This window comes from Rhodopseudomonas sp. NSM, assembly GCF_052445935.1.
In the GTDB taxonomy this organism is placed as follows: domain Bacteria; phylum Pseudomonadota; class Alphaproteobacteria; order Rhizobiales; family Xanthobacteraceae; genus Rhodopseudomonas.
In genome coordinates this window covers 55,340-113,010 of the sequence record NZ_JBQTCH010000004.1, presented here as the reverse complement: position 1 = coordinate 113,010, position 57,671 = coordinate 55,340, and the positions used below count along the sequence as shown (strand labels likewise).

Below are 57,671 nucleotides of genomic sequence, written 5' to 3'. Positions count from 1 at the left end.
GGGCTGCCGCTGCAGCGGGTGCCGGAACTGGTGCTGGAGCTGCTGGCTGAGCGGCCGCTGGCGCCGGAGCGGCAGCAGGGGGCGCCGCCTGAGCAGCAGGGGCCGGCGCTGGTGCCGGCGCTGGTGCCGAGGCTTCGGCTGCCGGCGCGGCGCTGTCTGCGACGGCGGCTTCCGGCGCGCCCGGGGCCCGCTCGAGGTTGCCGGCGGCCATGTACACCACGACGGCACCGGCGAGAACTGCCGCGGCGACGATGGCCGGTCCGGGTGGCAGCGCTTTCAGTCTGTCGGTGACCGAGGCCAGGGTTGCGGAGAACGAACCGGCCTTCCAGGAGACACCGCGGGTGAGCATGTCATCGATCGCGAGATAGGCCACTATGACGAGGCCGCCGCCGAACACAATAAGTATCAGAAGCGGCCCGATCGCGGAGAGATACTCCATGTCGATGTCTTTCCATCCCTGTCATGCGCGGCGCGCGTGTATAGATAGCGTGCGCCGCGGAACGCATTGTCGAAAATCAAAAGAACATGCACCAGCCGGCCAGCGTTGAGGTAAATCAAACCTCTTCCGACCCGACCGGCGATGTGTAGCATGGCTGAGCAGGCCGCGTCATCGCCCGCCGGGGCTGCACGATCGGGTATGGTTTATGTTCGCTCCCGGTGGCTCGCCCGTTGGATTTTGCGCGACCCGCCTGGTCTTCAATGCCGCCGGTCGGAATGGGTTCCGGTAGCGTGATCCAGATCAAAGGCCGCTTTGTCGCCGACGATTACGTTCCCGCTCCCGCCACAACGGCATGATTCCGCCCCGATGACATCGATGGACTTGATCCGATCTCGCTGCGGGCGGCGGTTATCCTGGCCGTCGCCGAACCGGCCGACAAAGATCGGGCCGCTGGCCATGGTACCGCCATGGTGCTGACCGGGCGGGCGCCCGGCATCAACGCCATGCCGCTTGTGTCGTCCCGAATTCGTCAATCCGATCGAAACTGAAGGTAGGTTGCGGCGCAATCGCCGCGACATTCCGGCAGGGGACATGAGCATGAAAGCACTGGACGTGATGACCACCAATATCGTGACGGTGCCGCCCGATGCGTCGGTGCGCGCGGTCGCGGAGACGCTGCTGAAATGCGGCATCAGCGCGGTGCCGGTGGTCGACGACCACGGCGTGCCGCTCGGCATCATCAGCGAGGGCGACCTGATGCCACGCGACGAGACGGCGCGGGAAGCGCGCCGGGACTGGTGGCTGCAGATCCTGTCCGAGGGTGGCGAGGTGCATCCGGATTATCTGCAACTGCTGAAGTCCGACCACCGCACCGCTGCGCAGATCATGGTGTCGCCCGTCGTCACCGTCGATGAGAACGTGTCGCTGGCCGAGATCGCCGACATTCTGTTCGAGAACAAGATCAAGCGGGTGCCCGTGCTTCGCGGGGGGCGGATGGTCGGCATCGTCAGCCGCGCCGATCTGCTCAAGACTCTCGCCCGGCCCGGCCACGTTCCGGTCCGCGATCCGGTCCATGACGACGGCGGCGCGATCCCGATCGCCTCCGACAAGCTCGAGGCGCTGGCCCATCGGCACAATGGCGCGCCGCCGCCGCACGATTCGGCCGAGGATGAGTTCTCAGCGTCGGCGTTTCAGGCGCTGCGCGTCGAGCACGAGCGGCACGAAGAAGAGCTGCGCCGGGAGGCGAGACGGATCGCCGACGAAAAGCACCATCGGCAGGCCGGGCAGATGCTGGCGCAGCATCTCACCGAGGAAGCCTGGGAGCACATGTTGCACAACGCCCGCACCACCGCGAAGAAGGGCGATGAAGAACATCTGCTGCTGCGCTTCCCGGCCGAGCTGTGCAGCGACCATGGCCGCGCCGTCAACGCGCCCGATCCGGAATGGCCGTCGACGCTGCGCGGCATGGCGGCGGACATCTATCTGCGCTGGAAGGCCGAGCTGCGGCCGCACGGCTTCACGCTGAACGCCCGCGTGGTGGAGTTTCCCGACGGCCTACCCGGCGATATCGGCCTGTATCTGAGCTGGGGCAAGCACGACGACGTCGCGCATTGACGTCCGCGCATCGCGCGGCGAGCGCTCAGATCTTCAGGTTGCGATACACCGAGACTTCGCGCTCGCGCGCCAGCCGCGCGTCGTCGCCGGCGCGGATGCCGCGCCAGCCGTCGAAGAACACCACCAGCGTGGTGATCAATCCGGTGATCTTGCCGACCAGGAAGCCGAACGGAAAGATCAGCCGCTCCGGCGGCAGGAGGAATTGGGAGCCGAGGAAGATCGTCGCGGCGTTGAAGAAGTACGCGCTGCGGTACAGCGTCTGCTCCTTCCAGGCGCTGCGCGCATAGGGCTTCGAGCTCTTCTTCACCGCCTTGTTGTAGCGCGGGTTCGACAGCAGCCCCCATAGCCGCCGCTTCTTTGGCAGCGCGCGCGGGCCGGCGAGCAGGCTGCGAAAATTCTCGCGCATCTGCAGATGCGCCACCAGCGCCAGCAGCAGATTGAGCGCGACCAGCGCCAGCTTCAGTTCGGGCAGTGACAGCAGCAGCTGCGCGGCGAGATCGACGAACAGCAGATGGGTGACCGCGTTCAGCACGAAGGCGGAGCGGTGAAACGCGGCGCGGTTGATGTTGCCGACCTTCTCGTCGATGAACGCCGCGCCCGGCTTGGTGGCGCCGAGCTGCAGCAGCGTCGCGCGGTGTTCGGCGCTCAGCTCCCAGCTCTTGCCGAGCTCATCGATCGTCAGCGCCGGCGGTCCGCGCTTGATCCGGAACGTCGCCTTGGCCGACCAGCCGGAAATCCGCGCAAGCCACCGTCGCGTGACGGCGAAACGCGAATGCGTGGCGGCGTCGACGAGAGGGTGCGGGTCTGGCTGTATCGGATCCATCGGCGTGGTCACCGGCTGCTCAATCAGCGAAAAGCGGTGAGTCCGCGAGCTTGGTTGCGGCCTTGACCGCGGCTTTCATCTGCTTGCGCGCGGCCTCGTCGTCGGCAGCCGCCAGATCCTGCGCCGCCGTGGCATCGGCTTTGGTGGTGCGCCGCGGCTGGTTTGCGGGGCGGCTCGCCAGCTCACGCTGCACCGCAGCGTCGTTGAGGGCGCCGAGCGCGTCGAGCAGTTTTTTCAGTTGCTTGCGGAAGCGGGCGAGCCGCTTGCCGCTGTGGGGGCCTGTGAACAGGCTCTGGAAGAAGCCGGCTGCGTAGTAAAGCTTCTTGGCCGCGATGCGGACCCGGTGGCGCTGCTCGTCGTCCAGTTGGTCGAGCCGGTCGAGTTTCCTGATCAGTCGGTCGGCACGATGCGACAGCACGTGCCTGGCGAATTTCTTGGCGGACTCCGGTACGTCATGCGAAGCCTGAGCGAATTCGCCCGCATCGATCCAGGATTGCAGATCGTCGAGCAACTTGCCGAAGCGTTTGCTGACGACCGTCCGGCTCGCCGCGTCGAACGCGCTGATGCGGTCGGCAGCCACCCGGTTTCTGAACGCCGCGGACCCGACATCGCTGATGTCTCGCAGTTTCAGGTCCATCAGATGCAGGTCGCGCGCCGGTCCGAGCCTGCCGGTCAGCCACTTCATCTCGCTTTTGAGCCGTTCGGTCTCGGGGCCGTGGACGAGATCGGCGAAGATCGAGATCGCCGCGCGCATCCGGCGCAGCGCGATCCGCATCTGATGCACGCCGACGGGATCGCGGTCCGATACCGGGGGCTGTTGTGCCGCCATCAACCCGACCAACGTACCGGCAATCGTCTTGAACGCTTCGGGTGTGCTGCTGTGTGACGCCAGAATGATGTCGTCCGACGACGCGCCCTTGCGCGCCGGCGTGAACGCGCGCTTCACGACCGCCTTGCGTCCCGCAACTCGCGGGGCGGCCACAACTTTTTTGGAAACTCGAGGCATTGCGTCCCGCAGCGGCGTCCATCCGCCAACGACACTGTAGCAGCTTTCAGGCCGAAATGGGCCCCGCTGCCGATGCGGCGCTGCCGTGAAAAAACGTCGCGCAGGCGCGGCGCACGACGGTTCACGCGCGCTTCAGAACCTCCAGCGGATAGCCGATCAGCTTCGCCACGGCGAAGGCGATCGCCATGCCGATCAGCGCGCCGACCGCCTGTCCGCCGTAGAACCACGCGGGCGAATCCGGGTCCGGATTGATCCGCACGGCAAAATCGAGACACCACAGGATGGCGACGATGCCGACCACCATCACGATGAAGAGCTGCATGCGTTGCACCGCGGCCTCGATCCGGGCCATCCGCGCTTCGACATGCTTGTCCGGGACCGTCGTCATTCCGTCCTCACTGTCAGTCAAGACTGCAACCGATTAGCAGCCGCATTGCGATCTGTTCTTGCGTAGCTGTAGTTCTCGTTGCGCCGCACCGAATTGACGCAACACAAATTCCGCAGTGCGATGATTAGTGTGCGGACTTAGTGATGATCGCGATCGCGGCCTCCGTTGACTTAGCGCAAATACGAAGGAAGGTAAATTTGGGAAACAGGCCCCCTTAAAGCTGATCGCCGGAACGGCGTGCGCTTGGGGGGAGCTGGTTATGCATACACCTTGGCAAGCCGCGACGGCGCTGAAAAGCGACGCGAAAGAGTTGCGGCCGCTGACCGGCAACGAAGCGATCGCGCGCGCCGCCTGGGAGGCGGGCGTCCGGGTCGCCGCCGCATATCCGGGCACGCCGAGCACCGAAATTCTCGAAAATCTCGCGACCTATCCGGCCGAGGACCTGCACGCGCAATGGTCGACCAACGAAAAGGTCGCGCTCGACGTCGCGATCGGCGCCTCGTTCGCGGGTAGCCGCGCGCTGTGCGCGATGAAGCATGTCGGGCTCAACGTCGCCGCCGATGCGTTCATGACGGCGACCTATATCGGCGTGAATGGCGGGCTGGTGCTGATCGTTTGCGACGATCCCGGTATTCATTCATCGCAGAACGAGCAGGACAGCCGGGTCTATGGCCAGCTCGCCAGCGTTCCGGTGCTGGAGCCGAGCGACGCGCAGGAGGCCTACGAATTCACCAGGCTGGCGTTCGACATCTCCGAGGAATTCGATACGCCGGTGATCGTGCGCAGCACCACGCGGCTGTCGCATACCCGCAGCACGGTCACGGTCGGTACCCGCGCCGAAATCGCCTCGCGCGGCTTCGTCGAGAAGCCGTCGAAGAACGTGATGATCCCGGCCCACGCCCGCGCCCGGCATCTGGTGGTGCTGGAGCGCGAGGTCAAGCTGAAGGACTACTTCGCGGCTTCGGCGATCACCCGATGGGAGGCCGGCGACCGCAGTTTCGGCATCATCACCGCCGGCACCTGCTATCCGTATGTGCGCGAGGTGCTGCCCAACGCCACCGTGCTGAAGCTCGGCGCGTCGTGGCCGCTGCCGGAACAATTGCTGCGCGACTTCTGCGCCTCGGTCGACCGCGTCTTCGTGGTCGAGGAGCTGGAGCCGGTGATTGAAAAGGAGATCGCCGCGCTCGGCATCAAGGTCGAAGGCAAGCGCTTCTTCCCGCGCGCCGGCGAGTTTTCGCCCGAAGTGGTGCGCGGCGGGCTGGTGCAGGCCGGCATCCTGCCGGCGCCGCCGTCGCTCAATGCCTGGGTGCCGGAGCCGGTGGTGCGCCCGCCGGTGCTGTGCGCCGGCTGCCCGCACACGTCGAGCTTCATGGCGGTGCGCGCGTCGGGCGCCCGCGTCGCCGGCGACATCGGCTGCTACACGTTGGCGGTGCTCGATCCCTTGCGCGGCATCGACACCTGCGTGTCGATGGGCTCGTCGATCGGCAACGCCACCGGCATGGCCAAGGCCGGCGAGCCCAAGCCGATCGTCGCCACCATCGGCGACTCGACCTTCCTGCATGCCGGCATCCCGGCGCTGATCGACGCGGTCTACAATCAGGCCAATATCGCCGTGATGCTGCTCGACAACCACATCACCGCGATGACCGGCGGCCAGGAGCATCCCGGCACGGGTCGGACGCTGCGCGGCGACCCGGCGCCGCAGATCGACTACGAAGCGCTGATCCGCGCCTGCGGCGTGCAATGGGTCAAGACGGTCGACAGCTACGATCTCGCCGCGACGCATCAGGCGCTGCGAGAGGCGATCAATTATCGCGGCGTCGCGGTGCTGATCTCGAACCGGCCCTGCGTGCTCGATCCGATCAAGATCAAGGGCCCGCCGCTGGAGGTCGTCACCAGCCAATGCACCGCCTGCCAGTCCTGCATGAACCTCGGCTGCCCGGCGCTGACCTGGAGCGACGAATGGTTCGAGGGCCGGCACCGGGTCAAGATCGACCCGGCGCTGTGCATCGGCTGCACGCTGTGCGCCCAGGTCTGCACCATCGACTGCATCAAGATCGCGAGCCCGGCGGTGACGTCATGAACGAGCAGAGCAATATCGCTGTGAATGCGGACAGCGAGCCGGTCGCGTTCAACGCGGCGCTGGCCGAGCCGTTCAACGTGCTGATCGTCGGCGTCGGCGGGCAGGGCGTGATCATGGTGTCCAAGGTGCTGGCCGCGTTGGCGCAGGCGCACGGCTTCGAGGTCAAGCAGAGCGAAGTGCACGGCATGGCCAAGCGCGGCGGCGCCGTGTTCAGCCATGTCCGCTTCGGCCAGCGGGTGTGGTCGCCGACGATTGCCAAGGGCGAGGTCGACGTGCTGATCGCGCTGGAATGGGCCGAGGGCCTGCGCTGGCTGCCGCATCTCAAGCGCGACACCGGCGTATTCATCTGCGACACCAAGCGGATCGTGCCGCCCTTCGCCTGCCTCAACCGCCGGCTCGGCGCGCCGCTGCGCTACTCCACCGAGACCGCCGAGCAGGTCTCGGCCTATGTCTCCGAGGCCTATGCGATCGACGCGACACGGATGGCCGAAGAACTCGGCAACGACCGCGCCGCCAACGTGGTGCTGCTCGGCGCATTGTCGACCGTGCTCGAATTCTCGCTGCCGGAATGGGAGCGGACGGTCACCAGCTTCGTGCCGAAGAAGACCATCGCGGTGAACTCGGCCGCGTTCGAACTCGGCCGCAACTGGATCGCCGAGGCCAGGACCGCCCCGCCGGCCGGCGATGCCGCGACGAGGCCTGCGCCGGTGCACGCGCCCTATACGGCGCGGCTCGAGATCACCGACGCCTGGTGCAAGAGCTGCGAGATCTGCGTCAAGCTTTGCCCCGAGCGCTGTCTCACGCTGAACGCCGACCGCATCGTTGAAATGACCGCGCCGGAGAAATGCACCGGCTGTCGGCTGTGCGAATGGCTGTGCCCGGATTTTGCTATCCGCGTCCATCTCGACACCGAAGTCGCCGTGATGGAGGCCGCGCGATGAACGCGATCGACCGTTCGCACGCCAGGCCCGCCGCCAAGCTGCTGTCCGGCAATGCCGCCTGCGCCCAGGGCGCGATCGACGCCGGCTGCAGCTTCTTCGCCGGCTATCCGATCACGCCGTCGTCGGAGATCGCCGAGCGGCTGTCGACGCTGCTGCCGAAGGCCGGCGGCGTGTTCGTGCAGATGGAAGACGAGATCGCCGCGATGGCCGCGGTGATCGGCGCCTCGATGGGCGGCGTCAAGGCGCTGACCGCGACCTCGGGCCCCGGCTTCTCGCTGAAGCAGGAGAACATCGGCTACGCCGCCGGCGCGGAGATTCCCTGCGTCATCGTCAACGTGATGCGCGGCGGCCCGTCGACCGGGATGCCGACGCGGCCGTCGCAGGCCGACATCTTTCAGACCCGCTACGGCAGCCACGGCGACTATCCGATCATCGTGCTGGCGCCGGCCTCGGCGCGCGAGATCTACGACGAGACCATCCGCGCCTTCGACCTCGCCGAGATCTGCCGGACGCCGGTCGTGCTGCTGTACGACCAGGTGATCGCGCAATCGTCGGAGACGGTGGCGCTCGGCGGCCGCCCGCTGGTGCACGCCACCCGCAAATGGGCGAGCGGCCCGCGCGAGAGCTACAAGCCCTACGCGGCCGGCGACAATCTGGTGCCGCCGATGCCGCGCCCCGGCGACGGCTATCGCACCCACACCACCGGCCTGACCCACAGCGAGACCGGCTTCCCGAGTCAGGATCCGGAAACGGTGACGCGCAATCTCGGCCGTCTCTACGCCAAGCTCGACCGGCATCACGACCTGATCGACTCCTATGAAGCGGTGCGCTGCGAGGATGCGGACGTGGTGATCGTCGCGATCGGCATCAGCGCCCGCGCCGCGCGCCGCGCCGTCGATGCCTGCCGTGCCGAGGGCCACAAGGTCGGGCTGTTTCGCCCGATCACGCTGTGGCCGTTCCCGGAAATCGCGCTGCGCGAAGCGACGAAGAATGCCAAGGCGATCCTGGTGCCCGAACTCAACATCGGCCAGCTCCGGCTCGAGATCGAGCGCCAGCTTCGCGATCGCCGCGTCGAGGGCCTGCATCTGATCAGCGGCGAGCCGATCACGCCGGGAGAGATCGCCGTCGCCGCCACCAAGCTCGCCACGGGGGTCTGATGTTCAGCAGCGCGCCGCATTTCGACGTCCGCGATTATCTCCGCAAGGAGATGATGCCGCATTTTCTCTGCCCCGGCTGCGGCCACGGCATGGCGCTGCGCGCGCTGCTCTGGGCGCTGCACGACCTGAAGGTCGACCGCGACAGGCTCGCGGTGGTGTCGGGGATCGGCTGCGCCGGGCGGCTGTCGGCCTATATCGACGCCAACACGTTTCACACCACGCACGGCCGGCCGTTGGCCTACGCCACCGGCCTCGCGCTGGCGCGGCCCGACCTGCATGTCGTGGTGATCACCGGCGACGGCGATTGCCTGGCGATCGGCGGCAATCATCTGATCCACGCCTGCCGGCGCAATCTCAAGCTGACCTGCCTGATGCTCAACAACGAGATCTACGGCATGACCGGCGGCCAGGTGTCGCCGACCACGTCGGAGACAAGGCTGACCACCACCACGCCGCACGGCAACACCGAGCCGAATTTCGACGCCTGCGCGCTGGCGACCGCCGCCGGCGCCGGCTTCGTCGGCCGCGAAGTGACGCGGCACGTGCCGAAGCTGAAGGAACTGATCAAGGACGGGCTGCAGCATCCCGGCTTCGCCTTCATCGAGGTGCTGTCGGATTGCACCGAGGTCTACGGCCGCAAGAACGACATGGGCTCGTCGTCCGAAATGGTGCTGCGGCAGAAGAGCGAGATGCGCCCAAGCGCGTATCGCGACAGCGTCGACGAGCCGTTCCGCTCGACCGACCTGCCGACCGGCATTTTGGCCCGCAACACCCGGCCGGAATACGGCGCAGCGCTGCGCGCCGCCGCCGCCGCGCGCGCCGCCAAGTAACAGGATCGAGACCATGCCGAAATCCCGGATCGAACTGCGCTTCGGCGGCACCGGCGGGCAGGGCCTGGTGCTCAGCGCCAAGCTGCTCGCCGACGCGCTGGCGCTGGAAGGCCGCCACGTCGCGCAGTCGCAGACCTACGAGCCGACCTCGCGCGGCGGCTTCTGCAACGCCGACCTGGTCGTCGCCCACGGCGAGGTCGACTATCCGTTGCCGATCGCCTTCGATTATCTGGTGTTGCTCGACAGGATCGCCATCAGGCCGTCCTGGCCGCGGCTGAAGGCCGGCGCGCTGGTGATCGCCGATACGCGGCTGTGCCCCGAGCTGCCGGACGGCGACGTCGTGCCGCATCGCTTGCCGCTCAGCCGCACCGCGATCGAGCTCGGCAGCGAGCGCGTCACCAACATCGTCGCGCTCGGCGTGCTGATCGAACTGACCGGAATCTGCAAGCACAAATCGGTCGAGCAGGTGGTGCGCGCGAGTTCGCCACGCGGCTTCCTCGACCTCAACATGGACGCGCTCGCCGCTGGTTACGAGCTGGCTAAAGCGCCGGTGGCCGCGGCAGCGTCGTGAAATCGGACTATCAACAAGCGCAGACTGAACCTCTCCCCGCGCGCGGGGAGAGGTCGGCTTGCATCGCCAGATGCAAGCCGGGTAAGGGGGCGTCTCGACGAGGCCGAGCCTCCGTGCCCGCGTCGCCCCTCACCCCAACCCTCTCCCCGCGAAGAGCGGGGCGAGGGAGCTCGCCGTGCGGGGGGGGGGGGGCGGACGTCTCGTTCTGAATTCAGGCATGAAACGCGGCTCTCCCTCTCCGGGCATGCGGAGAGTGCGAGAGTCCGATACTGACAAAGGATCGTTTCGATGAGCGCCCAGCCCGCATTGCGTGAACAGCCCGTCTATATGCACGATCTCGCCATCGAGACGATGCCGCGGCCGCAGCTCGCGGCGCTGCAGTTCGAGCGGCTGCGCCGAATCGTCGAACGCGCCTATCGCGACGTGCCGCATTATCGTCGGACGTTCGATGAAGCGGGCGTCAAGCCGGCGGACCTGCAGACGCTCGCCGACATCGCCAAGTTTCCGTTCACCAAGAAGACCGACCTGCGCGACAACTATCCGTTCGGGATGTTTGCGGTGCCGCGCAATCAGCTGCCGCGGATCCACGCCTCGTCCGGCACCACCGGCAAGCCGACCGTGGTCGGCTACACCAAGACCGATCTTGACAACTGGGCCGACCTGATGGCGCGGTCGATGGTCGGGGCGGGCGTGTCGCCCGACGACATCGTCCACAACGCCTATGGCTACGGCCTGTTCACCGGCGGCTTAGGCGCGCATTACGGCGCCGAGCGGCTCGGCTGCACCGTGGTGCCGATCTCCGGCGGCGGCACCGAGCGGCAGGTCACGCTGATGACCGATTTCGGCGCCAACGTGCTGTGCTGCACGCCGTCCTACGCGCTCAACATCGCCGAAGTCGCCGAGCAGATGGGCGTCGACCTGCGCGCCGCGCCGCTGCGGATCGGCGTGTTCGGCGCCGAGCCGTGGTCCGACGCGATGCGGCGCGACCTCGAAGCCCGGCTCGGCATCAGGGCGGTCGACGTCTACGGCCTGTCGGAAATCATGGGCCCCGGCGTCGCCTGCGAATGCGCGGTGGCGCAGAACGGCCTGCACGGCTGGGAGGATCACTTCCTGTTCGAGACCATCGATCCGGAAACGCTGCAGGTGCAGCCGATGGGCGCGGTCGGCGAACTGGTGATCACCACGCTGACCAAGGAAGCGCTGCCGATGATCCGGTATCGCACCCGCGACATCACCAGCCTGAACACCGAGCCCTGCGCCTGCGGCCGCACCCATTTGCGCATCATGCGCGTCACCGGCCGCGACGACGACATGCTGATCATCCGCGGCGTCAACGTCTATCCGTCGCAGGTGGAGTCGGTGCTGGTCGGCTTCCCCGGCATCGCGCCGCACTACCAGATCGTGCTGACGCGCGAGAAGGCGCTCGACGCCATGACGGTCGAGGTCGAGATCGCCCCGGACGCCCCGCGCGACGAGGCGGCACTCGCCAAGAAGGCGGCCGAGGTAACGCACCACATCAAGTCGCTGATCGGCGTGACCTGCAGGGTGGTGGTGAAGTCCCCGGGCGACGTGCCGCGCTCGCAGGGCAAGGCGGTGCGGGTCAAGGATCAGCGGAATATTTGACGGACGGCGACCTCGCTTGCTCCGTTCTCCCGAACGATCCGCACGCGATCCGTCATCCTGAGGTGCTCGCCCGAAGGGCGAGCCTCGAAGGATGGAGACGGGTGCGCGCGGCCATCCTTCGAGGCGCACCGACCGCGCGTCGCGCGGCCGGCGCGCACCTCAGGATGACGCTCCTATTCGCTGCTGCGTTGCGGCTTCCTCAGTAATGACGGCGCTGCCTACAACCCCAGCACCAGCTTGCTGATGATGTCGCGCTGGATCTCGGAGGTGCCGCCGAAGATCGTGTAGGCGCGGCCGTTGAGATGCGTGGGCATCACGGCGAGTTCGTCCTCCGGGATCGCCGGCGGGGCGTTGAGGCGGTGCAGCGGGCGGGTCGGTTCGACATAGAGACCGTCGGTGCCGATGACGTCGACGCCGAGCCGGCTCACCGCCTGGTAGATCTCGCTGGTGCGCAGCTTGAGGATCGACGACACCGCGCCGGGGTTCTGGCCGTTCTGCAGCGCGGACAGCACGCGCAGCTCGGTCATTTCCAGCGCGTCGATATCGACCTCGGCCTCCGACATCCGGATCGCGATGTCCGGATCCTCGATCGCCCGGCCGGTCGCCTCCGACTCGGCGAGCGCCGCCGTCCTGTGCAGCGCCTTGCGGAGCTTCGCCGAGGCGATGCCGGAGCCGCGCTCGAATTCCAGCAGATACTTGCCGTAGGTCCAGCCCTTGCCTTCCTCGCCGACGAGGTTCGACGCCGGAATCCGGACGTCGTCGAAGAACACCTGATTGACCTCGTGGTCGCCGCCGATGGTCAGGATCGGCCGGATGGTGATGCCGGGGCTCTTCATGTCGATCAGCACGAAGCTGATGCCGTCCTGCTGGCGCGGCTCGTCGCTGGTGCGCACCAGCGCGAACATCATGTTGGCGTTGTGCGCGTGGGTGGTCCAGATCTTGGTGCCGTTGATGACGTATTCGTCGCCGTCGCGCACCGCACGGGTCTTCAGCGACGACAGGTCGGAGCCCGAGCCCGGCTCCGAATAGCCCTGGCACCAATAATCCTCGCAGGAGAGGATCCGCGGCAGGAAGTAGTTCTTCTGCTCCGGCGAGCCGAAGCCGATGATGACTGGGCCGACCATCTTGACGCCCATCGGCGTCGGGGAGGGCACGCCGGCGTGGGCGCATTCGGTCTCGAAAATCCAGCGCTGCGCCGGTGTCCAGCCGGTGCCGCCATATTCGACCGGCCAGCCCGGCGCGCCCCAGCCCTTGGCGTTGAGCGCGCGCTGCCACGGCACGCCGGTTTCCGGCTCGGAGAATACGGAGGCGTTGAGCGTCTCCGCCCGCTTCATGTCGGGCGTGAGATTGGCCGCGATGAAGTCGCGGACCTCCTGTTGGAAGGCGAGCTCGGAATCGCCGAAGGTCATGTCCATGTCGATGCCTCGCTTTGCTTAAACCGGCCGGCCGCTGAGCGCGGCGTGGCGGCGATAATGATGGGTGCTGCCGCCGAACAGCGTCTCGAACGCCAGCAGTCGCTTGAAATACCCGCCGACATCGAGCTCCTCGGTGACGCCCATGCCGCCGTGGAGCTGCACCGACTGCTCGGCGACGAAGCGCGCGCCCTTGCCGATCTTGGCCTTGGCGCCGGAGGCGGCGCGGCCGCGCTCGGCGGCGTCGGCATCCGCCTTCAGCGCCGCACGCAGCGCCATCGAGCGCGCCTCGTCGACCTGCACCGACATGTCGGTGAGGCGATGCCGGATCACCTGATTGGCGGCGAGCGGCCGGCCGAACTGTTTTCGAACTTTGGTGTAGTCGAGCGTCTTGTCGGTCAGGGTCTGCATCATGCCGACGGCTTCGGCGGACATCGCGGCGAGGGCGCGATCGACCACCGCCTCGACCGCCGGATAGGCATCGCCGTCGCCGCCGAGCATCGCATCCGCCGGCACCCGCACGCCTTGCAGCGTGAGATTGCAGGCGCGCCCGCCGCCGAGCCGCGGATAGTCGGCGAGCGTCAGGCCGGCCGTCTCGCGCGGCACCAGGAACAGCCGCAGCGAGCCGCTGCCGTTATTCGCCAGCCGTGCCGAAACGATCAGCTGATCGGCCGCCGCGCCGTCGAGCACCGCGACCTTGGCGCCATCGAGGACGTAGTTGTCGCCGTCCTTGCGGGCGGTGGTGTCGACGCGAGACAGATCGGCGCGCGCGGCGCGTTCGGCATGCGCGAAGGCGAGCCGCAGCGTGCCCTCGGCGACCGGCGGCAGCAGCGCCGCCTTCTGCTCGTCGCTTCCGTGCGCGGCGACGAGGCCTGCGCCAAGCACCACGGTCGCGAGATACGGCTCGCTGACGAGGCCGCGGCCGAAGGCTTCCATCAGGATGCCGACCTCGATCGCGCCGCCGCCGATGCCGCCGTGCTCCTCGGGCAGCGGCAGCGCCAGCCAGCCGAGTTCGGCGAACTGCTTCCAGATCGCCTCGCTGAAACCGAGCGGTTCTTTGGCGTTCTGCTCGCGCAGCTTGCTGGTGTAGGTCTCGTTGATGAAGCGGTCGGCGCTTTCGCGCAGCAGCCGCTGTTCGTCGGAAGGCGTCAGATCCATCGCTACACCTTCACTTGCTGGCGCACCGAGGGATGCAGCCCCATTGGGTCGACGATCATTCCGAACTCCTGCAAATTGTGAGCGTGACAGAGCTGATGCAGCGCGAAGGCCTGATCGATCGCGGCCGGCTGGCCCTGAATGTCGACCGAACGGTTGACCGCCTCCTTGGTCATCTTGAGTGCGAAGCTCGGCTTGGCGGCGATGCGCTGCGCCAGTTTCAAGGTGAAGTCGGTGAGTTCGGCGGCCGGCACGACGTGGTTGACCATGCCGAGCCGGTGCGCCTCGTCGGCGCTCCAGCTGTCGGCGGTGAACAGCAGCTCCTTGGCCTTGCGCGGGCCGAGCTCCCAGGGATGCACGAACCATTCGACGCCGCAGACGCCCATCGTCACCACCGGATCGCAGAACTCGGCATTGTCCGATGCGACGATCAGATCGCAGGCCCAGGCCAGCATCAGCCCGCCGGCGATGCACTTGCCGTGCACTTCGGCGATCGTCGGCTTGGCGAGATTGCGCCAGCGCCTTGTGATCTGCAGATAGATCTCCTGCTCGCGCGCCATCCTTCCGTGCGCGCCTGGCTCGCGAAAGCCGCCCCAATGGCCCACCGGCGGAAAGTCGACGCCGGCTTCGTTCCTGGTATGCGCGCGCAGGTCGTGGCCGGCGGAGAAATGCGGGCCGGCGCCGGCGAGGATGATGACCTTCACGGCATCGTCCTGCACCGCGTCGTCGAACGCGGCGTTGAGGTCGTAGGTCATCTGCAGGTTCTGCGCGTTGCGCGCCTCCGGCCGGTTCATCACGATCCGTGCAATCGCCGGATCGGGACGTTCGACCACGAGCGTCTCGAAGCCGCCCATGCGTCCTCCCTTTTCTTGTTGTGCCGGCGCTGATGCCGGTGCTGTTGACGCGTAGTCTGGCAGCTCGCTGCGGCGACCGCAAACATCATCTGGTGCGGTGGAGCGCGCATATTCCGCGACGCGGCGTCGGCGGACGGCCGCTGGGCGGTTTTCGACGGCTTCCGGCCGGCTGCGCGGCTTTGAGGCAGAACAAACCGCGCGCCGCGTGATTGTGCGAAGGGCGTTGGGCGCGCCGGCAAGCGCCGGCCAGATTTGATTTTTTCGTCGTGACGATCCGTGCGATAGGTCGCGCGTCCAGAGCGTTTCCCAGCCGAAAGTGGATATGCCGCAGTTCCACGTTCCCCCGATGATCCGCCGCTCCGCGTCGCCCGGCGTTGTGGCCGGGGCGGTGCTGCTGATCGTGCCCGCAGGGGCGGAGGCGGCGGATGCGCTGGCGAACCTGCCGCGCGACCTGTCGCCGTGGGGCATGTTCACGAACGCCGACATCGTCGTGCAGGTGGTGATGGCCGGCCTCGTGGTCGCTTCACTCGCGACCTGGACGGTGTGGCTGTCCAAGACCATCGAGCTGCGCCGCGAGACCGCGCGCGCCCGGGAGGGATTGGCCAGGCTCGAAGCCGACGTCACGCTGGCCGAACTGCGCAGCCCGGAGGAGGCACGCGACGCGGTGGCGCAACTGGTGCAGAGCGCGGCGCGCGAGGCGAGCCTGTCCGGCTGGACCTTCGACGACGACTTCAAGGAACGTGTGGCGCTGCGGCTGGAGCGGGTCGAGGCGGCGATGTCGCGCAAGATCACGCGCGGAACCGGCATTCTCGCGACCATCGGGGCGGTGGCGCCGTTCGTCGGCCTGTTCGGCACGGTGTGGGGCATCATGAACGCCTTCATCGGCATCTCGGAAGCGCACACCACCAATCTCGCGGTGGTGGCGCCGGGCATCGCCGAGGCGCTGCTGGCCACCGCGCTCGGCCTCGTCGCCGCCGTGCCGGCGGTGGTGATCTACAACTATCTTGTTCGCGGAATCGCGAATTATCGCGCGCTGCTCGGCGACGCCTCGGCGCAGGTGCTGCTGCTGGTCAGCCGCGACCGCGGCCGCTCGGCGCGGCTGATGGCGCGCGGAGGCTGAGCGATGGGCGTGCGGCTCGGCGCGAGACGGCGGCAGGGCGCCGAGGACGATCTCGCCGTCGCGCACGAGATCAACGTCACGCCGTTCATCGACGTGATGCTGGTGCTGCTGATCATCTTCATGGTCGCAGCCCCGCTCGCCACCGTCGATCTCGGCGTCGATCTGCCGGCCTCGACCGCAGCGCCGCAGCCGCGGCCGGACAAGCCGGTGTATCTCACGGTGCAATCCGACCTGACGCTGGCGATCGGCGAGTCTCCGGTCGCGCGGGACGCGCTGGACGCCGCGCTGCAGGGCGCGACCAATGGCAACAAGGACGAGCGCATCTTCCTGCGCGCCGACAAGGCGGTCAGCTACGGCGAGCTGATGGCGGTGATGAATCTGCTGCGCAACGCCGGCTATCTCAAGATCGCGCTGGTCGGCCTCGACGGCCGGGACGCGCCATGAACGCGTTCGCGCTGCACCAGCCGACCGACAAGGGCCGCGCCTCGCAATGGGCGCTGTCTGCCGCCGCCATCGTCGCCGCACATCTGGGGCTGATCGTCGCCGCGGTCGCCTGGTATCAGCAGGCGTCGCCGCCCGGCGTCGAAATGCCGGCGATCATGGTCGACATGGCGCCGGCGCCGTCTGCGCCCGCGGTGCAGCCGCAGGATCTTGCGCCGGGTCCGCAGATGCAGCAGGCGGAGGCCGCGCCGGAGCCGGTCGCGCAGGATCAGCCGAAGCCCGAGCCGTCGCCGCCGGAGCCGGTGAAGCCGGTCGCCGCGCAGCAGGCCGAGCCGTTGCCTGTCGCGCCGACGCCCGACGTCGTGCTGCCGCCGCCGGCCGAGAAGCCGCCGGTCACCGCCAGGGCGGAGCCGCAGACAAGCGAGCCGGCGAAGCGCGCTCAGCCGAAGCGCAAGCCGGAGCGCACCGAGCCGAAGCGGGCCACGCGCGAGCCGCCGGCGCCGCGCACCACGGCCGCGCCGAAAGCCGAGCGTCAGGCCGCGCTGCAATCGTCGCCGAACGCCGGCCGCGCCGCGGCGGCGGCCGCGCTGCCGTCCTATCGCGACCGGCTCGCCGCGCATCTGGCGCGCTTCAAGCAATATCCGTCGTCGTCGAAGGCCGCCGGCGAGACCGGCACCGCGATGCTGAAATTCACCGTCGGCCGCCACGGCGAGGTGCTCGGCAGCCGGCTGGCGCGCTCCTCGGGGCACGCCGCGCTCGACGCCGAAACGCTGGCGATGATCCGCCGCGCCCAGCCGCTGCCGTCGTTCCCGCCGGAGATGACGCAGCCCTCGGCCAGTTTCACCGTGCCGGTGAATTTCTCGCTGCAGTGACCCTCGCGCGACGACACGTCACCTCATCCTGAGAGCCTGACTGGAAATGCAGGCCGCCAAATCAACGCCCTATCCCCGTCATTGCGAGCGAAGCGAAGCAATCCAGAGGCGCCGAGTATGGGGCTTCTGGATTGCTTCGTCGCTTCGCTCCTCGCAATGACGAACTCAAGTGCCTTGATCTGGTGCTCTCATTTTGAGTCAGACCCTGAGGAGGCCGCGCAGCGGCCGTCTCGAAGGATGAGATGTTCGTCGCACATCCTTCGAGACGTCGCGCCAGACAGCGCGCTCCTCAAAGTCTGACTGGAAATGCAGGCGGCCAAATCAACGCCCGATCCCCGTCATTGCGAGCGAAGCGAAGCAATCCAGCGCCGAGTATGGGGCTTCTGGATTGCTTCGTCGCTTCGCTCCTCGCAATGACGAACTCAAGTGCCTGATCTTGTTGCTCTCATTTTGAGTCAGACTCTCAGGATGAGGTCGGAAGGCGCGGAGAGCGCATGCGGCCACCTCGAACAGACACTACGCCTCGCCGTGCGCGGCCTTCACCGCGGCGCGGTCGATCGCGCCCTTGGCGACTTTCGGCAGGGCGTCGACGAACACCACGTGTTTGGGCTTCTTGTAGCGCGCGATCAGCGAGCCGACGAAATCGGCGAGCGTGGCGGCGTCGACGCTCTGGCCCGGCCTGCACACGCAGACCGCCTTGATCGCCTCGCTCCATTGCGGGTCGGGCACGCCGATCACCACGGCGTCGGCGATCGCCGGATGCTGCTTCAGCGCGCCTTCGACCTCGGCCGGATAGACGTTCTCGCCGCCGGTCTTGATCAGTTCCTTCTCGGGCGCGCGGCCGGCGTAGAACAGGTAGCCGTCGGCGTCGAACTTCCCCATGTCGCCGGTGTGGTGCCAGCCGTTGCGGAAGGCGTGCTGGGTCGCCGCCTCGTTGTTCCAGTAGCCTTTGAACACGGTCGGGCCGCGCAGCACGATCTCGCCGACCTCGCCTGCCGGCAGCGGCCTGTCCTCGGCATCCACCACCGCGACGCTGCGCCAGAACAACGGCCGCCCGGCGGATTTCGGCCGGTCGCGATACGGCGAAAACGTCGCCAGCCCCGAGGTCTCGGACTGGCCGAAGGTCGCCCAGAACGTCGCCTGCGGGCACAGTTTTTCGAAGCGCTCGATGGTCTCCGGCGTGTCGAGGCCGGTAACCGCGCGCAGGCTCCGCAATTGCTCCGGCTGGGCCTGATCGAGAATGTTGCCGAGCATCGGCGCGAATTCGGCCAGTACGGTCACCTGCTCGGCCGCGATGTCGCGCGCCGCCTGCGCCGGATCGAACTTCGCCGCAATCACGCTGGCGCCGCCGGCCTGCTGCAGCGTCAGCATCAGCCCAAGGCCGGTGACGTGAAACAGCGGCAGCATGCCGAGATTGACGTCGGCCTCGGTGAGCCGCCACGCCTCGATCAGCGAGCTCTGCGCGATCAAGAGATTTCCCTGGGAGATCAGCGCGCCGCGCGGTTTGCCGCCGACCGCGGCGGTGTGGATGATGACGAAGCCGTCGGCCGCAGCGACCTCCGGCGGCACGAAGGCGTCGTCGGACGCAAGCTCCGCGAACGGCGCGAACGGGCCGGGATCGGCGCCGATCGCGAAGCTGCGCCGGACGCTTGCCAGCGACGGCTGCAGCCCCGCGACGATGTCGCGATAGTCGGCGCCCGCGATCAGCACCGTCGGCGCGCCGTCGCCGAGCACGAAGCCGATCTCCTCGGCGTTGAGGCGATAATTCACCGGCAGCAGGATCGCGCCGATCAGCGCCACCGCGCCGATCAGTTCGACCATCTCAGGACAGTTTTGCGACAGGATCGCAACACGGTCGCCCGGCCTGACCTGCTCGCGCAGCAGGCCGGCGGCCAGCCGCTCGATCCGGGCAAGATAGTCGCGGTGGGTGATGCGGACGCCATCAAAGATGAAGGCGGTTCGGTCCGGAAACAGCGCCGCGTTGCGGCGATAGACGTCGCCCAGGGTGAAGTCGTGAAGCGCCATGCATTTCCCCCTTATTTTGGCTTCAGCCGGGGTCGCCCGGTCGGCCTGATTGATGTGTCCGAGCGCCGAGTCGGCAGCCTGGGCCATCGACCTTGTAGCGAAATTCGGCCCGGGAGGGACATCGAAACCTCGGGCGGGTCGCAGGGATCGCTTTCCCCCAAAGGTGGCCGAAGGAGGGGGGAGGATCGGAGATATTTCGTCGCACCGGCCGATGGCCGCGTCTTCCGCTTCCGGCCGCCGGGGGCCATTTGAAGTGATGAATGTACCGCGGCTGAGGAACATCGCCAGCTCTATCGAGTTGGACGCTCACAACTTCTGGAGGAACCGATGGCGCACGACGCTCGAACCCTGGACGAGATCCGACGCGATACCGAACGCGCCCGGGCTGGATTGACGGAAACCGTCGGCGAATTGCGGGCGACCGTGGCCGACACCGCGACCGATTTGCGCGAGCGCTACTCGCCGCAGGCGATCAGGGACGACGTCACCAGCTACATCAAGACCCGCGGCGAGGATCTGGCCGACAAGGTCAGCTACAGCATCCGCAACAATCCGGTGCAGGCGGTGGCGGTCGGCGCGACGCTGGCCTATCCGCTCTGGAAGATCGTTCGCGCGATTCCGACCCCGGTGCTGATGGTGGGCGCGGGCCTGTATCTTGCAGGCACCAAGTCGGGCCAGCAATTGACGCAGCGCGCATCTGACGCCGCCGTCGATCTCGCCGGCGACGTCGAACGCCAGGCCCGTGCCTTCGGCGCCGATGCGGCCGACACCGTGGAGGCCGCCAGAGATTACGCGACCGGCGCGCTGCAAGCCGCGGGCGATGCGGCCAGCAGCCGGGCCAATGAATTCCGGCGGGCCGCCTCGACCACGGCCGCAGAGCTGAAGCACAAAGGCGAGGAATTCGGCCGCACGGTCTCGTCGCAGACCGACGAACTCAGTCGCACCGCGGCGGCGGCCGGCGGGGCTTTTGCGGGCGAGGTGGACGACGTCGCCAATCGCGGGGCCGGAATCGCCAACGCAGTAACGGATACGTTGCGCGACACCGCCGCTTCGGTCCGGGACACCGCCACATCGATGCGCGAGAGCGCGACGGATGCGGCCGTCCGGCTCCGCGACAAAGTCGGTGAGACTGCCGATGCGGGATTGCACGCCGCCGCGCGCGCACGCCATCGCGCTGCCGACATGGGCCAGCGTGCCGGCAAGAGTTTCACCGAGACCGTCAGCGCCCATCCGCTGCTCGTCGCCGGCGCCGGCCTCGTCATCGGCGGCCTGATCGCCAGCGCGATCCCGCGACTGCGCGCCGAAACGCAGATGTTCGGCGGCGCCAGCCGCCGGATGCGCGAGCAGGCCGAGGAAACGGCGACGCGCGCCGTCGGCGCGGTGAAGCAGAAGGGCCGCGAGGTCTATGAGAGCGCGGTCAGTGCCGCCGAAGACGAGGGACTGACGCGCGAGAATATCGGCGGTCAGGTTCACGATCTCGGCGACCGCGCCCGCAAGGTAGCCGATGTTGCGGTCTCGACCTTCGAGGCACCGTCGCAGAACAAACATTGAGACACAGGACCGGAGATCCAATCATGGCCGAACAGATCGAGAAGACAGGGAATGGCGCTGGCGGCACGCGGTCGCAGCCGGTGAAGGCGGTAAAGAAGGAAGCCGAGACGATGGCGGGTCAGGCGACGGACGCGGGGCGGGACATCAAGGACCGGGTCGTGGGTCTTACCGAGGAGACGGTCGACGCTGCGCGCGCCAAGGCCGAAGATCTGGCGGGCGCCGCCAGGGAGTTCGCCTCCGAAGCCGGCGAGACGATCAAGGAACGCGCCAACGCACAGCGCGAGGCCGGCGCCGATTACATCGGCGGCATCGCCGACGCCATTCGGCGTGCGTCGCGGGAGTTCGACAACGACATGCCGATCGCCGGCGTCTACATGCGCAAGGCGGCGAACAAGGTGGAGGAGATTTCCGACACCGTGCAGCGCGGAGACATTTCCGATCTGGTGCAGGGCGTGCAGGATTTCGCCCGTCGCCAGCCAACGGCGTTTCTCGGCATTGCGGTGCTCGCGGGGTTCGGCGCGGTGCGCTTCCTGAAGAGTTCGTCGTCGGCCGCCGAGCCTTCCTATCGCACGGCATCGGGTGCCCAAGGCGTGGACGACAATCGGAGATATCGCGATGAATTCACCAAGTAATCGATCGATCCCCGAGCTGTTCGGCGATGCCTTCAACCAGTTCGCCAAGCTGATCAGCAACGAGTTCGATCTGGCCCGCGCCGAGATGGCCGACAAGGTCGGCCAGGTCGGGCGAGCGGTGGCGATGATGGGCGCGGGGGCGGTGATCCTGATCCCCGGCCTTGTTCTGCTGTTGTTCGCGCTCGCCGCTTTGCTGGTCGAGAACGGATTCTCGCAGTCGGTCGCCTATCTGATCACCGGCGGGGGCACCGTGGTCATCGCCGCGGCGCTGATCGGCATCGGCGTCAGCCGGCTGTCCCCCGATTCGCTGACACCGAACATGACGATCGAGCAATTGCAGCGCGACAAGGTCGCAGCCAAGGAGATGGTCCAGTGAACGATCGATCAGATCAGGGCAAAGTGATGCCCTTCATCCACGATCTCGGCGACGCCATGCGCCGCAACCCGGTGTCGACGGCGCTGATCGGCATGGGCGTGCTGTGGCTGTTCACCGGCGGCAAAGCCAAAGAGCGCGCCGCGAGTCTGGCGCACAGCACCGGACTCGACCGCGTGCCCGACGCGGCGTCGGGCGTGATCGATGCCGGACGTGCGGCGATGCATGACGTCAGGGATCGCGTCAGCGAAACCGTTGCCGATGTCGGCGAGCGCGCCGCCAGCGCGATGCATAGTGTCCAAGACAGCGGCGCTGCCGCACTCGATCGCGCCAGCGATTTCGGACGGCAGATTCCGGAAACCGGGGCCGAACTGTTCGGCGCGGCGCGAACGCGGATGACCGATCTGTTCAACGAGCAGCCGCTGATGCTCGGCGCGCTGGGCGTGGCGATCGGCGCGGGGATCGCGGCGTCGCTGCCGTCCACCAAGGTCGAGGCGGAGCTGTTCGGCGAAACCAGCGACGAGTTCAAGGCGCAGGCGCGCGGCTACGTGGATCACGCCCAGGAGCGGGTCAGCGCCGCGGCGCGCGATGCGGTCGATGCCGCGACCGAGGAAGCGCGGCGACAGGGTCTGACGCCCGAGGGCGTGATGTCCGCCGCCAGCGAAGTCGGCCAGAAAGCCAAGCGCGTCGCCGATGCGGCCGAAGACAATCTGCGTCTGGAATGATCATGGCAGATACCGACGACAAGGCGCCCTCGGACCGGCCCGGCGACGCGATGAAGAGCGGCACCAAGGAGCCCTGGAAGAAGCCGAACCAGAGTTCGCAGACGACGTCCCAGCCGCCGCCGGACAAGCCGGATCTGGAACAGTGGCAGGACAGCAATACGCACTGACTTGCGCTGCGTCGGAGCCGGAAACAGGCCCGGCCGCCCGTTGGGGGCAGCCGGCGCCGCCGCGATCTGTCGGAACGATGTGACCTCATCACCGGGTGAGTTGTTTCTGATGAGTGCCAAGCCATGACGACAATGCGATCCGGATTTCTCGCTTCGCTCGCTTTGATCGCGGCTGCAACGGCCGTTCGCGGGATCGCCGGCGGCGCCACCCGCACCGACAACGCAACAACCGGCTTGCAGCATAGGTCCAAGCCGAATCCGGCAGGGTCCGAGTTGCATTCCCGCGCTGCCGATTCGTCGGCGAACACATCCGATGACCCGGTTCCGACTGCGCGTGCCCAATCTCCGGTTCCGCTCCTGCGCCGACAATGGACGGCGGTTCTTCGCGGCGTCTATGAGCGTGTCAACGATGACCGGCTGCTGCTGGTGGCCGCGGGCGTGGTGTTCTACGGGCTGTTGGCGCTGTTTCCCGGCATCACCGCGCTGGTGTCTTCCTACGCGCTGTTCACCAACGGCGAAACCATCAGAGCGCATCTTCAGCAACTCGCCGCCGTCGTGCCGGAGGGGACCTATTCGGTGATCGAGGACCAGGTCAGCCGCGTCCTCGCCAATGGCGAGACCAGGCTGGGACTGGCGTTCCTGTCGAGCCTCGCGCTGGCGCTGTGGAGCGTCAATGGCGGCGTCAAGGCGGTGATCGATGCGCTGAACGTGGTCTACGACAAGCAGGAAAGCCGCAGTTTCATCAAGCTCAACGCGGTGTCGCTGGGCTTCACCATCGGCGCCCTCGCGGCGGTTCTGTCGGCGATCGGACTGGTGATCGCGACCCCGATCGCGTTGTCGATGATCGGGATGGAGGGCCAGGGCGCGGTGCTGATCGGCTACGGCCGCTGGCCGCTGCTGGCGCTGCTCACCTTCGCCGGACTGGCGGTTCTGTATCGCCACGCCCCCGATCGCGACACGCCGCGCTGGCGCTGGGTGCTGCCGGGCTGCGTGTTCGCGACCATCACCTGGATCGTCGGTTCGGCGCTGCTGTCCTATTACCTCGGCAATTTCGCCAATTACGACGCCACCTATGGCTCGCTCGGCGCCGCCATCGGCCTGATGATCTGGATGTGGATGACCGCGATCGTGGTACTGGTCGGCGGCGAACTCAACGCCGAAATCGAAACGCAGGCCTGCGGCCGACGTAGACAGCGTTCGTCCACACGCTGAGCGCCGCGCCACGACGGCCAAAGCCGCGGATGCCGCGCCGGGTCGGAGCAATTCTGTTCTGGTGGAATCAACTCGTGCCACAAGTACAACCTCATGGTGAGGAGGCGCGCAGCCGTCTCCAACCATGCGCCACCGGCACTCCGTGGCTCCATCCTTCGAGGCCCGGCTGCGCCGGCTCCTCAGAGCATGACCGAGAATGTGGGCAGCAAAATCAACGCCCTATCCCCCGTCATTGCGAGCGAAGCGAAGCAATCCAGTGCGCCGAGCACAGGATTCTGGATTGCTTCGTCGCTTCGCTCCTCGCAAAGACGAACTTAAGCGGTTGATCTTGTTGCCCCATTCTGAGTCAGACTCTCGGGATGAGGACTTAGCGCCTCTGCAAAGGCCGCATCGCTTCAATCAATGAAGCGACTAGGAATCCCGTCGGCTGGCGCTGGTGGCGATCGCTGCGGCGGCGGTGCGGTTCTCGACGCCGAGCTTGGCGTAGATCTGCTCGAGATGCTTGTCGACGGTGCGCGGGCTGAGACCCAGAATCTGCGCGATGTCGCGATTGGTCTTGCCCTTGGCGAGCCACGCCAGCACTTCGCTTTCGCGGCTGGTCAGGCCGAATTCGGTGGCGAATTCCTTCGGCGACTCGCTCGAGGTGTCGCGCGCCAGCCGCAGCAGGAATTCGTTGGGGCCGAGTTTGCCCATATATTGCAGCCGCAATTCGTCGTTGCGCAGCAGCGACGCCTTCATCGGCGTCTTCGGCTGCGCCAGGCCGCTGTGCACCTGCTCCAGCCAGTCGAGCCAGGGCTTCGGCAGATCGAGCCGGAATTCTTCGGTGGATGCGCCGTCGGCGGCGAGCAGCTTCTGCGCCTGCGGCGTCGCCCACAGCACCTTGCCGACGCGATCGACCGCGAGCAGGAAGCGGCCGGAGACGTCGAGTGCTGCGCGCGCGCTCTGGCTCAGCCGCGCATTGCCGAGGTGGACCCGGATCCGCGCCAGCATCTCGGCGATCACGATCGGCTTGGTGACGTAGTCGACGCCGCCGGCCTCCAGGCCGTGGACGATGTGTTCGCTTTCGGTGAGGCCGGTCATGAAGATCACCGGCACATCGGACACCGCCGGACTGCGCTTCAGCCGGCGGCAGGTCTCGAAGCCGTCGAGTCCGGGCATGATGGCGTCGAGCAGGATGATGTCGGGCGTGATCTGTTCGACGATCCGCATCGCCGCGGCACCGTCGAGCGCTACCATCACGGTCATGCCGGCGCCGTCGAGCGCGTCGGTCAGCATCCGCAGCGTCTCCGGCGAGTCGTCGACGACGAGCACGATATCGCGCTTCTTCAGATCATTGGTCATGGCGATACAGCGTGTTCAGGGTCTTCATGTACTGGTCGAGATCGAACTGCTCGACCAGCGCGCGCATCTGCGACACGAACAATCCTGATTCCGGATAATCGTTGTCGATCTGATCGAGCTTGGACTCGATGCCGCGGATGTATCCGATCTTGCCGAGCTCGATCAGTTCCTCGACGTGCTGCATCGGCGGGCTCAGGATCGAGCCGGTCGCCCCGACCGCCTCCGGCGCTTCGCCTTTGTGGATCCATTCTATCTTCAGCAGCTGCCCGATCTGTTCGAGCAGCCGCGGAATGTCGACCGGCTTCATCAGGTAGCCGTCGTGGAACGGCTGCGCCAGCGGCGCGCCGTGCGCCTCGATCGCGCTCGCCGACACCATCAGGATGCGGGCGTGGTGATGGCCGTTGGTGCGCAGCGTCTCGGCGACGGTCCAGCCGTCCATGCCGGCCATCGAGATGTCGAGCAGGAACAGATCGGGCTGGCAGTGCTCGGCGAGGCCGACGCAGGTGTAGCCGTCCGGCGCGCTGAGCACGATGAAGCCGAGCGGCGCCAGCAGTTCCTGCAGCAGATTGCGCTGCGCCGGGTCGTCGTCGGTGATCAGGATGGTCTTGCGCGGGCCGTGATAGCCGAGGATCGGCGCGCGGATGGCGCGGGTGCGGGTCGGATTGGTGACTTCCGACAGCAGGAGCTTGACGCGGAAGGTCGAGCCCTGGCCGAGCGTGCTGGTGACGCTGAGATCGCCGCCCATCACGCCGGCGAGCAGCTTGCTGATCGTCAGACCGAGCCCGGTGCCGGTGTGCGGCTGCGACACGCCGAGCGCGCCGCGCTCGAACGGCGCGAAGATCCGCTCGAGATCGCCGGCATGGATGCCGGGGCCGGTGTCGCGTACTTCGAGTTCGGCCACCGGATTGCGATAATGCACGATGAAATGCACGCTGCCGCTCCGGGTGAACTTGATCGCGTTGGACAGCAAATTGATCAGCACCTGGCGCAGCCGTTTCTCGTCGGCATAGACCACCGGCGGCAGATATTGCGGGCGCTTGAACACGAAGTCGACGTCCTTGGCGGCCGCCTGCAGCCGGAACATGCCGACGAGCTGATCGAGAAACTCGCCGAACCGCACCTCGTCGCGCGACAGATAGAGGCGCCCGGCCTCGATCTTGGAAATATCCAGCAGCCCGTCGATCAGTCCGGAAAGGTGATCAGCGCTGCGCCGCATCAGCCGGATCTGGTCGCGCGGGCGCGGCGGCAGGCTGCCATCCTGTTCGAGCAACTGCGCATAGCCGCTGATGGCGTTGAGCGGCGAGCGCAATTCGTGGCTGAGGCCGACGACGTAGCGGCTCTTGGCGAGGTTGGCGGATTCGGCGACCTCCTTGGCGCGCTGCAGCTCGGCGTCGGTCTGGCGATGCGCGTCGATCTCCTGCATCAGCAGCGCGGTCTGCCGCCGCGTCTCGGCCTCGGCGGCCTGCCGGCTCTGCCGCGCCAGCACGAACAGCCACGTCACCACGCCGATGATGATGGTCAGCGCGAAGAACAGCTTCCAGAGAATCTCCGCCAGCAGGATCTGCTGCGCGTCGGTGGCGGGTGCGGCCTGCAGATAGATCATCATCAGCGTCAGGCCGACCAGCCCCGCCGACACCATGAAGACGCTGAGATAGTGCCCGACCTGCGAATTGAGCAGCGCATGGACGCGCTGCGGCAGCACCTTGCCGAGCGTGTCGGCGAACTGCGCGTCGAACCGCGCGTGCGGCTTGCACAGATCGTGGCAGCGGGCGTCGAGCGAGCAGCACAGCGAGCAGATCGGCCCCGCATAGGCCGGGCAATGCGCCATGTCCTCGGGCTCGAACGAATGCTCGCAGATACAGCACTTGATCGCCGGCAGGTTCTGCCAGGAGCGCTTCGGCTTGCGCGCGATATAGAACCGGCCGCGGGTGAGGATCGCGATCGCCGGCGCGGTGACGAACGCCACCAGCAAGGCGACGAACGGCGCCAGCGCCTTCGCGGTCGGCCCGAACACGCCGTAGAACGCGGTGATCGACATCACCGTGGCGATCGCCATCGAGCCGACGCCGACCGGATTGATGTCGTAGAGATGCGCGCGCTTGAACTCCATCTGCCGTGGCCGCAGGCCCAGTGGCCGGTTGATGACCAGATCGGCCACCAGCGCGCCGACCCAGGCGATCGCGACGTTGGAATACAGCGCGAGCGTCTGCTCCAGCGCCTTGTAGACGCCGATCTCCATCAGCAGCAGCGCCACCAGCACGTTGAACACCAGCCAGACGACGCGGCCGGGATGGCTGTGGGTCAGCCGCGAGAAGAAATTCGACCAGGCGATCGAGCCCGCATACGCATTGGTGACGTTGATCTTGATCTGGGACAGCATCACGAAGGCGCCGGTCAGCGCCAGCGCCAGTTCCGGCTGCGCCAGCACGTAGCGGAACGCCTCGCGATACATGTGCGACGGCTCGGCCGCATCCTCGACCTCGACGCCGTGGCTCAGCGCGAAATAAGCCAGGAACGAGCCGGCCAGCAGCTTGATCGCGCCCGGCACGATCCAGCCCGGCCCGGCGCTGATCATCGCCGTCCACCACGCCGCCTTCGAGGTGCGGCGGTCACGCGGCAGGAAGCGCAGGAAATCCACCTGCTCGCCGATCTGCGCCACCAGCGCGAACACCACCGAGGCAGCGGTGCCGAACAGCAGCAGGTCGAGATGCCCGTCGGGGCTGCCGTGCGCGCCGGCGAATTCGGTCCAGCCCGCGAAGGATTCCGGACTTTTGATCGCGATCGCCGCGAACGGCAGGATGTGCAGCAGGATCCAGAACGGCTGGGTCCAGAGCTGAAACCGGCTGATCAGCGTGATGCCGTGCGTCACCAGCGGAATGATCACCACGGCGCTGAACAGATAGCCCAATGCCAGCGGCAGGCCGAAGCACATCTCCAGCGCCTTGGCGAGAATAACAGCTTCGATCGCGAAGAAGATGAACGTAAATGAGGCATAGATCAGCGACGTGATCGTCGAGCCGATGTAGCCGAATCCGGCGCCGCGCGTGAGCAAGTCTATATCGACGCCACATCTGGCTGCGTGATAGGCAATCGGCAGGCCGCAGCAGAAGATGATCACGCTGACCACCAGGATCGCCGCGGTGGCGTTGGTGACGCCGTAGTTCAGCGTGATGGTGCCGCCGATCGCCTCCAGCGCGAGGAAAGAGATGGCGCCGAGCGCGGTGTTGGCGACCCGCAGCGCCGACCAGCGCCGCGCGCTCTTGGCGGTGAAGCGCAGCGCATAGTCCTCGAGCGTCTGGTTGGCGACCCATTGATTGTACTGGCGCCGAACGCGGTCTATGCGCTGCCGCCCAACCACGCGCTTCTCCTTGTTGTTCGTCTCGCTTTGTTGCTTGGAAAAATCTACGTCGCGATCTTGCGATGCAACATACGTGATCTTGCGTATCGGTACAGCCGAAAATTTCGCCGATCGTTTGCCCCGGCTGCACACGCGTCCAACAACACGAAGGGGTAGTTCATGGCAGACGACAAAGACCAGGGCCTTCATTCGCCGTTCCGGCGCAAGCTTCTGATGGGGATGGCCGCCATTCCGGCGATGACGATGCTGCCGCGCACGTCGTTCGCCCAGGCGCCGGCGACCTCCGTCGTCAACACCACCGGCCTCGCCGTGACCGACACCGAAGTCACCGTCGGCATCCTGCACTCGGTGACGGGCACGATGGCGATCTCCGAGACCGGCTCGGTGCAGGCCGAGAAGCTCGCGATCGAGCAGATCAACGCCGCCGGCGGCGTGCTCGGCCGCAAGATCAAGTACATCCAGGAAGACGGCGCCTCCGACTGGCCGAACTTCGCCGAGAAGGCCAAGAAGCTGCTGGTCAACGACAAATGCGCCGCCGTGATGGGCTGCTGGACCTCGGCCTCGCGCAAGGCGGTGCTGCCGGTGTTCGAGCAGTACAACGGCATGCTGTACTACCCGACCTTCTACGAAGGCCTCGAGCAGTCCAAGAACGTCATCTACACCGGCCAGGAAGCCACCCAGCAGATCATCGCCGGGCTCGACTGGGTCAACAAGACCAAGAACGCCAAGAGCTTCTATCTGCTCGGCTCCGACTACATCTGGCCGCGCACCTCCAACAAGATCGCCCGCAAGCACATCGAGAACCATCTGAAGGGCTGCAAGGTCGTCGGCGAGGAATACTTCCCGCTCGGTCACACGCAGTTCAACTCGGTGATCAACAAGATCAAGCTGACCAAGCCGGACGTGATCTACGCGATCATCGTCGGTGGCTCCAACGTCGCGTTCTACAAGCAGCTCAAGGCGGCCGGCATCGACCTGTCGAAGCAGACACTGCTGACGATCTCGGTGACCGAGGACGAAATCGACGGCATCGGCGGCGAGAACATCGCGGGCGCTTTCGCCTGCATGAAGTACTTCCAGTCGCTCGACAATCCGAACAACAAGGCATTCGTCGCCGCGTTCAAGAAGATGTGGGGCGAGAAGACCGTGATCGGAGACGTCACCCAGGCTGCCTATCTCGGCCCGTGGCTGTGGAAACTGACCGTGGAGAAGGCGGGCTCGTTCGACATCGACAAGGTGGCGGCGGCTTCGCCCGGCGTGGAATTCAAGGGCGCGCCGGAAGGCTACGTCCGCGTCCATGAAAACCATCATCTGTGGTCGAAGACCCGCGTCGGCAAAGCCAAGCTCGATGGGCAGTACGAGCTGGTCTACGAGACCGCCGAGCTGGTCGAGCCCGATCCGTTCCCGAAGGGCTATCAGTAAGGAGTGCCGCCGGCGGCGCAGCACTCTCCGCGTCATGCGCGGGCTCGACCCGCGCATCCATCACTCTTCGCAGAAGATGGATCGCCGGGTCGAGCCCGGCGATGACGGCCGGAATGTGTGGCGGCGGCGCCGGCGATCTCATCGCGTCCGGATCATTTCAACTAGCAGGGGCCAGTCCATGTTCGGCGATTATTCCATTGGCGATCTCGGCGCGATCTTCGCGATGCAGGGCTTCGCGGGTCTGATCCTGTTCTCGGTCTATGTGCTGATGGCACTCGGACTGGCGATCATCTTCGGCCAGATGGGCGTCATCAACATGGCGCATGGCGAGTTCATGATCCTCGGCGCCTACGTCACCTGGATGACCTCGAGCGCGTTCCAGGCCTATCTGCCGTCGCTGTTCCCCGGCTACTTCTTCGTCGCCATGATCTTGGCCTTCATCGCCGCGGGCGCGCTCGGCATGCTGGTCGAATGGGGACTGATACGCCATCTCTACAAGCGCCCGCTCGATACGCTGCTCGCGACCTGGGGCCTCAGCCTGATCCTGCAGCAGGCCTATCGGTCGATCTTCGGCGCGCGCGAGGTCGGCGTCGAGTTGCCGCAATGGATGCTCGGCTCCAAGCAGATCACCGACACCATCGAGGTGCCGATCAACGGCATCTTCGTGATGTGCCTGACTTTCCTGATCACCGCGGCGGTCGCCTATGTGATGTACAAATCGCGCTGGGGCCGCCAGGTCCGCGCCGTGGTGCAGAACCGGGTGATGGCCGGCGCCGTCGGCATCAACACCGAGAAGGTCGACCGCTACACCTTCGGGCTCGGCTGCGGCATCGCCGGCATCGCCGGCAGCGCCTTCACGATGATCGGCTCGACCGGGCCGACCTCCGGCCAGCTCTACATCGTCGACACCTTCCTGGTCGTGGTGTTCGGCGGCGCGGCGAGCCTGTTCGGCACCATCGCATCGGCCTTCAGCATCTCACAGGCGCAGTCGACCATGGAGTTCTTCATGTCCGGCTCGATGGCCAAGGTGCTCACGCTGCTCGCCATCGTCGCGATCCTGATGATGCGCCCGCAAGGCCTGTTCGCCCTCAAGGTTCGCAAATAGGAGTCATCGACATGGAAAGCCCGCGCTTTCTCAGCCGCTCCGACCTGATCGGTCTCGCCGCGCTCGCTCTGCTCCTGGTCGTGATCCTGCCGCTGTCGCTGGACGTGTTCCGTCTCAACCTGGTGGCGAAGTATCTCACCTACGCCTTCGTGGCGCTCGGTCTGGTGCTGTGCTGGGGGTTCGGCGGCATCTTGAGCCTCGGGCAGGGCGTGTTCTTCGGCCTCGGCGGCTACGGCATGGCGATGTATCTGAAGCTGGAAGCCTCCAGCGTCGCCAACACCAAGATCCAGTCCACGCCCGGCATCCCGGATTTCATGGACTGGAACCAGATCACGGAATTGCCGCTGTTCTGGCAGCCGTTCCACAGCCTGACGCTGACGATCCTCGCGATCCTGATCGTGCCGACGCTGTTCGCCTATCTGATCGGCGCCGCGATGTTCAAGCGCCGCGTCGGCGGCGTGTATTTCGCCATCATCACCCAGGCGATCGCCGCGATCCTGACCATCCTGATCATCGGCCAGCAGGGCTACACCGGCGGCATCAACGGCATCACCGATCTGCGCACGCTGAAGGGTTGGGACATCCGTCCCGACCACGCCAAGGTGGTGTTGTATTTCGTCGAAGTCGCGTTCCTGTTCGGCTGCATCCTGCTGGCGCTGTTCGTGCGCCACGCCAAGCTCGGCCGCATCCTGGTGGCGATGCGCGAGAAGGAGGACCGGGTGCGGTTCTCGGGCTACAGCGTCGCCAATTTCAAGATCTTCGCGTTCTGCCTGGCGGCGATGTTCGCGGCGATCGGCGGCGCGATGTTCACGCTCAATGTCGGGTTCATGTCGCCGTCCTTCGTCGGCATCGTGCCGTCGATCGAGATGGTGATCTACACCGCGGTGGGAGGAAGGCTGTCGATCTTCGGCGCGATCTACGGAACGTTGCTGGTCAATTTCGCCAAGACCAGCCTGTCGGAATCCTTCCCGCAGCTCTGGCTGTTCGGGCTCGGCGCGCTGTTCATCGCGGTGGTGCTGATCTTCCCGAACGGGCTCGCCGGGATCTGGCGCGATCACGTCCAGCCGCTGATCGACAGGCTGATCAGCAGGCGCAAATCCGGCTCGGATCACAGCAGCGGCAAGACGCTCGGCCCGATCGCCGACGGCGCTCCGGCGGAATAGGGGAGGCAACCATGCTGATCGGCCATCAACAACCCGACTTCCTGCTCGCGGTGGAGGGGCTCACGGTGTCGTTCGACGGCTTCAAGGCGGTGAACGACCTGTCGTTCTACGTCGAGGAGAACGAGATCCGGGTGATCATCGGCCCCAACGGCGCCGGCAAGACCACGGTGCTCGACCTGATCTGCGGCAAGACCAAGGCGACGTCCGGCGCGATCCATTTCCGCGGCAAGGACCTCACCAAGATGAAGGAGAACCAGATCGTCCAGGCCGGCGTCGGCCGCAAGTTCCAGACGCCGTCGATCTACGAAGACCTCACGGTGTTCGAGAATCTGGAGATCTCCTATCCGCAGGGCCGCTCGGTGTTCGGCGCGCTGGCGTTCCAGCGCACGCCGGCGGTGCGCGAACGCGTCGAGGAAGTGGCGGAAGCGATCTTCCTCAAGGACAAGCTCGGCCAGAGCGCCGATCTGCTCAGCCACGGCCAGAAGCAATGGCTCGAGATCGGCATGCTGCTGATCCAGGACCCGGACCTCCTGATGCTCGACGAACCGGTCGCCGGCATGAGCGTGTCGGAGCGCGTCAAGACCGCCGAGCTGCTGCACACCATCATCAAGGACCGCTCGGTGCTGGTGATCGAGCACGACATGAAGTTCGTCGAGGACATCGCCCACAAGGTCACCGTGCTGCACCAGGGCCAGATCCTGTCCGAGGGCACGATGGACAAGGTGAAAAACGACCCCAAGGTCATCGAAGTTTATCTGGGGCATTAGGAGGTGGTCATGCGCACCGCCTCTCCCCCGTCATTGCGAGCGAAGCGAAGCAATCCGGCTCGGTGCACTGAGCCTCTGGATTGCTTCGTCGCTTCGCTCCTCGCAATGACGCCTCCTTCTTCACCTCACCCCGCGCGCGGGGAGAGGTCGACGCGCTCTTGCGCGTCGGGTGAGGGGGCGCCTCGCCACGGCCGAGCTTCTGCGACTCGCGGAGGCGCCCCCTCACCCCGACCCTCTCCCCGCCCGCGGGGAGAGGGAGCTCACCGTCACGGCTAGAGGAGATCCCGATGCTCGCTATCAACGATCTGCACGTCGCCTACGGCCAGAGCGAGGTGCTGCACGGGCTCAACATCGACGTCGCGCCGAACGAGATCGTCGCGATCATGGGCCGCAACGGCATGGGCAAGACCACGCTGATGAAATCGCTGATGGGCATCATCCCGCAGCGCTCGGGCTCGATCACGATGGAGGGCGCCGAACTCGGCGGCCTCAAGAGCTACGAGCGCGTCGCCAAGGGCCTCGCTTACGTGCCGCAGGGCCGGATGATCTTCTCGACCATGACGGTGAAGGAGAACATCGAGACCGGCCTCGTCGTCTCCGGTGAAAAGGATGTGCCGGGCGATCTCTACGAGCTGTTTCCGGTGCTGCTCGAGATGAAGAGCCGCCGCGGCGGCAATCTGTCCGGCGGCCAGCAACAGCAGCTCGCGATCGCCCGCGCGCTCGCCACCAGGCCGAAAGTGCTGCTGCTCGACGAGCCGACCGAGGGCATCCAGCCGTCCATCATCAAGGACATGGCCCGGACCCTGAAGCGGATCCGCGACACCAAGGGCCTGTCGATCATCGTCTCCGAGCAGGTGCTGAGCTTCGCGCTCGACGTCGCCGACCGGGTGCTGGTGATCGAGAACGGCGAGATCGTCCGCGACGAGTCGCGCGCCAGCGTCGATGAGGCGCAGGTCGCCAAATATCTGTCCGTCTGAGTCCGTCTATCTATCCAACCAAGTCCACTGGTCGAAAAGGGAGCATCCGATGCCAGAGACATTGATCAAAGTCGACCTCACGCAGTCCGCTTATGACAACGAGATGGTCCACAACCGCTGGCATCCGGACATCCCGATGGCGGCGTGGGTCAATCCCGGCGACGACTTCATCGTCGAGACCTACGACTGGACCGGCGGCTTCATCAAGAACAACGACTCGGCCGACGACGTCCGCGACATCGACCTGTCGATCGTGCATTTCCTGTCGGGTCCGATCGGCGTCAAGGGCGCTGAGCCCGGCGACCTGCTGGTGGTCGATCTGCTCGACGTCGGCCCGATGAAGGAGAGCCTGTGGGGCTTCAACGGCTTCTTCTCCAAGCAGAATGGCGGAGGCTTCCTCACGGATCACTTCCCGCTGGCGCAGAAGTCGATCTGGGACTTCAAGGGCATGTACACCTCGTCGCGCCACATCCCGGGCGTGAACTTCGCCGGCCTGATTCATCCCGGCCTGATCGGCTGTCTGCCCGATCCGAAGCTGCTGGCGACCTGGAACGAGCGCGAGACCGGCCTGATCGCCACCAACCCGACCCGCGTGCCCGGCCTCGCCAACCCGCCGTTCGGCCCGACCGCCCACATGGGCAAGCTCACCGGCGACGCCAAGGCGAAAGCGGGAGCGGAAGGCGCCCGCACCGTGCCGCCGCGCGAGCACGGCGGCAATTGCGACATCAAGGACCTGTCGCGTGGCTCCAAGATCTACTTCCCGGTCTATGTGCCGGGCGGCGGCCTGTCGATGGGCGATCTGCATTTCAGCCAGGGCGACGGCGAGATCACCTTCTGCGGCGCGATCGAGATGGCCGGCTGGCTGCACATCAAGGTCGACATCATCAAGGACGGCGTGTCGAAATACGGCATCAAGAACCCGATCTTCAAGCCGTCGCCGGTGACGCCGAACTACAAGGACTATCTGATCTTCGAAGGCATCTCGGTCGACGAGCAGGGCCAGCAGCACTACCTCGACGTCACCGTGGCGTATCGCCAGGCGTGCCTGAACGCGATCGAGTATCTGAAGAAATTCGGCTACTCCGGCGCCCAGGCCTATTCGATCCTCGGCACCGCGCCGGTGCAGGGCCATATCTCGGGCGTCGTCGACGTGCCGAACGCCTGCGCCACGCTGTGGCTGCCGACCGAGATCTTCGACTTCGACATGATGCCGTCGTCGGCGGGGCCGGTGAAACACATCAAGGGCGACATCCAGATGCCGATCTCGCAGGACAAGTAACGAGAAAGTTCGTCATTGCGAGCGAAGCGAAGCAATCCAGAGCGCCGTGCACTCAGCTGGATTGCTTCGTCGCTTCGCTCCTCGCAATGACGGCGGTGTTCCCTGCGCGAAGGGAGCGGGACGGTGCGGTTCAGCCGCCCCGCTTCCATCGCCGGGACCAAATCGTCAGCGCAAGGGAAAACGACGATGCCAGTCTATGAATACATGTGCGACGCCTGCGGGCCGTTCACCGACATGCGGCCGATGGCCGAGTGCGACGCGCCGCAGCTCTGCCCGAGCTGCGAGGTCTCGTCGCCGCGGGTGATCCTCACCGCGCCGAACTTCTCCTGCATGCCGGCGTCGCAGCGCAATGCGCACGCGACCAACGAGAAGAGCCGCCACGCGCCGATGAGCGTCGGCGAATACAAGGCCAAACACGCGCCAGGCTGCGGCTGCTGCTCCGGCCTGAAAAAACCGGCGCGGCTGCAGACCCGCACCAGGGGCGGCGCCAAGGGCTTCCCCACCGCGCGGCCGTGGATGATCAGCCACTGACTTCCGCGTCATTGCGAGGAGCGAAGCGACGAAGCAATCCAGGGCCCCAGTGCACTGCGCTGGATTGCTTCGCTTCGCTCGCAATGACGATGCGAGGCCGTCGAATACTCAGGCCGCCAGCACCGCGGCCACACCCAGCAGAAACCCGATCTCGAACATCTGCTCGGTGGCGCCGAGCACGTCGCCGGTGTAGCCGCCGAGCAGCCGCTTCGCCCATGAGGCGATCAGCGCGGCCAGCGCCGCGCCGAAACCGAGGCCGGCGATCAGCGCCAGCGGCGACACCAGCAGCAGCGGCAGCGCCGCGAGCGCCACCGTCACCAGCACCAGCATCCATTCGTCCCTGCGCATCGGCTCTTCGGCGTAGCTCACCTTCATGCCGCTGACGTCGCCGGCGTAAGACAGCTTGCGCTTGACGAAGCCCGGCGTCGCGCGCGCGGCGGCGTGGCAGGCGACCAGCGTGGCGAGCGCGGCCCACAGCGGCAGTTGCGCCAGCGCCATGGCGCGCAGCGCTATGTCGAGGCCGAGCGCCAGGCCGCCATAGGTGCCGAGCCTCGAGTCCTTCATGATCTCCAGCCGCTTGGCCACCGACCAGCCGCCGCCGAAACTGTCGAAGGTGTCGGCGAGGCCGTCCTCGTGCATCGCGCCGGTGATAATGACCGAGGCGGCGACCGCCAGCAGCGCGGCGAGCCCGGGGCCGAACAGCGAATTGCCGATCAGCAGCACCAGCGCGGAGATCACGCCGATCCCGACGCCCGTGATCGGAAAGAACGTCATCGCCCGCGTCAGCCAGTCCGGCTCCGGCGCGCGGTCGGAATCCGGCACCGGCAGGATGGTGAGAAAGCGAATCGCGTCGAGCAGTTGCGCGCGCGTGGGCGAGGGCCGCGGGGGCTGAGAATCGGTGGACATGAGGGTCCTTTGCGGGGAGCGCTTTACTGCGCGCCCGGGCGGGCCTCGGTCAACCGCGACCTTGGCCAAGGCCGTCTTCGTTGCGCGCACCGGCGCCGGGCACGGAACTTTGCGCCAGGGCAAATCGGACCCGGGCGGCGCTGGCAGAATCGAGACGCTTCGAAGTGGGGCATAAATGATGTCTGAAGCATCATTTATGCAGAACGAAATTTGAGGATTGATAGACGGACTCCGTTTCGGGTAACTATTGTCCAAACGCAAGGACCGTTTCGATAGCCGCGGCGGTGCCACGCCTCCGCGTGCGAAGTGCTTGTTGCCATCGGGCGGCCTGCGCGGCGACACTGGTGGAATGAGGTCGAACCCGATGCGAGTGGGGCACGATCGCGAATGATGTTTCCGGCGCAGGATCGCACGCAGGCTTTGCGCGCGCGCAACATTGCGCGCGGGGCGCGGGTGCACGGGCGATGACGGAACTCGCGGTGCAGCTCTGGTGCGTGGCGGCGCTGCTGGCGCTCGCGGTCGTCGCCGTTCCGCTGAGCCGCTGGCCCGGCCTCGCCACCCCCGTCATTTACAGCGCGACGCTGATCGCCTGCGCGGTCGCCACCGCCAGCGCGCTCGTCTGGCTGCTGCATGCCGATGCCGCGGTCGAGCGAACGCTGCCGATCGGGCTGCCCTGGCTCGGCGCGCATCTGCGGCTCGATGCGCTGGCGGCGTTCTTCCTCGTCGTGGTCAATCTCGGCGGCACGCTGGCGAGCCTGTATGCGCTAGGCTACGGCCGCCACGAACACGCGCCGCATCGGGTGCTGCCGTTCTATCCGGCGTTTCTCGCCGGCATGAACATGGTGGTGCTCGCCGCCGACGCGTTCTCTTATCTACTGAGCTGGGAATTCATGTCGCTGGCGTCGTGGGCGCTGGTGATGACGCATCATCGCGACGCCGCCAATCGCCGCGCCGGCTATGTCTATCTGCTGATGGCGAGTTTCGGCACGCTGGCGCTGCTGCTCGCCTTCGGCCTGCTCGCGGGCGCCGCCGGAAATTACGATTTCGCCGCGATCCGCGCCGCGCAGCACACGCCGTGGATCGCGACGCTGGTGCTGATCCTGCTGCTGCTCGGCGCCGGCTCCAAGGCCGGGCTGGTGCCGCTGCATGTCTGGCTGCCGCTGGCACATCCGGCGGCGCCGAGCCACGTCTCGGCGCTGATGAGCGGCGTGATGACCAAGGTCGCGGTCTACGGCTTCATCCGCGTGGTGTTCGATCTGCTCGGCACGCCGGACTGGTCCACCTCTGGAATCGTGCTGGCGCTCGGCGGCATTACCGCGGCGCTCGGCATTCTGTATGCGCTGATGGAAAAGGACCTGAAGCGGCTGCTGGCCTATTCGACGATCGAGAATGTCGGCATCATCTTCGTCAGCCTCGGCCTGGCGCTGGCGTTCCAGGCCAATCAGCAGCCGCTGCCGGCGGCGCTGGCCTTCACCGCGGCGCTGTTTCACGTGCTCAACCATTCGCTGTTCAAGAGCCTGTTGTTCTTCGGCGCCGGCGCGGTGCTGAGCGCCACCGGCGAGCGCGACATGGACAGGCTCGGCGGGCTGATCCACCGCATGCCGTTCACCAGCGTGGTGTTCCTGATCGGCGCGATCGCGATCTCGGCGCTGCCGCCGTTCAACGGCTTCGTGTCGGAATGGCTGATCTTCCAGGCGGTGTTGCAGAGCCCGCAACTGCCGCAATGGGGCCTGAAGATACTGGTGCCGGCGGTCGGTGCGCTGATGGCGCTCGCCGCGGCGCTGGCGGCGGCGTGTTTCGTCAAGGCCTATGGCGTCACCTTCCTCGGCCGGCCGCGTGGTGATGCGACACTGGCTGCGAAAGAGGTCGATCGGTTTTCGCTGGCGGCGATGGCGATCCTCGCCGCTCTGTGCCTGCTCGCGGGTGTGCTGCCCGGAATGGTGATGGACGCGCTGGCGCCGATCGCCACCGAGATCCTCGGCAGCCGGCTCGCGCCGCAGAGCGGGATGGCGTGGCTGTCGATCGTCCCGATCGCGCAGAGCCACAGCTCGTATAACGGCCTCTTGGTCGCGGTGTTCATTGCGGTGTCGGCATCGGCGTCGTACGCGGCGATCCGGCTGTTCTCGTCCGGCGCGGTGCGGCGCGGGCCGGCCTGGGGCTGCGGCTTCACCGATCCGGTGCCGCTGGCGCAATATTCAGCCGCCGGCTTCGCGCAGCCGATCCGCCGGGTGTTCGGCACGCTGATCTTCCGCGCCCGCGATCACGTCACCATGCCGCCGCCGGGCGACACAGCGCCGGCGCGGCTGCGGATCGAACTGCACGACCAGATCTGGGAGCGGATCTACGCGCCGCTCGCCGGCGGCGTCATGGCTGCGTCGGTGCGCCTCAACAGGATGCAGCTCCTCACCATCCGCGGCTATCTCAGCCTGGTGTTCGCCACCCTCGTCACGCTGCTGCTGGTGCTCGCGATATGGACCTGATCACCAATATTGTCGTGCAGGGCGTGCAGATGCTGCTGGTGTTCCTGCTGGCGCCGCTGCTCACCGGCTTCATCCGCAAGGTGAAGGCGCGGCTGCAGCGCCGCCGCGGCGCTTCGATGCTGCAGCCCTATCGCGACCTGATCCGGCTGCTGCGCAAGGAGGTCGTGCTCGCCGACAACGCCTCCTGGCTGTTCCGCGCCGTGCCTTATGTCACCTTCGCGGCGATCTGGGTCGCCGCCGCCTTGGTGCCGACCTTCGCCACCGGCCTGTTGTTCAACTGGACGGCGGATCTGATCGTCATCGTCGCGTTGCTCGGCACCGCGCGGTTCTTCCTCGCGCTCGCGGGCATGGATGTCGGCACCTCGTTCGGCGGCATCGGCTCGTCGCGCGAGGTGATGATCGCCGCATTGGCCGAGCCGGCGATGCTGATGATCGTGTTCTGCGTCGCATTGGTGGCCGGCTCGACGCACCTGTCGACCGTCGCCAACTACATCGCCTCGACCGCAGTCGGCCTGCGCGTCTCGCTCGGGCTGGCGATGATCGCGCTGGTGATGGTGGCGCTCGCCGAGAATGCCCGCATTCCGATCGACAACCCCTCGACCCACCTCGAACTCACCATGGTGCACGAGGCGATGATCCTGGAATATTCCGGCCGGCATCTGGCGCTGATCGAGTACGGCGCGCAGCTCAAGCTGCTGCTCTATGTCTCGCTGATCGTCTGCCTGTTCTATCCCTGGGGCATCGGCGTGTTCGGCGCCGGCCCCGTCGCTTATCTCGCCGGCGCGGCGCTGTATCTGTTCAAGATCACCGTCGCGGGATTCCTGCTGGCGGCGTTCGAGACCGCGACCGCCAAGATGCGGGTGTTCCGGGTGCCGCAGTTCCTCGGCGCGGCGCTGATGCTCGGCCTGCTCGGCACCCTCCTGCTGTTCGTCTCGAAGGGGCTGTAGCGATGCACGGGCTCGCCTTCGACATTTCGCATTCGCTGGCCGGCGGCCTGGTGCTGGTGTCGTTCATGATGCTGTATCAGGACCGGCTGACCTCGCTGCTCAACGTGTTCGCGCTGCATGCGATCATGCTGTCGCTGGCGGTGGGATGGCAGGCGCTGATCCAGGACGCGCCGCATCTCTACGTCACCGCGCTGATCGCGCTGCTGTTCAAGGCGATCATCATTCCGGTGGCGCTGCGCCGGATCGTCTACAAGCTCGGCATCCACCGCGACATCGAGACCGTGGTCGGGATCGGCCCGACCATGCTGGCCGGCATGGGGCTGGTGGCGCTGTCGCTGGCGCTGATGCTGCGCGTCACCGCCGACGCCGACGCGCTGGCGCGCGAGGACCTCGCCTTCGCGCTGTCGGTGGTGCTGCTGGGGCTGCTCTTCATGGTGACGCGGCGCAACGCGGTCAGCCAGGTGATCGGCTTCATGTCGCTGGAGAACGGGCTGATCCTCGCCGCCGCCGGCGCCAAGGGCATGCCGCTGGTGGTCGAGATCAGCGTCGCGTTCTCGGTGCTGATCGCGTTCATCGTGATCGGCATCGTGCTGTTCCGGATCCGCGAACGGTTCGACTCGGTCGACGTGGCGCAGCTCGACGTCTCGCGCGGAGAGCAGCGATGAATTTGTCCGGCCTCGATCCGGTGGTGGGGGTGCTGCTGATCCCGGTCTGCGCCGCCATCGTGCTGGCGCTGCTGCCGGGCTACAAATTGACCGCGCGGCTCAACGTCGTCGCGAGTCTGGGGAGCTTTCTCTGCGCGGCCTCGCTGCTGGTGCTGCCGCGGCCGGCGCCGGGACCGTACATCCTGGTCGACGATCTCAACATCGTCTTCATCGTGCTCAACACCTTCGTCGGTTTCACCACCAGCGTCTTCAGCGCGAGCTACATCGCCCACGAACTCGAGACCGGCAAGCTGACGCCGACCTATCTGCGGTTCTACCACGCGATGTACCAGATCATGATGTTCGGCATGAATCTGGCGTTCGTGTCGAACAATATCGGCCTGATGTGGGTGGCGGTGGAACTGGCGACGCTGACCACGGTGCTGATGGTCGGGATCTATCGCACGCCGGCGGCGCTGGAAGCGGCGTGGAAATACTTCATCCTCGGCAGCGTCGGCATCGCGCTGGCGCTGTTCGGCACCATCCTCGTGTACATGGCGGCGCGTCCGGTGGTCGGCGAGGGTCAGGACGGCATGATCTGGACCGTGCTGGTGGCGCGCGCCGCCGGCTTCGACGCGCCGCTGCTGAACGTCGCCTTCGTGTTCCTGTTCCTCGGCTACGGCACCAAGGTCGGCCTCGCGCCGCTGCACGCCTGGCTGCCGGACGCCCACGCCGAAGGCCCGACGCCGATCTCGGCGGTGCTGTCGGGCCTGTTGCTCAACGTGGCGCTGTATGCGCTGCTGCGTTTCAAGATGCTGCTCGCCGCCAATGGCGAGGCGATGCCGCCCGGCGTGCTGATGATCGTGATGGGGCTGGCGTCGCTGCTGTTCGCCGCCTTCATGCTGTATCGGCGGCGCGACATCAAACGGCTGTTCGCCTATTCGTCGATCGAGCACATGGGCATCATCGTGTTCGCCTTCGGCATGGGCGGACCGCTGGCGAATTTCGCCGGACTGCTGCACATGGTGATGCACAGCCTGACCAAATCGGCGATCTTCTTCGCGGTCGGCCACATCACTCAAGTCAAGGGCACGCAGTCGCTGGCGAAGATCCGCGGCATCACCGAGACCCACCCGGTGCTCGGCTGGGGCCTCGTCGTCGGCGTGGCGGCGATCGCCGGGCTGCCGCCGCTCGGCATCTTCATGAGCGAATTCCTGCTGGTGACCTCGACCTTCGCGCGCTCGCCGTGGCTGGCGCTGCTGCTGGTGTTCGGCCTGCTGGTGGCGTTCGGCGCGCTGATGCTGCGGCTCACGGGCATCGCCTTCGGCCGGCCGCGCGGCAGCCGCCAGCCGGTGCAGGCGTCCTACGTGCCGATGTTCGCGCATCTGGCGCTGGTGCTGATCGCCGGCGTGTATCTGCCGGCGCCGGTGGTCGTGTGGTTCCAGCATGTCGCCAAGCTGCTGGGCTAGGGAGCAACAGATCCGATGCCGTCGCTGATTGATCTCAACCTCGAAGGCCTGCAGGTGGCGCGGCACCGGCCGTGGACCCGCACGGTGGTCGATCGCGCGGTGTGGAGCTTCGCGACGAGGATGCTGAGCGAGCAGCAATGGCAGTTGCTGTCGCTGTGGGGCGAGCCTTCGGGCGTGCACATGGCGCTGTTCGATCCGCGCACCGCGGAGATCGGAATCGTCAGCCTCGACTGTCCGCACGGCACGTTTCCCTCGGTCGCCGCCAGGCATCTGCCGGCGCTGCGGCTCGAGCGCACCATCACCGATCTGTTCGGCCTGACGCCCGAAGGCGCGATCGACGATCGCCCCTGGCTCGATCACGGCCAATGGGGCGTGCACGCGCCGCTCGGCGCGCGCGTCGAAGTGGAGACGCCGCCGCCGCCCTATCGCTTCCTGCCGGTGCATGGCGACGGCACCCATCAGGTCGCGGTCGGCCCGGTGCATGCCGGCATCATCGAGCCGGGGCATTTCCGCTTCACCGTCAGCGGCGAGACCGTGGTGCGGCTGGAGCAGCGGCTGGGCTACGTCCATAAGGGCATCGACGGGCTGATCGCCGGCGCGGATTTGCCGCGTGCCGCGCAGCTCGCCGGCCGCGTCTCCGGCGATTCGACGGTCGCCTATGCGCTGGCATTTTCGCGCGCGGTCGAGACCGCGGCGGAGATCGCGGTGCCGGCGCGCGCGGTGTGGCTGCGGGCGCTGTGCGCCGAGCTGGAGCGCCTCGCCAATCATCTCGGCGACATCGGCGCGGTCTGCAACGACGCGGCGTTCGCAATCATGCTGGCGCAATTCGGCGTGCTGCGCGAAAACATGCTGCGCGCCGCCGACACCGCGTTCGGCCATCGCCTGATGCGCGACGTAGTGACGCCCGGCGGGGTGGCGCGCGATCTCGACGACGCCGGCAAGGCCGCGATCCGCGCCGCGCTGGCCGCCGTGCGCAGCAAGCTGCCGGCGCTGATCGAGCTGTACGACAGCACGGCCTCATTGCAGGACCGCACCGTGTCGACTGGCATCCTCAAACCCGCGCTCGCCGATCAATACGCCGCCGGTGGCTTCGTCGGCCGCGCCTCCGGCCGCGGCTTCGATGCGCGGCGCACGCCGGCTTACGCGCCCTATGACGAGTTGCGCTTCGACGTCCCGGTGCTGACCGAGGGCGATGTCGACGCGCGGGTCTGGATCCGGATTCGCGAAGTCGAGCAGAGCCTGTCGCTGGTCGACCAGATCCTCGACCGGCTGCCGCGCGGCGAGATCCGGGTCGCGCCGAATCTGCCGGAGGAGGTCTGCGAAGGGCTGGCGCTGGTCGAAGGGTTTCGCGGCGATATCCTCGTCTGGCTGCGGCTGCACAACGGTGTCGTCGAGCGCTGCCATCTGCGCGACCCGTCGTGGTTTCAATGGCCGCTGCTGGAAGCCGTGATCGAAGGCAACATCGTCGCCGACTTCCCGCTGTGCAACAAATCGTTCAACTGCTCCTATTCCGGCGTGGATCTGTAGCGATGCGCAAGCTGCTGTTCGAGAGCCTGTTCGCCAGACCGCTGACCGAACCCGCCCCGGCGCCGGGCGAGGCCGGCATCGCCGAACTCGCGGCGCTGGTCGAGGCCACCGCGCGGCGCGCGCTCGGCCGCAGCCTCGCGATCCGCGAGGTCGACGCCGGCTCGTGCAACGGCTGCGAACTGGAAATCCACGCGCTGAGCAACGCGTATTACGACGTCGAACGCTTCGGCCTGCGATTCGTCGCTTCGCCGCGCCACGCCGATGTGCTGATGGTCACCGGGCCGGTGACGCACAACATGCGCGGGGCGCTGCGGCTCACTTACGACGCGGTGCCCGGACCGAAATGGGTGGTCGCGGTCGGCGATTGCGCGCAAGACGGCGGCTGCTTCGCCGGCAGCTACGCGGTCGCCGGCGGCGTTTCCGCGGTGATCCCGGTCGATCTGCACATCCCCGGCTGTCCGCCGAAGCCGGTGGAGATCCTGCGCGGTCTGCTGGCGCTTCTCGATCGCGCTGCCACGCGCGAGTCGTCTCGTTGATATAGGCGAGTACCGCGAGACTGCGATTGTCGTCGCGATGTCATCCGCGATAAGACGAATGACCCGTGCGTTTCGTATTTCTATCAGTTGCTGCCGCCCCTGGTCCGCCGCACCGATGATGATCGGCGGGCAAGGGGTGATTCGCGATGTTCGGTATTTCAGGCGACGGCGCGCGGAGTCGCGCACCGATGTTGTTCTCACGTGCCCGTCGGGCGATCTTCTCGATCGCCGTGATAGCGGCCGCTTCCGGCATCATGCCGACTCCGGCGCAGGCGCAGTTCACAAGGTTGTTCGGCTTCGGTGACAGCTACGCGGATACCGGTTCGGCGCCCGGCGGCGCATACCGGCTGATCGGCGCGAACGGGACCGGCACGGTCAGCATCCCGTATTTTCCGTTCACGCTGACTCCATCCGACTTCTGGCCGTGTCCCAGCCCGACTTACACGAGTTGCCGTTTTACCGGCAGCACCAATTTTGTCGACTCACTGCAGTCGATCTACGGGCTGTCGGGGCTGACGAACTACTCGATCGGCGGTGCGCGGACCGACAATACCAACACCATGCCGTTTTTATCCAGCAGCTACGGATTGCCTTACGAGTTGCAGCAATTCGTCGCCAGCGGGACCCGTTTCACCGACAGTGACCTGATCGCGCTGTCGATCGGCGGCAACGACCTGTCCGGCATCAACGTCTCGGGTGCGGCCGACGTCAATGCGGTGATTTCGACCAGCGCGACCGTCTCCGCCGTCAACGCCGTCGCAGGCGTGCAGCAGTTGGTCGCCGCCGGTGCGCGCAATATCGCTTGGCTCGGCACCGGAAGTTCGAAGTGGTTTCCGGAGGCGACGCTCGGCAAGGACGGAACCAATCCCTACAATTTCAGCGCCCCGCAGCGTGACCTCTGGGCCGACACCTATTACTTGCAGACCCAGCAATTGCTGGCGCCGCTCGCGCAGGCCGGCGTGCGCATCTTCCTGCTCAATTTCGGCATCCTGCAGCAGCGCGTCGCCGAGAATCCGGCGATGTACGGGTTCGCCGGCATTCCCGCGGGCTTCACCGGTTGCGAGGCGGGGCCCGGCACCGGATCGACACCGGGGACAGTCGCGGTGAATGTCGCAGGCTGCTTCTATGAGAATTCGGTGCATCCGACCGGCGCCGCGATGGCGCTGATCGCCAGCTACATGGCCAACCAGATCGATGCGCCGAGCACAGTGACGCCGCAGGCCGGCGTCGCGACCGGCCTGCTCGGCGGTTTCTCGAATTCGGTGTTCGATCGCCTCGAGGCCGGCCGACGCTTCCAGCCCTCCGGCGTCCATGCAGCGATGGCGGCGATCCCCGGTAAGGCGCTTGCGCCGCCGGCCCCGGTGGATCGCTGGTCGGTCTACGGCGCGGCCAGCTACGCCGGCGGCAGCCGCGACCGGCAATTCTACGCCACCGGCTACGATTACGATGCGGCGGGCGGCTATCTCGGGCTGGAATATCGGCTCGATGCCAATTGGCGCGTCGGCGGCGTATTCGGCTATTCGCAGCCGGACGTGAAGCTCGCGGTGCAGGATGCGCGGAATCGCATCGATGCGTTCCAGTTCGCGGGCTACGGCTCCTACACGGATGCGCATTGGTTCGCCGACGGGTTGGTCGCTTATGGCCGCCAGAATTTCGCGCTGGAACGCCGCGGCATCATCGACATCATCCGCGCCAGCACCAAGGCCGACGTGGTCACGGTCGCCGCCCGCGGCGGCTATCTGTTCGACGCCGGTCGGCTGCGCGTCGGGCCGATCGCGGGGCTGAACTACACCAACGCCACGATCCGGGGCTACACCGAGACCGGCGACGTCCTGCTCGCCATGATGGTGGACCGGCAGACGCTGGACACGCTCACCGGCGATGCGGGCGTGCAGCTCCGCTATCCCTTGCAACTCGGCGACGGCAGCTACACGCCGTTCCTCAATCTGACCGCCGCGCATGATTTCCTGCGCTCCGGCCACACCGTCACCACCACGCTGGTGTCGGCGCCGCTGCTGCCGATTCTGACGCCGGTGTCGGCTGATGGCGGCACCTATGGCAGGGTCGCTGGCGGCATTTCGGCGCTGGTGGCAAGCAATGTCGCCGCCACCCTGACGGGCACCACCAGCTTCGCCCGCCGAGGCGGCAACGACGCCGGCGTCACCGGAGGTGTCAGGCTCGCATTCTAGCGAGGCTGGCGCGACGACCACGCGACGCGGAGGTTTCGATCGAAATGTTCCGATCACTCGTGCGGGCGCGGCGTGGTGATCGACGATGATGTGAAATCCATCGCTTGTTGCGACGAGCGGCCGCAGTTGCCGGCCTACCCGCATTGAGCGAGATCAAGGTTAGACGATAGGCGTACGGCCTAGCTTCAGTCGGTCTTGTCGGGCCCTGTAAAAAGCGAATGATGTCGGGAGACGATGCGATCTGATCGAAACGGCGAGTTCCGGATAGTTCCTGCTGCATTGCGCCTCTGGCTCAAGGCGGCGATCTGTCTGTTTGCGCTCGCCGTGATCATCGTCGCCACCGTGCCCGTCGCATCGGCGCATGACGCGCCGCGCGACCAGTTCGAATTCGTCAAGACGCCGCCGCCCGGTCCGGCGCCGACCCTCAGCGACGATCCCGAGGTGTTCGCCCCGGAAGCGAGCGCCCATCTGCTCACGCCCGTGCCATTGCGGCGCGCCGCATGTGAGTCGATCCGGCTGCAGCTGCCGCTCGCCGAGGTGATGCTCGATCGCAGCGAGCGTCCGCCGCTGCGTCCCCCAATCGCGTCGTAGAGTCCGCCGCGATTTCCCTTCGCCGCCGTTAGCACGCCGATAGCCGCGCCGTTTCCCGACGGTGTGGCGCGCGCCCCGTCGTGGATGCGCCGTGCCGGATGCGCCGGGATTCCGGCCTCGCCTCAACTCCGTCACGCCGCGCGTCCGATCCCGGATCGGCGGGGCGATGCCGTCGCGCAGACGCCGGCTTCGCCCGCTTCGCGGCCCGCAAATGTCAAACCCAACGCCTCGAGACAACGCATGAGCATGCCGATGGAAGCCACGATCAAGGGCCCGAACGACCAGGCGTCGGAGGAGATGTGGCACGCGGTCGATGCCGAGCGGGTTCTCGCGAGTCTGTCGACCGAACGCGGCGGCCTGAGCAGCGCCGAGGCGGCGAAGCGTTTGGCAACCTATGGGCCGAATGCGCTTCCCGAAGCGTCCCGGCGGAATCCGCTGTTGCGCTTTCTCGCGCAGTTCAACAACACCCTGATCTACTTCCTGCTGGCTGCGGCGGTCGCAGCCGCCGTGCTGGGCCATCATATCGATGCCGCGGTGATCGTGGCCGTGGTGACCATCAATGCGATCGTCGGCTTCATTCAGGAAGACAAGGCCGAGAAGGCGCTGAGCGCGATCCGCAAGATGATCTCGCCGCGCGCCCATGCCTGGCGCGACGGCCACCGCATCAGCATCCCCGCCGCCGATCTGGTGCCCGGCGATGTGGTGATGATCGAGGCCGGCGATCGCGTTCCCGCCGATCTGCGGCTCACCCGCGCCCGCGGTCTTCTGATCGACGAGGCGATGCTGACCGGGGAGTCGGTCGCCTCCGAAAAGCACGACCAGCCCACCGCGGTGGATGCGCCGCTCGGTGATCGGCTGTGCATGGCGTTTTCCGGGACGCTGGTGTCGGCCGGCCAGGGCTTCGGCGTCGTCGTCGCAACCGGCGAACGCACCGAGATCGGTCGCATCAGCACGCTGATCCAGGGCGTCGAACAACTCACCACGCCGCTGCTCGGGCAGATCAACCGGTTCGGCGAACGCTTCACCTGGGTGGCGATCTCGGCGGCCGCCGCGATCTTCGCGTTCGCCACGCTGGTGCGCGGCTACGAATGGTCGGATGCGCTGATCGTGGTGGTGGCGATGGCGGTCGGCGTCGTGCCGGAAGGCCTGCCCGCGGTGATCACCATCACGCTGGCGATCGGCGTGCAGCGCATGGCCAGGCGCAACGCCATCATCCGCAGCCTTCCTGCGGTCGAGACGCTCGGCGCCACCTCGGTGATCTGCTCCGACAAGACCGGCACGCTGACCCGCAACGAGATGACCGCACGGCGCATCGTCACGGCCGATCAAACCATTCTGGTCAGCGGCTCGGGCTACATCCCGCAGGGCGAACTGACGGTCGACGGCAGCGAGGATGCCGGGGCGGACGCATCGGCGATGCAACTGATCCGCTCGGCACTGCTTTGCAACGACGCGCAGTTGCGGCTGGTCAAGGGGCACTACGTCGTCGACGGCGACCCGATGGAGGGCGCGCTGGTCGCGCTCGCCATCAAGGCCGGCCTCGACCCGGCCGGGGAACGCTCGGCATGGACGCGCTCGGACGAGATTCCGTTCGACGCCCAGCATCGCTTCATGGCGACGCGCCATGCCGCCGCCACCGGCGGCCAGGTGATCTTCGTCAAGGGCGCGCCCGAACGGCTGCTGGCGATGTGCCAGACGCAACTGGGCCGCGACGGCCCGCGGCCGCTCGATCCGGCATTCTGGACCGAACAGATTTCGCGGGCGGCGGCGGAGGGCGAGCGGGTGCTCGGCTTTGCGGTGCGATCGCCGGCGCGTCCCAGCGATCAACTCGCTTTCGGCGATCTCGACGACGGCCTCGCTTTCATGGGGCTGGTCGGTTTCATCGATCCGCCGCGCGCCGAGGTGATCCAGGCGATCGCCGAATGCCGTTCGGCGGGCATCGTGGTCAAGATGATCACCGGCGACCACGCCGCCACCGCCGACGCGATCGCGCGGCAATTGAAGCTGACCGACAGCCCCGACGTCGTCAGCGGCGCCGATCTCGATCGCACCCCCGATGCAGCCTTCACCGGCATCGCCACGCATACCGACGTGTTCGCGCGCACCAATCCGGAGCACAAGCTGCGCATCGTCCGCGCGCTGCAATCGACCGGCGCCGTGGTGGCGATGACCGGCGACGGCGTCAACGATGCGCCGGCGCTGAAGCAGGCCGATGTCGGCATCGCGATGGGCCACAAGGGCACCGAGACCGCCAAGGAAGCCTCCGAGGTCGTGCTGCTTGACGACAATTTCGTCTCGATCGTGGCGGCGGTGCAGGAAGGCCGCACCGTCTACGACAACATCCGCAAGGTGATCGCCTGGACGATCCCGACCAATGGCGGCGAGGTGCTCGCCGTCATCCTCGCCATTCTGTTCGGCTTCACCCTGCCGATGACGCCGGTGCAGATCCTGTGGATCAATCTGATCCTCACCGTCACGCTCGGCCTGGTGCTGGCGTTCGAGCCGCCGGAGCCCGGGGTGATGAAGCGGCCGCCGCGGCCGGCGCACGAGCCGCTGCTGTCGCCGTTCCTGGTCTGGCGCATCGTCTTCGTGTCGGTGCTGTTCACCGCCGGCACGCTGGGGATCTTCTTCTTCGCGCTGGGGAAGGGGCTGCCGCTGGAGACGGCGCGGACGATGGTGGTCAACGCGCTGGTGGTGTTCGAGATCTTCTATCTGTTCAACGTCCGCTATCTGCACGTGTCCTCGTTCTCGTTCCGCGGCGCGCTCGGCACCCCGGCGGTGCTGCTGGCGCTGATCGTGGTGATCGCGGCGCAGCTCGCCTTCACCTACGCCCCGGTGATGCACACGCTGTTCGAGACCACGCCGGTGTCGCTGGTCGACGGCCTGGTCATCGTCGGCGCCGGCGTCGTGATGATGGCCGTGCTCGAAACGGAGAAGCTGCTGATGCGCCGCATCGGCGCGCTGCGAAGTTTCGAGCCGTAGCGAAAGCGCGAGGCGCGGCGGCTTTTCTGGCTGCCGCGCCTTGCGGATACAGCCGCGTCAACGCCTACAAGCATGCAGAGGGTGATCATGGATCAGATGCCGCGTCAGTCAACGAAATCCGGTTTGCAACTGGTCGTCGTCGCCACGGACTTCTCGGCGCGTTCGGACCGTGCCGTGCGTCGCGCCGCCCTGATCGCCAGAGATGCGGGCGCGCGCCTCGTGCTGGCCCATGTCGTCGACGACGACCAGCCGGAACACATCGTAGCCGCGGAATGCGACCTTGCCGAAAACGCACTCGCCGATGCGATCCGGGAGCACGCTTATCTCGCCGATCTGAGCTGCAGTTCGCTGGTGATGCGCGGCACGCCGTTCGACGGCATCGTCAGGGCCGCGCAGCAGCATGGCGCGGATCTGTGCGTGATCGGCAGCCATCGTCGGGCATTTCTGAAGGATATTTTCGTCGGCACCACCGCCGAACGGGTGATCCGAAACAGTTCGATCCCGGTGCTGATGGCAAATATCGATCCGGCGCTGCGCTACAGGTCGGGTCTGGCGCCGGTCGAATTGTCGGACTGTTCGGGTCGCGCTCTCAACGTCGCCCGCAGCCTCGGCCTGTTGCCCCGCACGCGCGTCTCGATCCTGCACGTCTACGACGCCGCGGCGGCCGGGATGCTGAGCTATGCGCGCGTCCACAAAGGGAATGTCGACGACTATCTCGCCGAATCGCGCGTCGAAGCGGTGCGGGATCTGGTGCGATTCCTGGAGCCGCTCGATCTCGGTGACATCGACTACACCACGGTGGTCAAGGAGGGTACTGCCCCCTCGACGATCGTCGATGTCGCGACCGAGATGCGGCCCGATCTCGTGGTGATCGGCACCCACGGCCGGCAGGGCGCGATCAGGATGCTGCTCGGCAGCGTCACCGAAGAGGTGCTGCGGCGGCTGCGCCAGGATATTATGGTCGTCCCGGTGCGTGACGCGTAGCGAACTGCGCTGCAGCACGCGACGCGCTTGCCGGCGCCGCCGTCCCGCTTCAGACTGAGCGTCGCAATCGGCGCGCCAGCAATCGTCGCCGAACCGAACGGGAGGGCACGATGGGCAGCGCGCGGCTGAAGCATTACGGCTGGGGACGGGAAGGCGAGGGCATGAGCGCGGCCGAGCAGGCCTTCGTGCTCGGCCGCTATCGGCAGAAATTCGGTCAGGACAGCTTCGACACCATCGCGGTGCCGAAGCTCGACGAGCTGAAGCTGCGGGAGCCGCGGATCGTGCCGCCGCGCGCGCTCGCGGAGATCTGTTCGATCGACGTCTACAATCGCGCCGCTCATGCCTACGGCAAGTCCTATCCCGACTACGTCCGCGGCATGGTCGGCGACTACGAGGCCGCCCCCGATATCGTCGCCTATCCGCGCAACGAGGCCGAGATCGCCGCGGTGATGGACTGGGCCGGGGGTGCCGGCGCGGCGCTGACGCCGTTCGGCGGCGGCTCCTCGGTGTGCGGCGGCGTCGAATGCCACGTCGACGGCGGTCGCTACAAGGCCGCGGTGTCGCTCGACATGCGCCATCTCGGCCGGGTGATCGAAGTCGACGCCACCGCGCGCGGCGTTGATCGAAGGCGGCGCCTATGGTCCTGCGCTGGAAGCGCAGCTCAAACCGCACGGCATGACGCTGCGGCATTTTCCGCAGAGCTTCGAATACTCCACGCTCGGCGGCTGGATCGCGACCCGCTCCGGCGGTCACTTCGCCAGCCTCTACACCCACATCGACGATTTCGTCGAAAGCCTGCGGGTGGTGACGCCGCGCGGCGTGATGGAAACGCGGCGGCTGCCGGGGTCGGGCGCAGGGCCGAGCCCGGACCGGATGTTCATCGGTTCCGAAGGCATACTCGGCGTGATCGCGCGCGCCTGGATGCGGCTGCAATCGCGGCCGACGTTTCGCGCCGGGGCGTCGGTGCGCTTTGCGGATTTCTTCGCCGCGGCCCGTGCCGTGCGCGCAGTGGCGCAGGCCGGCCTGTATCCGTCGAACTGCCGCATCCTCGATCCGCAGGAAGCGTTCAACACCGGCGCCGCCGACGGCAGCGTCGCCATCATGGTGCTCGGCTTCGAATCCGGTGACCATCCGGTCGAGGCCTGGATGGCGCGCGCGCTCGAATGCTGCGCCGACCACGGCGGTACCAAGGAAGAAGCCGATGCCGCCGAGGCGCATCTGGCAGGCGCCGCGGGGTTGTGGCGCAACGCCTTCATCCGGATGCCCTATGCGCGCGAGTTTCTGACGCCGGCGGCGCTGATCAACGACACCTTCGAGACCGCGATCACCTGGGAGCGCTTCGAATCCTTCCACGACAGCGTGAAGGCCGCGACCGAGCGCGCGATCCTCGACGCGACTGGTATCAGGGGCGAAGTCACCTGCCGCTTCACCCACGTCTATCCCGACGGGCCGGCGCCGCACTTCTCGTTTCACGCGCTCGGTCGACACGGTGCGCTGCTCTCGCAATGGCAGTCGATCAAGGACGCCGCGAGCGACGCGTTGCTCGACGCCGGCGGCACCATCACGCATCACCACGCGGTCGGCCGCGATCACCGCAAGTGGTACGACCGCCAGCGTCCCGAATTGTTCGCCGCCGCGCTACGCGCCGCCAAGCGCGAACTCGATCCGCAGGCCATGCTCAATCCCGGCGTGCTGATCGATCCGTAGAGCGGTTCTGCTTTTGATGGAATCGGAGCTCGCGATCCGATTGCCGCCGTCATCCTGAAAGCCTGACTGGAAATGCAGGTCGCCAAATCAACGCCCTATCCCCGTCATTGCGAGCGAAGCGAAGCAATCCAGCGCCGAGTATGAGGCTTCTGGATTGCTTCGTCGCTTCGCTCCTCGCAATGACGAACTTAAGTGCTTGATCTCGTTGCCCTCATTTTGAGTCAGACTCTGAGGTGCCCGTTGGGCCTCGAAGGATGGGCCGCAGGCGCCTCGGGTCCGCATCCTTCGAGGCGCGCTACGCGCGCACCCCGGATCAAGTCCGGGGCAGGCTCTCAGGATGACGACTCTGCACGCGAGAAGGCGACAGTGCTTCAATAGTCGATGAAGCGTCACCGCGCCGATCACGCGCGATCAATTCCAATCACCAGCGCAGCCCGTCCCGCCGGGTGAGCGCTGCAGGCGCGGGCGCCTGCGTGCCTAAATCCCGGCATTCAAAGCCGGATCTGCGGCCGTGGTTGCGACGCGCAGGATTCCGGTTACCAATCTTACGACTTTACTAATTTCGTCGATCACATCGCGGCGCTTTGCTTAGGCAATTTTTAAGCCGGGCAGCATAGGTTTACGACACACAGTATGTTGAGTGCTTGAGAGTTGTGAGTACGCCATGACAGAGCCCCACCGTCCGCGGGTCAAATACGTCATCGGGCCCGACGGGAGTCCGTTAACGATTGCGGATCTGCCTGCCCCGGGGACCAAGCGTTGGGTTATTCGCCGCAAGGCCGAGGTGGTCGCGGCGGTCCGAGGCGGCCTTCTCTCGCTTGAAGAGGCCTGCAGCCGCTACACCCTGACCGTGGACGAGTTCCTGTCCTGGCAGTTCTCGATCGACCAGCACGGGCTGGCAGGGCTCCGGACCACCCGCATCCAGCAATATCGCCAGTAATCTTCCTTACCAGATCATTAACGAATTCGCGAAAGCCGGCCCCGTTTCGGGAAGCCGGCTTTCAGCATTTCTGCAGCAATTCGCGTCCGCGTTAAGATTCGTTAACCATATGGAAACCATCCCATAGGCAAGATTTGCCTAGTCGGCTTTGTCGTGCCGAATCCGAGGGGCTGGTCTTGCAGAGTTTGCTGGGTTTCCTGAAAGGCTTGGGCGCTGCCCGGGTGATGGCGATGATTGCCGTCACGGTTGCGTTGCTCGGGTTTTTCGCCTTCGTCATCATGCGCGTCTCGCAGCCGCAGATGACGACCCTCTACACCGACCTCAGCGTCGAGGACTCCTCGAGCATCATCAAGGAGCTGGAGCGCCAGGCGATCCCGTTCGAGATGCGCAATGACGGCGCCATTCTGCTGGTGCCGAAGGACAAGGTCACCCGGCTGCGGATGAAGCTGGCCGAAGGCGGCCTGCCCAAGGGCGGCGGCGTCGGCTACGAGATCTTCGACAAGTCCGACGCGCTCGGCACCACCAGCTTCGTCCAGAACATCAATCATCTGCGCGCGCTGGAGGGCGAACTGTCGCGCACCATCCGGGCGATCGATCGCGTCCAGGCGGCGCGGGTGCACCTGGTGCTGCCGGAGCGGCCGCTGTTCTCGCGGGAAACGCCGGAGCCGTCGGCCTCGATCGTGCTGCGGGTGCGCGGCGCGCTGGAGCCGCAGCAGGTTCGCGCCATCCGCCATCTGATTGCCTCCGCGGTCAACGGCCTGAAGCCGCAGCGGGTGTCGATCGTCGACGAGGGCGGCCAGTTGCTCGCGGACGGATCGGCCAGCGCCAATTCGGCCGACAGTGCCGCGGGTGACGAGCGCCGCACCAGCTTCGAGAAGCGGATGCGCAACGAGATCGAGGCGATCGTGTCGTCGGTGGTCGGCGCCGGCCGCGCCCGCGTCCAGGTCACCGCCGATTTCGACTACAACAAGATCACCCAGACCTCCGACCAGTTCGACCCCGAAGGCCGGGTGCTGCGCTCCAGCCAGACTCGCGAGGAGCAGTCCCAGACCGCGGCGGCCGACGGCCAGGTCACCGTGAACAACGAGCTGCCGGGCAATCAGGCCCCGGGCGGCGCCGGCGCGCGGGACCAGAGCAAGAAATCCGAGGAGACCAACAATTACGAGATCTCCCGCGTCACCAAGACCGAAGTGACCGAGGCCGGCCGGGTCAACCGGCTGTCGGTCGCGGTGCTGGTCGACGGCAGCTACAGCAAGAACGAGAAGGGCGAGCTGGTCTATGCCGAGCGGCCCAAAGAGCAGCTCGACCGCATCGCGGCGCTGGTGCGCTCGGCGATCGGCTTCGACCAGAAGCGCGGCGACCAGATCGAGGTCGTCAATCTGAAGTTCGCCGAAGCCCCGCAGGTCGAGAAGCTGCCGGAGCCGAGCGGGCTGCTCGGCATGCTGCAATTCACCAAGGACGACATCATGAACATGATTCAGCTCGGCGTGATGTTCGTGCTCGGCCTGGTGGTGGTTTTCATGGTGATCCGGCCGCTGGTGAAGCGCGTGCTCGCGTCCGACCCGGCGTCCGAGGCGGCCGGCCTGCCGGCGCTGACCGACGGCAGCCTGCCGCAGATCGGCACCGACGGGCAGCCGACCGGGACCAGCATGATCGACATCGCCCAGGTGCAGGGCCAGGTCCACGCCCAGTCGGTCCATCGCGTCGGCGAACTCGCCGAGCGCAATCCCAACGAAACCGCAGCCATTGTCCGTCAATGGCTGGCCGAGCCGGCGTAATCCATGGCCGAAGCTCCCGCCACAACCAGCGGCACCGAAGACATCGCCAGCGTCGTCGCGACGCTCGCGCAGCGTCAGAACGGCCGCCCCGCCTCGAAGCCGCTGCCGGGTCCGAAGCGCGCGGCGATCCTGATGCTTGCGCTCGGCGAACAATATGGCGGCAAGATCTGGAGCCTGCTCGACGACGACGAGGTGCGCGAATTGTCCGCCGTGATGTCGACGCTCGGCACCATCGAGCCGGAAACGGTCGAGGACCTGCTGCTCGAATTCGTGTCGCGGATGTCGGCGTCCGGCGCACTGATGGGAAACTACGACGCCACCGAGCGGCTGCTGCAGCGCTATCTGCCGGCCGATCGCGTCACCGGCATCATGGAGGAGATCCGCGGCCCCGCCGGCCGCAACATGTGGGAGAAGCTCTCCAACGTCCAGGAGGAGGTGCTCGCCAACTACCTCAAGAACGAATATCCGCAGACCACCGCGGTGGTGCTGTCGAAGCTCAAGCCCGAACACGCCGCCAAGGTGCTGGCGATCCTGCCCGAGGACATGGCGCTCGACGTCATCAACCGCATGCTGCGGATGGAGTCGGTGCAGAAGGAAGTGGTCGAAAGCCTCGAGCGGACGCTGCGCTCGGAATTCATGTCGAACCTGTCGCAGACCCGCCGCCGCGACGCCCACGAGGTGATGGCGGAGATCTTCAACAATTTCGACCGCCAGACCGAGACCCGCTTCATCACCTCGCTGGAAGACGACAACCGCGAGGCCGCCGAGCGCATCAAGGCGCTGATGTTCACCTTCGACGATCTGGTCAAGCTGGACGCCGGCTCGGCGCAGACGCTGATGCGCAACATCGACCGCGACAAGCTGGCGATCGCGTTGAAGAGCGCCAACGAAGAGGTACGCGGCTTCTTCCTCGGCAACATGTCGTCGCGCGCCGGCAAGATGCTGCTCGACGACATGGGCGCGCTCGGCCCGGTGCGACTGCGCGATGTCGACGAGGCGCAGGCGCTGCTCGTCAACCTCGCCAAGGATCTCGCCGCCAAGGGCGAGATCGTTCTCACCAAAAACCGCGCCGACGACGAACTGGTGTATTGATGGCTTCTCCCGCGCAGAAATTCCTGTTCGACAATGATTTCGGGGCGCCCGACAAGGCCCGCGAAAAAGCCGCCGCCGCCGACGAACTGGCGCGTGAGGTCGCCGCCGCCGAGCAGCGCGGCTATCAGACCGGTTTCGCCCAGGCCCAGCGCGAGATCCAGGCCGAGGCCGAGCGCCGCACCGCCGCCGCGCTGGAGCAGATCTCGCAGGCGGTCCAGTCCATCGCCGTCGGCATCGGCGCCGTCGAAACGCGGATGGAGACCGAGGCGGTCGAGGTCGCGGTGGCGGTCGCGCGCAAATTGTGTGCGGAGCTGGTCGCCGCCGAGCCGCTGGCGGAGATCACCTCGCTGGTCGGCGAATGCTTCCATCAACTGGTGTCGACGCCGCATCTGGTGGTGCGCATCAGCGACTCGCTCTACGAAGCCGCGCGCGAACGCATCGAGATGCTCGCCAAGCAGAGCGGCTTTGCCGGGCGGCTGGTGCTGTTGTCCGACCCGGAAATCGCCGGCGGCGACTGCAGAATCGAATGGGCCGACGGCGGCGTGGTGCTGGAGCGCGCCGCGATCGAAGCCAAGATCGGTGAACTGGTCGGACGCTACATGGCGTCGCGCCGCTAACGGGATTGAGGATTGAATATGGGCGACAATGACGGCCAGGTGCCGCTTCCCGATCTGAACGGCGCCGACGCGCCGCCGCTGGCGGATGTCGGCTACCACGAGGAAGAACAGACGTCGCGTGTCGCCGCCGATCTCGAGGCGGTGTTCGACGTGCCGGTGCAGGTCTCGGCCGTGCTCGGCCGCTCCAAGATGGACGTCGGCGAATTGCTCAAGCTCGGCCCCGGCGCGGTGCTGGAACTCGATCGCCGGGTCGGCGAAGCGATCGACATTTACGTGAACAATCGCCTGGTGGCGCGCGGCGAGGTGGTGCTGGTCGAAGACAAGC

The 57,671-nt window shown here is 66.6% G+C and carries 50 protein-coding genes and 1 pseudogene (2 of these 51 running past the window's edge); 40 read left to right on the top strand and 11 right to left on the bottom strand.

What is annotated here, in order from left to right:
• Positions 1-439, bottom strand: partial view of a hypothetical protein gene (locus ACTZWT_RS12485; RefSeq protein WP_444770007.1) — the 5' portion only. It extends 287 nt beyond the left edge of the window; the window shows 439 of its 726 coding nt (coding positions 1-439); the start codon lies at positions 437-439; its stop codon lies beyond the left edge, outside the window.
• Between the two features lie 597 nt (positions 440-1,036).
• Between ACTZWT_RS12485 and ACTZWT_RS12480 the strand changes: the two genes are divergently transcribed.
• The gene (locus tag ACTZWT_RS12480) at positions 1,037-2,053 is read left to right on the top strand and encodes a CBS domain-containing protein (protein ID WP_444770006.1); all 1,017 of its coding nucleotides are present in this window, start codon (positions 1,037-1,039) and stop codon (positions 2,051-2,053) included.
• Between the two features lie 25 nt (positions 2,054-2,078).
• Here ACTZWT_RS12480 and ACTZWT_RS12475 read toward each other — a convergent pair whose 3' ends face one another.
• The 3 genes from ACTZWT_RS12475 to ACTZWT_RS12465 form a co-directional block, all read right to left on the bottom strand.
• The gene (locus ACTZWT_RS12475) at positions 2,079-2,876 is read right to left on the bottom strand and encodes a hypothetical protein (protein WP_444770005.1); all 798 of its coding nucleotides are present in this window, start codon (positions 2,874-2,876) and stop codon (positions 2,079-2,081) included.
• A gap of 19 nt (positions 2,877-2,895) precedes the next feature.
• On the bottom strand, positions 2,896-3,822 hold the full coding sequence (locus ACTZWT_RS12470) for a CHAD domain-containing protein (RefSeq protein WP_444770004.1): 927 nt from the start codon (positions 3,820-3,822) through the stop codon (positions 2,896-2,898).
• 181 nt (positions 3,823-4,003) lie between these two features.
• Positions 4,004-4,270: a hypothetical protein gene (locus tag ACTZWT_RS12465; RefSeq protein WP_444770003.1), complete on the bottom strand. Its 267-nt coding sequence runs from the start codon at positions 4,268-4,270 to the stop codon at positions 4,004-4,006.
• Between the two features lie 259 nt (positions 4,271-4,529).
• Here ACTZWT_RS12465 and iorA point away from each other — a divergent pair, with 259 nt between their 5' ends.
• The 6 genes from iorA (at position 4,530) to ACTZWT_RS12435 (ending at position 11,475) form a co-directional block, all read left to right on the top strand.
• Positions 4,530-6,353 carry an indolepyruvate ferredoxin oxidoreductase subunit alpha gene (gene iorA / locus ACTZWT_RS12460; protein ID WP_444770002.1) on the top strand — a complete coding sequence of 608 codons (1,824 nt, stop codon included), beginning with the start codon at positions 4,530-4,532 and terminating at the stop codon, positions 6,351-6,353.
• Positions 6,350-7,294 (top strand): 2-oxoacid:acceptor oxidoreductase family protein, encoded by a 945-nt coding sequence (locus ACTZWT_RS12455; RefSeq protein WP_444770001.1) that lies wholly within the window; start codon positions 6,350-6,352, stop codon positions 7,292-7,294. The genes iorA and ACTZWT_RS12455 overlap by 4 nt, the downstream gene beginning before the upstream one ends.
• Positions 7,291-8,451, top strand: coding sequence for a 2-oxoacid:acceptor oxidoreductase subunit alpha (locus ACTZWT_RS12450; protein WP_444770000.1), 1,161 nt, complete (start codon positions 7,291-7,293; stop codon positions 8,449-8,451). The genes ACTZWT_RS12455 and ACTZWT_RS12450 overlap by 4 nt, the downstream gene beginning before the upstream one ends.
• Positions 8,451-9,281 carry a thiamine pyrophosphate-dependent enzyme gene (locus ACTZWT_RS12445; protein WP_444769999.1) on the top strand — a complete coding sequence of 277 codons (831 nt, stop codon included), beginning with the start codon at positions 8,451-8,453 and terminating at the stop codon, positions 9,279-9,281. Before ACTZWT_RS12450 ends, ACTZWT_RS12445 begins: the two co-directional genes overlap by 1 nt.
• A 13-nt stretch (positions 9,282-9,294) precedes the next feature.
• Positions 9,295-9,852 carry a 2-oxoacid:acceptor oxidoreductase family protein gene (locus ACTZWT_RS12440; protein ID WP_444769998.1) on the top strand — a complete coding sequence of 186 codons (558 nt, stop codon included), beginning with the start codon at positions 9,295-9,297 and terminating at the stop codon, positions 9,850-9,852.
• A 288-nt stretch (positions 9,853-10,140) separates the two neighbouring features.
• Positions 10,141-11,475, top strand: a complete 1,335-nt coding sequence (locus tag ACTZWT_RS12435; RefSeq protein ID WP_444769997.1) for a phenylacetate--CoA ligase family protein — start codon at positions 10,141-10,143, stop codon at positions 11,473-11,475.
• 218 nt (positions 11,476-11,693) lie between these two features.
• On the opposite strand, the gene ACTZWT_RS12430 is transcribed toward ACTZWT_RS12435, so the two are convergent.
• The 3 genes from ACTZWT_RS12430 to ACTZWT_RS12420 are packed head-to-tail and all read right to left on the bottom strand — an operon-like array spanning position 11,694 to position 14,896.
• Complete coding sequence (locus ACTZWT_RS12430) at positions 11,694-12,890, bottom strand: acyl-CoA dehydrogenase family protein (protein WP_444769996.1); 1,197 nt, start codon at positions 12,888-12,890, stop codon at positions 11,694-11,696.
• Positions 12,891-12,908: 18 nt separating this feature from the next.
• Complete coding sequence (locus ACTZWT_RS12425) at positions 12,909-14,045, bottom strand: acyl-CoA dehydrogenase family protein (RefSeq protein WP_444769995.1); 1,137 nt, start codon at positions 14,043-14,045, stop codon at positions 12,909-12,911.
• A 2-nt stretch (positions 14,046-14,047) separates the two neighbouring features.
• A complete protein-coding gene (locus ACTZWT_RS12420; protein ID WP_444769994.1) occupies positions 14,048-14,896 on the bottom strand; it encodes an enoyl-CoA hydratase in 849 nt (282 codons plus the stop codon).
• A gap of 346 nt (positions 14,897-15,242) precedes the next feature.
• Here ACTZWT_RS12420 and exbB point away from each other — a divergent pair, with 346 nt between their 5' ends.
• The 3 genes from exbB to ACTZWT_RS12405 are packed head-to-tail and all read left to right on the top strand — an operon-like array spanning position 15,243 to position 17,329.
• The gene (gene exbB / locus ACTZWT_RS12415; protein ID WP_444769993.1) at positions 15,243-16,016 is read left to right on the top strand and encodes a tonB-system energizer ExbB; all 774 of its coding nucleotides are present in this window, start codon (positions 15,243-15,245) and stop codon (positions 16,014-16,016) included.
• A gap of 3 nt (positions 16,017-16,019) precedes the next feature.
• Positions 16,020-16,460, top strand: a complete 441-nt coding sequence (exbD, locus tag ACTZWT_RS12410; RefSeq protein ID WP_444769992.1) for a TonB system transport protein ExbD — start codon at positions 16,020-16,022, stop codon at positions 16,458-16,460.
• Positions 16,457-17,329, top strand: coding sequence for a TonB family protein (locus tag ACTZWT_RS12405; protein WP_444769991.1), 873 nt, complete (start codon positions 16,457-16,459; stop codon positions 17,327-17,329). The genes exbD and ACTZWT_RS12405 overlap by 4 nt, the downstream gene beginning before the upstream one ends.
• 516 nt (positions 17,330-17,845) lie before the next feature.
• Here ACTZWT_RS12405 and ACTZWT_RS12400 read toward each other — a convergent pair.
• A complete protein-coding gene (locus tag ACTZWT_RS12400; RefSeq protein ID WP_444769990.1) occupies positions 17,846-19,354 on the bottom strand; it encodes an AMP-binding protein in 1,509 nt (502 codons plus the stop codon).
• A 327-nt stretch (positions 19,355-19,681) separates the two neighbouring features.
• Between ACTZWT_RS12400 and ACTZWT_RS12395 the strand changes: the two genes are divergently transcribed.
• The 6 genes from ACTZWT_RS12395 to ACTZWT_RS12370 all read left to right on the top strand — a co-directional run bounded on the left by ACTZWT_RS12395 (position 19,682) and on the right by ACTZWT_RS12370 (position 24,014).
• A complete protein-coding gene (locus ACTZWT_RS12395) occupies positions 19,682-20,905 on the top strand; it encodes a hypothetical protein (RefSeq protein ID WP_444769989.1) in 1,224 nt (407 codons plus the stop codon).
• Between the two features lie 23 nt (positions 20,906-20,928).
• Positions 20,929-21,537: a hypothetical protein gene (locus ACTZWT_RS12390; protein ID WP_444769988.1), complete on the top strand. Its 609-nt coding sequence runs from the start codon at positions 20,929-20,931 to the stop codon at positions 21,535-21,537.
• Entirely contained in the window at positions 21,521-21,913 is a 393-nt protein-coding gene (locus ACTZWT_RS12385) for a phage holin family protein (protein ID WP_444769987.1), read from the top strand. Before ACTZWT_RS12390 ends, ACTZWT_RS12385 begins: the two co-directional genes overlap by 17 nt.
• Positions 21,910-22,635, top strand: coding sequence for a hypothetical protein (locus tag ACTZWT_RS12380; RefSeq protein WP_444769986.1), 726 nt, complete (start codon positions 21,910-21,912; stop codon positions 22,633-22,635). Before ACTZWT_RS12385 ends, ACTZWT_RS12380 begins: the two co-directional genes overlap by 4 nt.
• Positions 22,636-22,637: 2 nt before the next feature.
• Positions 22,638-22,802 (top strand): hypothetical protein, encoded by a 165-nt coding sequence (locus tag ACTZWT_RS12375; protein WP_444769985.1) that lies wholly within the window; start codon positions 22,638-22,640, stop codon positions 22,800-22,802.
• A gap of 234 nt (positions 22,803-23,036) precedes the next feature.
• Entirely contained in the window at positions 23,037-24,014 is a 978-nt protein-coding gene (locus tag ACTZWT_RS12370) for a YihY/virulence factor BrkB family protein (RefSeq protein WP_444770294.1), read from the top strand.
• Positions 24,015-24,425: 411 nt separating this feature from the next.
• Here ACTZWT_RS12370 and ACTZWT_RS12365 read toward each other — a convergent pair whose 3' ends face one another.
• Entirely contained in the window at positions 24,426-25,355 is a 930-nt protein-coding gene (locus ACTZWT_RS12365; protein ID WP_444769984.1) for a response regulator, read from the bottom strand.
• On the bottom strand, positions 25,345-28,713 hold the full coding sequence (locus ACTZWT_RS12360) for a hybrid sensor histidine kinase/response regulator (protein WP_444769983.1): 3,369 nt from the start codon (positions 28,711-28,713) through the stop codon (positions 25,345-25,347). Before ACTZWT_RS12360 ends, ACTZWT_RS12365 begins: the two co-directional genes overlap by 11 nt.
• Positions 28,714-28,872: 159 nt before the next feature.
• Here ACTZWT_RS12360 and urtA point away from each other — a divergent pair, with 159 nt between their 5' ends.
• From urtA to ACTZWT_RS12325, 7 genes are all read left to right on the top strand, one after another.
• Complete coding sequence (gene urtA / locus ACTZWT_RS12355; RefSeq protein WP_444769982.1) at positions 28,873-30,135, top strand: urea ABC transporter substrate-binding protein; 1,263 nt, start codon at positions 28,873-28,875, stop codon at positions 30,133-30,135.
• A gap of 178 nt (positions 30,136-30,313) precedes the next feature.
• Positions 30,314-31,240 (top strand): urea ABC transporter permease subunit UrtB, encoded by a 927-nt coding sequence (gene urtB, locus ACTZWT_RS12350; protein ID WP_444769981.1) that lies wholly within the window; start codon positions 30,314-30,316, stop codon positions 31,238-31,240.
• An 11-nt stretch (positions 31,241-31,251) separates the two neighbouring features.
• Positions 31,252-32,403 carry an urea ABC transporter permease subunit UrtC gene (gene urtC / locus ACTZWT_RS12345; RefSeq protein ID WP_444769980.1) on the top strand — a complete coding sequence of 384 codons (1,152 nt, stop codon included), beginning with the start codon at positions 31,252-31,254 and terminating at the stop codon, positions 32,401-32,403.
• 11 nt (positions 32,404-32,414) lie between these two features.
• Complete coding sequence (urtD, locus tag ACTZWT_RS12340) at positions 32,415-33,170, top strand: urea ABC transporter ATP-binding protein UrtD (protein ID WP_444769979.1); 756 nt, start codon at positions 32,415-32,417, stop codon at positions 33,168-33,170.
• 287 nt (positions 33,171-33,457) lie between these two features.
• On the top strand, positions 33,458-34,147 hold the full coding sequence (gene urtE / locus ACTZWT_RS12335) for an urea ABC transporter ATP-binding subunit UrtE (protein ID WP_444769978.1): 690 nt from the start codon (positions 33,458-33,460) through the stop codon (positions 34,145-34,147).
• A 49-nt stretch (positions 34,148-34,196) separates the two neighbouring features.
• A complete protein-coding gene (gene fmdA, locus ACTZWT_RS12330) occupies positions 34,197-35,426 on the top strand; it encodes a formamidase (RefSeq protein ID WP_444769977.1) in 1,230 nt (409 codons plus the stop codon).
• Between the two features lie 186 nt (positions 35,427-35,612).
• Entirely contained in the window at positions 35,613-35,957 is a 345-nt protein-coding gene (locus tag ACTZWT_RS12325; protein ID WP_444769976.1) for an FmdB family zinc ribbon protein, read from the top strand.
• A 108-nt stretch (positions 35,958-36,065) separates the two neighbouring features.
• Here the strand turns inward: ACTZWT_RS12325 and cobS are convergent, their stop codons facing one another.
• Entirely contained in the window at positions 36,066-36,863 is a 798-nt protein-coding gene (gene cobS, locus ACTZWT_RS12320; protein WP_444769975.1) for an adenosylcobinamide-GDP ribazoletransferase, read from the bottom strand.
• A gap of 464 nt (positions 36,864-37,327) precedes the next feature.
• On the opposite strand from cobS, the gene hyfB reads away from it, so the two are divergent.
• From hyfB to fliN, 17 genes and pseudogenes are all read left to right on the top strand, one after another.
• Positions 37,328-39,343: a hydrogenase 4 subunit B gene (gene hyfB / locus ACTZWT_RS12315; RefSeq protein ID WP_444769974.1), complete on the top strand. Its 2,016-nt coding sequence runs from the start codon at positions 37,328-37,330 to the stop codon at positions 39,341-39,343.
• Complete coding sequence (locus ACTZWT_RS12310; RefSeq protein WP_444769973.1) at positions 39,334-40,290, top strand: respiratory chain complex I subunit 1 family protein; 957 nt, start codon at positions 39,334-39,336, stop codon at positions 40,288-40,290. Before hyfB ends, ACTZWT_RS12310 begins: the two co-directional genes overlap by 10 nt.
• A 2-nt stretch (positions 40,291-40,292) precedes the next feature.
• Positions 40,293-40,955, top strand: a complete 663-nt coding sequence (locus ACTZWT_RS12305; RefSeq protein ID WP_011440161.1) for a hydrogenase-4 component E — start codon at positions 40,293-40,295, stop codon at positions 40,953-40,955.
• Entirely contained in the window at positions 40,952-42,403 is a 1,452-nt protein-coding gene (locus ACTZWT_RS12300; protein WP_444769972.1) for a hydrogenase 4 subunit F, read from the top strand. The genes ACTZWT_RS12305 and ACTZWT_RS12300 overlap by 4 nt, the downstream gene beginning before the upstream one ends.
• A 15-nt stretch (positions 42,404-42,418) precedes the next feature.
• Positions 42,419-43,930 (top strand): hydrogenase large subunit, encoded by a 1,512-nt coding sequence (locus tag ACTZWT_RS12295; protein ID WP_444769971.1) that lies wholly within the window; start codon positions 42,419-42,421, stop codon positions 43,928-43,930.
• Between the two features lie 2 nt (positions 43,931-43,932).
• Entirely contained in the window at positions 43,933-44,466 is a 534-nt protein-coding gene (locus tag ACTZWT_RS12290; RefSeq protein ID WP_444769970.1) for an NADH-quinone oxidoreductase subunit B family protein, read from the top strand.
• Between the two features lie 188 nt (positions 44,467-44,654).
• Positions 44,655-46,655: an autotransporter outer membrane beta-barrel domain-containing protein gene (locus ACTZWT_RS12285; RefSeq protein ID WP_444769969.1), complete on the top strand. Its 2,001-nt coding sequence runs from the start codon at positions 44,655-44,657 to the stop codon at positions 46,653-46,655.
• A gap of 279 nt (positions 46,656-46,934) precedes the next feature.
• A complete protein-coding gene (locus tag ACTZWT_RS12280) occupies positions 46,935-47,246 on the top strand; it encodes a hypothetical protein (RefSeq protein ID WP_444769968.1) in 312 nt (103 codons plus the stop codon).
• 240 nt (positions 47,247-47,486) lie between these two features.
• Positions 47,487-50,228 carry a cation-transporting P-type ATPase gene (locus ACTZWT_RS12275; RefSeq protein ID WP_444769967.1) on the top strand — a complete coding sequence of 914 codons (2,742 nt, stop codon included), beginning with the start codon at positions 47,487-47,489 and terminating at the stop codon, positions 50,226-50,228.
• Positions 50,229-50,300: 72 nt separating this feature from the next.
• Positions 50,301-51,212, top strand: coding sequence for a universal stress protein (locus ACTZWT_RS12270; RefSeq protein WP_444769966.1), 912 nt, complete (start codon positions 50,301-50,303; stop codon positions 51,210-51,212).
• Positions 51,213-51,322: 110 nt separating this feature from the next.
• Positions 51,323-51,763: pseudogene (locus tag ACTZWT_RS12265) on the top strand (FAD-binding protein); the annotation flags it as partial.
• Positions 51,764-51,830: 67 nt separating this feature from the next.
• On the top strand, positions 51,831-52,919 hold the full coding sequence (locus tag ACTZWT_RS12260; protein WP_444769965.1) for an FAD-binding oxidoreductase: 1,089 nt from the start codon (positions 51,831-51,833) through the stop codon (positions 52,917-52,919).
• 664 nt (positions 52,920-53,583) lie between these two features.
• Positions 53,584-53,859, top strand: a complete 276-nt coding sequence (gene sciP / locus ACTZWT_RS12255) for a CtrA inhibitor SciP (protein ID WP_002714638.1) — start codon at positions 53,584-53,586, stop codon at positions 53,857-53,859.
• 176 nt (positions 53,860-54,035) lie between these two features.
• The gene (fliF, locus tag ACTZWT_RS12250) at positions 54,036-55,637 is read left to right on the top strand and encodes a flagellar basal-body MS-ring/collar protein FliF (RefSeq protein ID WP_444769964.1); all 1,602 of its coding nucleotides are present in this window, start codon (positions 54,036-54,038) and stop codon (positions 55,635-55,637) included.
• Between the two features lie 3 nt (positions 55,638-55,640).
• Positions 55,641-56,729 carry a flagellar motor switch protein FliG gene (fliG, locus tag ACTZWT_RS12245; protein WP_444769963.1) on the top strand — a complete coding sequence of 363 codons (1,089 nt, stop codon included), beginning with the start codon at positions 55,641-55,643 and terminating at the stop codon, positions 56,727-56,729.
• Positions 56,729-57,346, top strand: a complete 618-nt coding sequence (locus ACTZWT_RS12240) for a FliH/SctL family protein (protein ID WP_444769962.1) — start codon at positions 56,729-56,731, stop codon at positions 57,344-57,346. Before fliG ends, ACTZWT_RS12240 begins: the two co-directional genes overlap by 1 nt.
• An 18-nt stretch (positions 57,347-57,364) precedes the next feature.
• Positions 57,365-57,671, top strand: the 5' portion of a protein-coding gene (gene fliN, locus ACTZWT_RS12235; protein WP_444769961.1) for a flagellar motor switch protein FliN. The gene runs 44 nt beyond the window's last position; 307 of the gene's 351 nt are visible here — the first part of the coding sequence; its start codon is at positions 57,365-57,367; its stop codon lies off the right edge, out of view.

Bases quoted from the DNA above. Each gene is read 5' to 3' on its own strand.
- ACTZWT_RS12435 (WP_444769997.1), top strand. From the start codon at position 10,141: ATGAGCGCCCAGCCCGCATTGCGTGAACAGCCCGTCTATATGCACGAT.
- ACTZWT_RS12305 (WP_011440161.1), top strand. From the start codon at position 40,293: ATGCACGGGCTCGCCTTCGACATTTCGCATTCGCTGGCCGGCGGCCTG.
- exbB (WP_444769993.1), top strand. From the start codon at position 15,243: ATGATCCGCCGCTCCGCGTCGCCCGGCGTTGTGGCCGGGGCGGTGCTG.
- cobS (WP_444769975.1), bottom strand. From the start codon at position 36,863: ATGTCCACCGATTCTCAGCCCCCGCGGCCCTCGCCCACGCGCGCGCAA.
- ACTZWT_RS12400 (WP_444769990.1), bottom strand. From the start codon at position 19,354: ATGGCGCTTCACGACTTCACCCTGGGCGACGTCTATCGCCGCAACGCG.
- sciP (WP_002714638.1), top strand. From the start codon at position 53,584: ATGACAGAGCCCCACCGTCCGCGGGTCAAATACGTCATCGGGCCCGAC.
- ACTZWT_RS12455 (WP_444770001.1), top strand. From the start codon at position 6,350: ATGAACGAGCAGAGCAATATCGCTGTGAATGCGGACAGCGAGCCGGTC.
- ACTZWT_RS12420 (WP_444769994.1), bottom strand. From the start codon at position 14,896: ATGGGCGGCTTCGAGACGCTCGTGGTCGAACGTCCCGATCCGGCGATT.
- ACTZWT_RS12390 (WP_444769988.1), top strand. From the start codon at position 20,929: ATGGCCGAACAGATCGAGAAGACAGGGAATGGCGCTGGCGGCACGCGG.
- ACTZWT_RS12465 (WP_444770003.1), bottom strand. From the start codon at position 4,270: ATGACGACGGTCCCGGACAAGCATGTCGAAGCGCGGATGGCCCGGATC.
- hyfB (WP_444769974.1), top strand. From the start codon at position 37,328: ATGACGGAACTCGCGGTGCAGCTCTGGTGCGTGGCGGCGCTGCTGGCG.
- urtE (WP_444769978.1), top strand. From the start codon at position 33,458: ATGCTCGCTATCAACGATCTGCACGTCGCCTACGGCCAGAGCGAGGTG.
- ACTZWT_RS12270 (WP_444769966.1), top strand. From the start codon at position 50,301: ATGCAGAGGGTGATCATGGATCAGATGCCGCGTCAGTCAACGAAATCC.
- ACTZWT_RS12445 (WP_444769999.1), top strand. From the start codon at position 8,451: ATGTTCAGCAGCGCGCCGCATTTCGACGTCCGCGATTATCTCCGCAAG.
- ACTZWT_RS12365 (WP_444769984.1), bottom strand. From the start codon at position 25,355: ATGACCAATGATCTGAAGAAGCGCGATATCGTGCTCGTCGTCGACGAC.
- ACTZWT_RS12375 (WP_444769985.1), top strand. From the start codon at position 22,638: ATGGCAGATACCGACGACAAGGCGCCCTCGGACCGGCCCGGCGACGCG.
- ACTZWT_RS12430 (WP_444769996.1), bottom strand. From the start codon at position 12,890: ATGGACATGACCTTCGGCGATTCCGAGCTCGCCTTCCAACAGGAGGTC.
- exbD (WP_444769992.1), top strand. From the start codon at position 16,020: ATGGGCGTGCGGCTCGGCGCGAGACGGCGGCAGGGCGCCGAGGACGAT.
- ACTZWT_RS12385 (WP_444769987.1), top strand. From the start codon at position 21,521: ATGAATTCACCAAGTAATCGATCGATCCCCGAGCTGTTCGGCGATGCC.
- ACTZWT_RS12440 (WP_444769998.1), top strand. From the start codon at position 9,295: ATGCCGAAATCCCGGATCGAACTGCGCTTCGGCGGCACCGGCGGGCAG.
- ACTZWT_RS12310 (WP_444769973.1), top strand. From the start codon at position 39,334: ATGGACCTGATCACCAATATTGTCGTGCAGGGCGTGCAGATGCTGCTG.
- urtA (WP_444769982.1), top strand. From the start codon at position 28,873: ATGGCAGACGACAAAGACCAGGGCCTTCATTCGCCGTTCCGGCGCAAG.
- ACTZWT_RS12325 (WP_444769976.1), top strand. From the start codon at position 35,613: ATGCCAGTCTATGAATACATGTGCGACGCCTGCGGGCCGTTCACCGAC.
- fmdA (WP_444769977.1), top strand. From the start codon at position 34,197: ATGCCAGAGACATTGATCAAAGTCGACCTCACGCAGTCCGCTTATGAC.
- ACTZWT_RS12405 (WP_444769991.1), top strand. From the start codon at position 16,457: ATGAACGCGTTCGCGCTGCACCAGCCGACCGACAAGGGCCGCGCCTCG.
- ACTZWT_RS12425 (WP_444769995.1), bottom strand. From the start codon at position 14,045: ATGGATCTGACGCCTTCCGACGAACAGCGGCTGCTGCGCGAAAGCGCC.
- ACTZWT_RS12480 (WP_444770006.1), top strand. From the start codon at position 1,037: ATGAAAGCACTGGACGTGATGACCACCAATATCGTGACGGTGCCGCCC.
- urtD (WP_444769979.1), top strand. From the start codon at position 32,415: ATGCTGATCGGCCATCAACAACCCGACTTCCTGCTCGCGGTGGAGGGG.
- ACTZWT_RS12285 (WP_444769969.1), top strand. From the start codon at position 44,655: ATGTTGTTCTCACGTGCCCGTCGGGCGATCTTCTCGATCGCCGTGATA.
- ACTZWT_RS12450 (WP_444770000.1), top strand. From the start codon at position 7,291: ATGAACGCGATCGACCGTTCGCACGCCAGGCCCGCCGCCAAGCTGCTG.
- urtC (WP_444769980.1), top strand. From the start codon at position 31,252: ATGGAAAGCCCGCGCTTTCTCAGCCGCTCCGACCTGATCGGTCTCGCC.
- urtB (WP_444769981.1), top strand. From the start codon at position 30,314: ATGTTCGGCGATTATTCCATTGGCGATCTCGGCGCGATCTTCGCGATG.
- iorA (WP_444770002.1), top strand. From the start codon at position 4,530: ATGCATACACCTTGGCAAGCCGCGACGGCGCTGAAAAGCGACGCGAAA.
- ACTZWT_RS12290 (WP_444769970.1), top strand. From the start codon at position 43,933: ATGCGCAAGCTGCTGTTCGAGAGCCTGTTCGCCAGACCGCTGACCGAA.
- ACTZWT_RS12395 (WP_444769989.1), top strand. From the start codon at position 19,682: ATGGCGCACGACGCTCGAACCCTGGACGAGATCCGACGCGATACCGAA.
- ACTZWT_RS12475 (WP_444770005.1), bottom strand. From the start codon at position 2,876: ATGGATCCGATACAGCCAGACCCGCACCCTCTCGTCGACGCCGCCACG.
- ACTZWT_RS12295 (WP_444769971.1), top strand. From the start codon at position 42,419: ATGCCGTCGCTGATTGATCTCAACCTCGAAGGCCTGCAGGTGGCGCGG.
- ACTZWT_RS12275 (WP_444769967.1), top strand. From the start codon at position 47,487: ATGAGCATGCCGATGGAAGCCACGATCAAGGGCCCGAACGACCAGGCG.
- ACTZWT_RS12300 (WP_444769972.1), top strand. From the start codon at position 40,952: ATGAATTTGTCCGGCCTCGATCCGGTGGTGGGGGTGCTGCTGATCCCG.
- fliG (WP_444769963.1), top strand. From the start codon at position 55,641: ATGGCCGAAGCTCCCGCCACAACCAGCGGCACCGAAGACATCGCCAGC.
- ACTZWT_RS12240 (WP_444769962.1), top strand. From the start codon at position 56,729: ATGGCTTCTCCCGCGCAGAAATTCCTGTTCGACAATGATTTCGGGGCG.